This is a genomic window from Pseudomonas sp. 8_5_2 (assembly GCF_059295255.1).
The window spans coordinates 5360172-5417842 of record NZ_CM181238.1; the positions used below are offsets into that span (position 1 = coordinate 5360172).

Annotated in this window: 51 protein-coding genes and 1 riboswitch (2 of these 52 cut by a window edge); of the genes, 13 read left to right on the forward strand and 38 right to left on the reverse strand. The window is 64.0% G+C overall.

The window, feature by feature from the left end; genetic code table 11:
• The 10 genes from AC5O5R_RS24560 to AC5O5R_RS24605 form a co-directional block, all read right to left on the reverse strand.
• A protein-coding gene (locus tag AC5O5R_RS24560; protein ID WP_172228233.1) for an ATP phosphoribosyltransferase regulatory subunit crosses the window boundary here: on the reverse strand, positions 1-928 show its 5' portion. 260 nt of this gene lie to the left of the window's left edge; only the first 928 of its 1188 coding nucleotides appear in the window; it begins with the start codon at positions 926-928; the stop codon falls past the left edge of the window.
• 300 nt (positions 929-1228) lie between these two features.
• Positions 1229-2098 (reverse strand): protease modulator HflC, encoded by an 870-nt coding sequence (gene hflC / locus AC5O5R_RS24565; protein WP_172228231.1) that lies wholly within the window; start codon positions 2096-2098, stop codon positions 1229-1231.
• Entirely contained in the window at positions 2098-3279 is a 1182-nt protein-coding gene (hflK, locus tag AC5O5R_RS24570) for an FtsH protease activity modulator HflK (RefSeq protein WP_172228229.1), read from the reverse strand. The genes hflC and hflK overlap by 1 nt, the downstream gene beginning before the upstream one ends.
• 96 nt (positions 3280-3375) lie before the next feature.
• The gene (gene hflX, locus AC5O5R_RS24575) at positions 3376-4677 is read right to left on the reverse strand and encodes a ribosome rescue GTPase HflX (RefSeq protein ID WP_172228227.1); all 1302 of its coding nucleotides are present in this window, start codon (positions 4675-4677) and stop codon (positions 3376-3378) included.
• Positions 4678-4689: 12 nt separating this feature from the next.
• Positions 4690-4950: an RNA chaperone Hfq gene (gene hfq, locus AC5O5R_RS24580; RefSeq protein WP_172228225.1), complete on the reverse strand. Its 261-nt coding sequence runs from the start codon at positions 4948-4950 to the stop codon at positions 4690-4692.
• A gap of 94 nt (positions 4951-5044) precedes the next feature.
• Positions 5045-6016: a tRNA (adenosine(37)-N6)-dimethylallyltransferase MiaA gene (miaA, locus tag AC5O5R_RS24585; RefSeq protein ID WP_494514798.1), complete on the reverse strand. Its 972-nt coding sequence runs from the start codon at positions 6014-6016 to the stop codon at positions 5045-5047.
• Position 6017: 1 nt separating this feature from the next.
• The gene (gene mutL, locus AC5O5R_RS24590; RefSeq protein WP_494514799.1) at positions 6018-7919 is read right to left on the reverse strand and encodes a DNA mismatch repair endonuclease MutL; all 1902 of its coding nucleotides are present in this window, start codon (positions 7917-7919) and stop codon (positions 6018-6020) included.
• Positions 7916-9346 carry an N-acetylmuramoyl-L-alanine amidase gene (locus tag AC5O5R_RS24595; protein ID WP_172232312.1) on the reverse strand — a complete coding sequence of 477 codons (1431 nt, stop codon included), beginning with the start codon at positions 9344-9346 and terminating at the stop codon, positions 7916-7918. Before AC5O5R_RS24595 ends, mutL begins: the two co-directional genes overlap by 4 nt.
• An 11-nt stretch (positions 9347-9357) precedes the next feature.
• A complete protein-coding gene (gene tsaE, locus AC5O5R_RS24600) occupies positions 9358-9831 on the reverse strand; it encodes a tRNA (adenosine(37)-N6)-threonylcarbamoyltransferase complex ATPase subunit type 1 TsaE (RefSeq protein ID WP_172232309.1) in 474 nt (157 codons plus the stop codon).
• The gene (locus tag AC5O5R_RS24605) at positions 9819-10679 is read right to left on the reverse strand and encodes an NAD(P)H-hydrate dehydratase (protein WP_494514800.1); all 861 of its coding nucleotides are present in this window, start codon (positions 10677-10679) and stop codon (positions 9819-9821) included. Before AC5O5R_RS24605 ends, tsaE begins: the two co-directional genes overlap by 13 nt.
• 65 nt (positions 10680-10744) lie before the next feature.
• On the opposite strand from AC5O5R_RS24605, the gene queG reads away from it, so the two are divergent.
• Entirely contained in the window at positions 10745-11824 is a 1080-nt protein-coding gene (queG, locus tag AC5O5R_RS24610) for a tRNA epoxyqueuosine(34) reductase QueG (RefSeq protein ID WP_172230474.1), read from the forward strand.
• Positions 11825-11918: 94 nt separating this feature from the next.
• Here queG and AC5O5R_RS24615 read toward each other — a convergent pair whose 3' ends face one another.
• Positions 11919-12530, reverse strand: coding sequence for a trimeric intracellular cation channel family protein (locus tag AC5O5R_RS24615; RefSeq protein WP_172230471.1), 612 nt, complete (start codon positions 12528-12530; stop codon positions 11919-11921).
• 91 nt (positions 12531-12621) lie between these two features.
• Positions 12622-13164, reverse strand: coding sequence for an oligoribonuclease (gene orn, locus AC5O5R_RS24620; protein ID WP_172230468.1), 543 nt, complete (start codon positions 13162-13164; stop codon positions 12622-12624).
• Between the two features lie 151 nt (positions 13165-13315).
• On the opposite strand from orn, the gene rsgA reads away from it, so the two are divergent.
• Positions 13316-14347 carry a small ribosomal subunit biogenesis GTPase RsgA gene (gene rsgA, locus AC5O5R_RS24625; protein ID WP_172230465.1) on the forward strand — a complete coding sequence of 344 codons (1032 nt, stop codon included), beginning with the start codon at positions 13316-13318 and terminating at the stop codon, positions 14345-14347.
• Between the two features lie 253 nt (positions 14348-14600).
• On the opposite strand, the gene motB is transcribed toward rsgA, so the two are convergent.
• Both motB and motA read right to left on the reverse strand, forming a co-directional pair.
• Positions 14601-15641, reverse strand: a complete 1041-nt coding sequence (motB, locus tag AC5O5R_RS24630; protein ID WP_172230462.1) for a flagellar motor protein MotB — start codon at positions 15639-15641, stop codon at positions 14601-14603.
• Between the two features lie 3 nt (positions 15642-15644).
• On the reverse strand, positions 15645-16496 hold the full coding sequence (gene motA, locus AC5O5R_RS24635; protein WP_172286237.1) for a flagellar motor stator protein MotA: 852 nt from the start codon (positions 16494-16496) through the stop codon (positions 15645-15647).
• A gap of 130 nt (positions 16497-16626) precedes the next feature.
• Here motA and AC5O5R_RS24640 point away from each other — a divergent pair, with 130 nt between their 5' ends.
• From AC5O5R_RS24640 to asd, 3 genes are read left to right on the forward strand one after another with little or no spacing between them, the layout of a single operon-like run.
• Positions 16627-18162, forward strand: a complete 1536-nt coding sequence (locus tag AC5O5R_RS24640; protein WP_172231174.1) for an HDOD domain-containing protein — start codon at positions 16627-16629, stop codon at positions 18160-18162.
• A 44-nt stretch (positions 18163-18206) separates the two neighbouring features.
• Positions 18207-19016 carry a rhodanese-like domain-containing protein gene (locus AC5O5R_RS24645; protein ID WP_256678535.1) on the forward strand — a complete coding sequence of 270 codons (810 nt, stop codon included), beginning with the start codon at positions 18207-18209 and terminating at the stop codon, positions 19014-19016.
• 9 nt (positions 19017-19025) lie between these two features.
• Positions 19026-19889: an archaetidylserine decarboxylase gene (gene asd / locus AC5O5R_RS24650; RefSeq protein WP_256676307.1), complete on the forward strand. Its 864-nt coding sequence runs from the start codon at positions 19026-19028 to the stop codon at positions 19887-19889.
• Between the two features lie 75 nt (positions 19890-19964).
• Here asd and serB read toward each other — a convergent pair whose 3' ends face one another.
• Positions 19965-21179: a phosphoserine phosphatase SerB gene (serB, locus tag AC5O5R_RS24655; RefSeq protein WP_494511756.1), complete on the reverse strand. Its 1215-nt coding sequence runs from the start codon at positions 21177-21179 to the stop codon at positions 19965-19967.
• A 134-nt stretch (positions 21180-21313) separates the two neighbouring features.
• On the opposite strand from serB, the gene AC5O5R_RS24660 reads away from it, so the two are divergent.
• A complete protein-coding gene (locus AC5O5R_RS24660) occupies positions 21314-22768 on the forward strand; it encodes an AhpA/YtjB family protein (protein ID WP_172286613.1) in 1455 nt (484 codons plus the stop codon).
• A 139-nt stretch (positions 22769-22907) separates the two neighbouring features.
• Here AC5O5R_RS24660 and AC5O5R_RS24665 read toward each other — a convergent pair whose 3' ends face one another.
• From AC5O5R_RS24665 to AC5O5R_RS24705, 9 genes are all read right to left on the reverse strand, one after another.
• Entirely contained in the window at positions 22908-23618 is a 711-nt protein-coding gene (locus AC5O5R_RS24665; RefSeq protein ID WP_172220908.1) for a PqiC family protein, read from the reverse strand.
• A gap of 172 nt (positions 23619-23790) precedes the next feature.
• Positions 23791-26049: a DNA topoisomerase IV subunit A gene (gene parC, locus AC5O5R_RS24670; RefSeq protein ID WP_494514801.1), complete on the reverse strand. Its 2259-nt coding sequence runs from the start codon at positions 26047-26049 to the stop codon at positions 23791-23793.
• 10 nt (positions 26050-26059) lie between these two features.
• Entirely contained in the window at positions 26060-26578 is a 519-nt protein-coding gene (locus tag AC5O5R_RS24675) for a retropepsin-like aspartic protease family protein (protein ID WP_494514802.1), read from the reverse strand.
• The gene (locus AC5O5R_RS24680) at positions 26575-27561 is read right to left on the reverse strand and encodes an esterase-like activity of phytase family protein (RefSeq protein WP_494514803.1); all 987 of its coding nucleotides are present in this window, start codon (positions 27559-27561) and stop codon (positions 26575-26577) included. Before AC5O5R_RS24680 ends, AC5O5R_RS24675 begins: the two co-directional genes overlap by 4 nt.
• Complete coding sequence (gene parE, locus AC5O5R_RS24685) at positions 27558-29462, reverse strand: DNA topoisomerase IV subunit B (protein ID WP_172220896.1); 1905 nt, start codon at positions 29460-29462, stop codon at positions 27558-27560. The genes AC5O5R_RS24680 and parE overlap by 4 nt, the downstream gene beginning before the upstream one ends.
• Positions 29463-29497: 35 nt before the next feature.
• Entirely contained in the window at positions 29498-30106 is a 609-nt protein-coding gene (locus AC5O5R_RS24690; RefSeq protein WP_494514804.1) for a YqiA/YcfP family alpha/beta fold hydrolase, read from the reverse strand.
• A 264-nt stretch (positions 30107-30370) separates the two neighbouring features.
• On the reverse strand, positions 30371-31171 hold the full coding sequence (cpdA, locus tag AC5O5R_RS24695; RefSeq protein ID WP_494514805.1) for a 3',5'-cyclic-AMP phosphodiesterase: 801 nt from the start codon (positions 31169-31171) through the stop codon (positions 30371-30373).
• Between the two features lie 85 nt (positions 31172-31256).
• Positions 31257-31709 carry a DUF1249 domain-containing protein gene (locus AC5O5R_RS24700; protein ID WP_172220887.1) on the reverse strand — a complete coding sequence of 151 codons (453 nt, stop codon included), beginning with the start codon at positions 31707-31709 and terminating at the stop codon, positions 31257-31259.
• Entirely contained in the window at positions 31700-32317 is a 618-nt protein-coding gene (locus AC5O5R_RS24705) for an NUDIX domain-containing protein (RefSeq protein WP_172220883.1), read from the reverse strand. Before AC5O5R_RS24705 ends, AC5O5R_RS24700 begins: the two co-directional genes overlap by 10 nt.
• 185 nt (positions 32318-32502) lie before the next feature.
• Between AC5O5R_RS24705 and AC5O5R_RS24710 the strand changes: the two genes are divergently transcribed.
• On the forward strand, positions 32503-33249 hold the full coding sequence (locus AC5O5R_RS24710; protein WP_172220880.1) for an RsiV family protein: 747 nt from the start codon (positions 32503-32505) through the stop codon (positions 33247-33249).
• Here AC5O5R_RS24710 and cytX read toward each other — a convergent pair.
• Complete coding sequence (gene cytX / locus AC5O5R_RS24715) at positions 33218-34501, reverse strand: putative hydroxymethylpyrimidine transporter CytX (protein WP_172220877.1); 1284 nt, start codon at positions 34499-34501, stop codon at positions 33218-33220. The genes AC5O5R_RS24710 and cytX overlap by 32 nt on opposite strands.
• Before the next feature lie 175 nt (positions 34502-34676).
• Positions 34677-36557 (reverse strand): phosphomethylpyrimidine synthase ThiC, encoded by a 1881-nt coding sequence (gene thiC / locus AC5O5R_RS24720; protein ID WP_172286606.1) that lies wholly within the window; start codon positions 36555-36557, stop codon positions 34677-34679.
• Between the two features lie 157 nt (positions 36558-36714).
• Positions 36715-36821: riboswitch (TPP riboswitch) on the reverse strand.
• Between the two features lie 160 nt (positions 36822-36981).
• Between thiC and AC5O5R_RS24725 the strand changes: the two genes are divergently transcribed.
• Entirely contained in the window at positions 36982-38415 is a 1434-nt protein-coding gene (locus AC5O5R_RS24725) for a TolC family outer membrane protein (RefSeq protein ID WP_494514806.1), read from the forward strand.
• A gap of 152 nt (positions 38416-38567) precedes the next feature.
• Here AC5O5R_RS24725 and waaA read toward each other — a convergent pair whose 3' ends face one another.
• A complete protein-coding gene (waaA, locus tag AC5O5R_RS24730; protein ID WP_494514807.1) occupies positions 38568-39839 on the reverse strand; it encodes a lipid IV(A) 3-deoxy-D-manno-octulosonic acid transferase in 1272 nt (423 codons plus the stop codon).
• A gap of 11 nt (positions 39840-39850) precedes the next feature.
• Positions 39851-40741: a LysR family transcriptional regulator gene (locus tag AC5O5R_RS24735; protein ID WP_172220862.1), complete on the reverse strand. Its 891-nt coding sequence runs from the start codon at positions 40739-40741 to the stop codon at positions 39851-39853.
• Between the two features lie 87 nt (positions 40742-40828).
• Between AC5O5R_RS24735 and AC5O5R_RS24740 the strand changes: the two genes are divergently transcribed.
• From AC5O5R_RS24740 to AC5O5R_RS24755, 4 genes are all read left to right on the forward strand, one after another.
• Positions 40829-41161 carry a DMT family transporter gene (locus tag AC5O5R_RS24740; protein ID WP_172220859.1) on the forward strand — a complete coding sequence of 111 codons (333 nt, stop codon included), beginning with the start codon at positions 40829-40831 and terminating at the stop codon, positions 41159-41161.
• 162 nt (positions 41162-41323) lie between these two features.
• Positions 41324-42499, forward strand: a complete 1176-nt coding sequence (locus AC5O5R_RS24745; protein ID WP_172288260.1) for an NAD(P)/FAD-dependent oxidoreductase — start codon at positions 41324-41326, stop codon at positions 42497-42499.
• Positions 42496-43308, forward strand: a complete 813-nt coding sequence (locus AC5O5R_RS24750; RefSeq protein WP_172220854.1) for an aldo/keto reductase — start codon at positions 42496-42498, stop codon at positions 43306-43308. Before AC5O5R_RS24745 ends, AC5O5R_RS24750 begins: the two co-directional genes overlap by 4 nt.
• A 52-nt stretch (positions 43309-43360) precedes the next feature.
• Positions 43361-44329, forward strand: coding sequence for a metal ABC transporter ATPase (locus AC5O5R_RS24755; protein WP_172220851.1), 969 nt, complete (start codon positions 43361-43363; stop codon positions 44327-44329).
• 64 nt (positions 44330-44393) lie between these two features.
• Here the strand turns inward: AC5O5R_RS24755 and hldE are convergent, their stop codons facing one another.
• The 3 genes from hldE to AC5O5R_RS24770 all read right to left on the reverse strand — a co-directional run bounded on the left by hldE (position 44394) and on the right by AC5O5R_RS24770 (position 48945).
• Positions 44394-45815, reverse strand: a complete 1422-nt coding sequence (gene hldE / locus AC5O5R_RS24760; RefSeq protein WP_172220848.1) for a bifunctional D-glycero-beta-D-manno-heptose-7-phosphate kinase/D-glycero-beta-D-manno-heptose 1-phosphate adenylyltransferase HldE — start codon at positions 45813-45815, stop codon at positions 44394-44396.
• A 130-nt stretch (positions 45816-45945) separates the two neighbouring features.
• Positions 45946-47754 (reverse strand): lipid A export permease/ATP-binding protein MsbA, encoded by a 1809-nt coding sequence (gene msbA / locus AC5O5R_RS24765; protein WP_172220845.1) that lies wholly within the window; start codon positions 47752-47754, stop codon positions 45946-45948.
• 15 nt (positions 47755-47769) lie between these two features.
• On the reverse strand, positions 47770-48945 hold the full coding sequence (locus AC5O5R_RS24770; RefSeq protein WP_494514808.1) for an O-antigen ligase family protein: 1176 nt from the start codon (positions 48943-48945) through the stop codon (positions 47770-47772).
• Positions 48946-49045: 100 nt separating this feature from the next.
• On the opposite strand from AC5O5R_RS24770, the gene AC5O5R_RS24775 reads away from it, so the two are divergent.
• Positions 49046-49651, forward strand: coding sequence for a serine/threonine-protein kinase (locus AC5O5R_RS24775; protein WP_172220839.1), 606 nt, complete (start codon positions 49046-49048; stop codon positions 49649-49651).
• A 3-nt stretch (positions 49652-49654) separates the two neighbouring features.
• Here AC5O5R_RS24775 and AC5O5R_RS24780 read toward each other — a convergent pair whose 3' ends face one another.
• The 7 genes from AC5O5R_RS24780 to AC5O5R_RS24810 all read right to left on the reverse strand — a co-directional run.
• Positions 49655-50746, reverse strand: a complete 1092-nt coding sequence (locus tag AC5O5R_RS24780; RefSeq protein WP_172220836.1) for a glycosyltransferase — start codon at positions 50744-50746, stop codon at positions 49655-49657.
• Between the two features lie 37 nt (positions 50747-50783).
• Positions 50784-51557, reverse strand: a complete 774-nt coding sequence (locus AC5O5R_RS24785; protein WP_172286286.1) for a glycosyltransferase family 2 protein — start codon at positions 51555-51557, stop codon at positions 50784-50786.
• 64 nt (positions 51558-51621) lie between these two features.
• Entirely contained in the window at positions 51622-52578 is a 957-nt protein-coding gene (locus AC5O5R_RS24790; protein WP_172231311.1) for a glycosyltransferase family protein, read from the reverse strand.
• 48 nt (positions 52579-52626) lie between these two features.
• On the reverse strand, positions 52627-54030 hold the full coding sequence (locus AC5O5R_RS24795; RefSeq protein ID WP_494515480.1) for a PIG-L deacetylase family protein: 1404 nt from the start codon (positions 54028-54030) through the stop codon (positions 52627-52629).
• The gene (locus AC5O5R_RS24800; protein WP_172286285.1) at positions 54027-54923 is read right to left on the reverse strand and encodes an antimicrobial resistance protein Mig-14; all 897 of its coding nucleotides are present in this window, start codon (positions 54921-54923) and stop codon (positions 54027-54029) included. The genes AC5O5R_RS24795 and AC5O5R_RS24800 overlap by 4 nt, the downstream gene beginning before the upstream one ends.
• Entirely contained in the window at positions 54923-56053 is a 1131-nt protein-coding gene (locus AC5O5R_RS24805; protein ID WP_172286284.1) for a glycosyltransferase, read from the reverse strand. The genes AC5O5R_RS24800 and AC5O5R_RS24805 overlap by 1 nt, the downstream gene beginning before the upstream one ends.
• Positions 56037-57671, reverse strand: the 3' portion of a protein-coding gene (locus tag AC5O5R_RS24810) for a carbamoyltransferase family protein (RefSeq protein WP_110745982.1). Its footprint extends 123 nt past the window's final position; 1635 of the gene's 1758 nt are visible here — the last part of the coding sequence; its start codon lies beyond the right edge, outside the window; its stop codon occupies positions 56037-56039. The genes AC5O5R_RS24805 and AC5O5R_RS24810 overlap by 17 nt, the downstream gene beginning before the upstream one ends.

Consider the following 57671-nt stretch of genomic DNA (forward strand, 5'->3'; position numbering starts at 1 on the left):
GGCGGGCCCGGCCAAAGTCGGCGCCGATGTCGTCGTAGCGCCCGCCCTGGGCGATCGACTGACCTTCGCCCGGCACGAACACGGCGAACACCACGCCGGTGTGATAGTGGTAACCGCGCAGCTCGCCGAGGTCGAAGTACAGCGGCAGGTCCGGGTAGCGCGACGCCAGGCGATCAGCGATCGCCAGCAGGTCGTCCAGCGCCGCCAGCACGCTGGCAGGGGCACGGCCCAGGCGCACACGGGCCTCGTTCAGCACCTCGCGGCCACCGCACAGCTCGACCAGTGCGCGCAGCATGTTGCCCAGGTCCTTCGGCAGGTCGGCAGTCAGTGCCTGCACTTCGTCCACCGACTTGCGCTGCAGCGCGTCGAACAACTGCTGCTCGACCGCACCGGACAGGCCGGCCGCACGCGCCAGGCCGCGGTAGATGCCGACGTGGCCCAGGTCCATGTGCACATCCGGCACATCGGCCAGTTGCAGCGTGGCCAGCATCAGGCTGATGACTTCGACGTCGCTGGTGGGGCTGGCGTCGCCGTACAGCTCGGCACCCAGCTGGATCGGGCTGCGCGAGGTCGACAGCGCACGCGGCTGGGCGTGCAGCACGCTGCCGGCATAGCACAGGCGGCTCGGGCCTTCACGGCGCAGGGTGTGGGCGTCGATGCGCGCCACCTGCGGAGTGAAGTCGGCACGGAAGCCCATCAGGCGGCCGGACTGCGGGTCCACCACCTTGAAGGTGCGCTGATCCAGGTCCTGGCCGGCGCCGGTAAGCAGCGACTCCAGGTACTCGATATGCGGGGTGACGACCAGCTCGTAACCCCAACTCTGGAACAGGTCCAACACCTGGCGGCGCGCAATTTCGATGCGCGCAGCCTCAGGTGGCAGTACTTCCTCGATGCCATCTGGCAGTAGCCAGCGGTCTACCGTTGCCATTACGCCATTTCCCCTCTGGTCCGGGCGGCTGCCAGCAGGCAAGCCGTCAGTAAAGCCGGTATCGCGCACAGCAGCGGGCAGCACTGATCCCAGCGCAGCCACCGTACCCGACACCCTCAAATTGCCTTGCGACCTGACCAAACCGTCAACTGGCGCAGTGCCAATCAACCTTGCAGACGCAAAAAAGCCGGGAAATTTCCCGGCTGCCTCATCATACACCCCTTTTGATTCAGGATGCACCCTGCCTGGAATTTTACCTGCCAGGCGGGGTGCTCCCGATTCAGCTCAGGGGCCTGAGCATCAAGGCCTGCTCTTGTCCAGGTAACGGAAGAACTCGTTCTTCGGGTCCAGGACCATCACGTCGCTCTTGCTCGAGAAGCTCTCGCGGTATGCCTGCAGGCTACGGTGGAACGCATAGAAATCAGCGTCCTGGCTGTAGGCCTTGGCATAGATAGCGGCCGCCTGGGCATCACCATCACCGCGGGTTTCTTCTGCTTCGCGATAAGCCTCGGCCAGCAGCACACGGCGCTGACGGTCGGCATCGGCACGGATACCTTCAGCCAGCTCGTTACCCTTGGCACGGTGCTCGCGGGCTTCACGCTCACGCTCGGTGCTCATGCGGTCGAACACGCTGCGGTTGACTTCCTTCGGCAGGTCGATGGCCTTGACGCGAACGTCGACCACCTCGATGCCCAGCTCCTTGTTGGCCATGCGGTTCAGCGAAGCAGTGATGTCGGCCATCAGTGCGTCACGTTCACCGGAAACCACCTCGTGCAGGGTACGTTTACCAAACTGGTCACGCAGGCCGCTTTCCAGACGACGCGACAAGCGCTCGTCGGCGATCTGCTTCATGCCGGACGTGGCGGTGTAGAAACGTTCCGCATCCTTGACGCGCCACTTGGCGTAGGCGTCGACCATCACCGCTTTCTTCTCCAGGGTCAGGAACCGTTGGGTCGGGGCGTCGAGGGTCATCAGACGGGCGTCGAACTTGCGCACCTGGTTGACGTACGGAATCTTCACGTGCAGGCCGGGCTGGACATCGGCCTGGACCACCTTACCGAAACGCAGCATTACCGCGCGCTCGGTCTGGCCCACGATGTAGAAGCTGTTCCAGGCCACAATGGCCAAGACCACGGCGACGATCAGGGCGATCAGCGATCTATTGCTCATCAGCGGCTCTCCCTAGTGCGCAGCGGCTGCTGTTGCTGTTGCAGGTCCTGCGCTGCACGCGCGGCCGCATCGTTGGCCGATGGCGACACGCTGCCGGTTGGCGCGGACGGGTTGCGGCTGCCTTCGACCATCTTGTCCAGTGGCAGGTAGAGCAGGTTGTTCTGCCCGTCCTTGGTCGCCACCATGACCTTGCTCGAATTGCTGTAGACCTCTTGCATGGTCTCCAGATACAGACGCTCACGGGTTACGTCAGGTGCCTTGCGGTACTCGACGAGCAGCTTGGTGAAGCGGTCTGCCTCACCCTTGGCGCGAGCGATGACTTCGTCGCGGTAACCATTGGCGTCCTCGATGATGCGCTGGGCCTGACCACGGGCTTCGGGGACCACGCCATTGGCGTAGGACTCGGCCTGGTTGCGGGCGCGCTGCTCGTCTTCGCGGGCACGGATCACGTCGTCGAAGGCTTCCTGCACTTCACGCGGGGCTGCCGCGCTCTGTACGTTGACCTGGGTCACGGTGATACCGGTACGGTAGTTGTCGAGGAAGCGCTGCAGGCGTTCGCGGATATCCACGGCCATCTGCTCACGGCCTTCGGTCAGCACCTGGTCCATCGAGGTGGAACCCACCACGTGGCGCAGGGCGCTGTCGGTCGCGTGCTGAAGGCTTACCTCAGGCTGGTCGACGTTGAGCACGAAGTCCTGCAGGTTGCTGATCTTGTACTGGACGGTCAGCGGCACCTCGACGATGTTCTCGTCTTCGGTGAGCATCTGGCCCTGCTTGGTGTAGGCACGCTCGCGCGTGACGTTTTCCATGTACTTGCGATCGATTGGCGGGAAGTAGATGTTCAGGCCGGGACCGACCGTCTCATAGTACTTGCCGAAGCGCAGCACCACGGCCTGCTCCTGCTCGTCGACCACGTACACGGCGCTGTACAGCCAGATAGCCGCCAGCACCGCCAGGCCAATGCCCAGCAGACCATAGCCGCCACCCTTGCCGACATTGCGGTCACCGCCGCCACGTTTCTTGTTACCACCGAACATGCCATTCAGGCTGTCCTGCAGTTTGCGGAAGGCCTCGTCCAGATCCGGCGGACCTTTCTTGTCACCACCGCCGCCGCCGCCACCACGGCGACCGCCCCAGGGATCCTGATTGTTCGAGTTGCCACCCGGCTCGTTCCAAGCCATAGCGCTCTCCATCTGATAAAGCAAAGACGCGCCCACGGCGCGCCGTCCAATGCTACAGAATGCCTGTCACTGCTGCCCGGCGACCTCGACGAGCATTTATTGCAAAGTGTGTTGCTCGACAAACACTTGCGGCTCCATGCCTTCACGACTGACCAGGCGATTCAGTTCGACCATGGGCAGTCGCACGCTCAGCAAGCTGCGCCCTTCTTCATCATGCTCTTCACTGCGCACGGCACCCAGGGCAAAGAATTGCGCGCGCAAGCGGGCAAAACGCTGCTCCAGGCACAGTGTGCCGACAAACAGATCATCCCCCAGCAATTCTGCAATCGCCTGGCCTACAAGCTCCAGGCCACGCCCATCGCGTGCCGATACCCAGACCCGCTGCGGTTTGCCATCGGCATCGCGCTGGATCTGCGGCTCGACATCTTCGAGCAGGTCGAGTTTGTTATACACCTCGAGGATCGGCAAGCCTTCGGCACCAATCTCGCCCAATACCGCCAGCACCTGCTCGATCTGCTCCATGCGCTCTGGCTCATGGGCGTCGATCACGTGCAGCAGCAGGTCGGAGTTGCTCGACTCTTCGAGCGTAGCCCGAAATGCCTCGACCAGCTTGTGCGGCAGGTGGCGTATGAAGCCCACGGTGTCGGCCAGCACGATCGGCCCCAGGTCGTTCAGCTCAAGCCGGCGCAGGGTCGGGTCGAGCGTGGCGAACAGCTGGTCGGCAGCGTACACCTCGGATTGGGTCAGGGCGTTGAACAGCGTGGACTTGCCGGCGTTGGTGTAACCCACCAGCGACACCGACGGGATGTCTGCGCGTTTGCGCCCGCGACGCGCCTGCTCGCGCTGGCTGCGCACCTTCTCCAGGCGTGACTTGATCTGGCGAATACGCACCCGCAACAGGCGGCGGTCGGTTTCCAGCTGGGTTTCACCCGGGCCGCGCAGGCCGATACCACCTTTTTGTCGCTCAAGGTGGGTCCAGCCGCGCACCAGCCGCGTGCTCATGTGGTCCAGCTGGGCCAGTTCGACCTGCAGCTTGCCTTCATGGGTACGCGCCCGCTGGGCGAAGATATCGAGGATCAGCCCGGTCCGGTCGAGCACACGGCACTCGAACACACGTTCGAGGTTGCGCTCCTGACTGGGCGTGAGGGTGTGATTGAAAATCACCAGGTCGACCTGCTCGGCATGGACCAGGTCGTGCAGCTCCTCGACCTTGCCGCTGCCAATCAGGTATTTCGCCGAAGGCTGATGCCTTGTCACTGTCACCAGCGAGACGATATCCGCCCCGGCCGACAGTGCCAGCTCCTGAAACTCCTGCGGATCTTCGCGCGCCTCAGGGTTCTGACCTTCCAAGTGAACGAGCAACGCCCGCTCACCACCACCGTGGCGCTCAAAGAACAATGCAGGCTCCTATCAGGCGTTGCCTGGCTCGCTGTCGCCGTGCTCGGCATCGGTCGGGCTTGGCAGGCGAACCGGACGGGCCGGAACCACGGTCGAAATGGCGTGCTTGTAGACCATCTGGCTGACGGTGTTCTTCAGCAGTACCACGAACTGGTCGAAGGATTCGATCGAGCCCTGCAGCTTGATTCCGTTGACCAGATAGATGGATACCGGAACCTTTTCTTTTCTCAAGGTATTCAAGTAAGGGTCTTGTAGCGAATGCCCTTTTGACATATGCCGCACTCCTGTAAGGATAAATAATAGAAAATCAATAAAATCGATAAATTAGGCCGCCCCTTCGCAAGAATAGACGGCAATCAGCAGGGACTCAGCTCAATATGGAGATGGCCCCAAGGTATTTCAAGGTGCGGGACAGATTGTCGCAGGCCAGGCTGTCAAGCCAGTGAACATCGGGCCAGCCACGCAACCAGGTGAACTGCCGCTTGGCCAGCTGCCGAGTAGCGATGATACCGCGTTCTCGCATCTCATTCTCAGTCAGCTTGCCGTCCAGGTAATCCCAGACCTGCCGATAACCCACTGCCCGTATAGACGGCAGCCCGGCGTGCAAGTCACTTCTGGCTCGCAGCGATCGGACCTCTTCAACGAAGCCCTGTTCCAGCATTTGTGAAAATCGTAACGCAATTCGCTGATGCAAAATGTGACGATCTGTAGGAGCAATCGCCAAACTCGCGACAGTATAGGGCAAATGTCCGGCAGCGCCTGCGTCTGCGCCGCGACTTTCAGCGAATTGACGCTGGCGATGAACCGTCATGCTCTCGCCGCTCACCCGAAACACCTCCAGCGCACGGATCAACCGCTGCGGGTCGTTGGGGTGAATTCGCGCTGCCGACTCGGGGTCGATTTCGGCCAGTTGGCGGTGCAGTTCGGCCAGGCCCAAGGCGTCTGCCTGGGTTTCCAGCTCGGCACGGACCGCAGCATCGGCCGCCGGCATGTCTGCCAGGCCATCGATCAAGGCCTTGTAATAGAGCATGGTGCCACCCACCAGCAGCGGGATCTTGCCGCGCGCGGTAATGTCGGCCATGGCTTCCAGTGCGTCGGCACGGAACTGCGCGGCCGAATAGCTCTCGGCCGGGTCGCGAATGTCGATCAGCCGGTGCGGGTGGGCGGCAAGGATTTCTTTCGAGGGCTTGGCCGAACCAATGTCCATGCCGCGGTAGACCAGCGCCGAGTCGACGCTGATCAACTCGCACGGCAGCACCTTGGTCAGCTCGATAGCCAGGTCGGTCTTGCCGGCCGCCGTCGGGCCCATCAGGAATATTGCAGGGGGCTTGACGCTCATTTCATCGACCGCGCAGGAAGAGTTTGTCCAGGTCGTCCAGGCCCATCTGGGTCCAGGTGGGACGGCCATGGTTGCACTGGCCGCTGCGTTCGGTGTTTTCCATGTCGCGCAGCAGGGCATTCATCTCGGGTATTGCCAGGCGCCGGTTGGCGCGCACCGCGCCGTGGCAGGCCATGGTGCCCAGCAGTTCGTTGAGGTGCGCCTGGATACGGTCGCTGGTGCCGTACTCCATCAGGTCGGCGAGCACATCCTGCACCAGGCGGTTGGCCTCAGCCTGCTTGAGCAGCGCCGGAATCTGGCGGATCGCCAGGGTTTCCGGGGCCAGGCGCTGCAATTCGAAGCCCAGGCGCTGGAACCACTGCGCGTGCTCTTCGGCGCAGTCGGCTTCGCGCTGGCTCAAGGCCAGGGTTTCCGGTACCAGCAGCGGCTGGCCGCTGAGGCCTTCGCTGGCCATGGCCACTTTGAGGCGCTCGTACATGATGCGCTCGTGGGCGGCGTGCATGTCCACCAGCACCAGGCCGACGGCGTTCTCGGCCAGGATGTAGATACCCTTGAGCTGCGCCAGCGCATACCCCAGCGGCGGAATGTCACCCTGGCTTTCAGGCAGGGCCGTCGCTGGCGCCGCGCCACCACCTTCCAGCGGTTTGTAAAAGTCGCGATAGACCGCCTGCACCTCGGCGGCCGGCAGCGGTTGCGAGGGGCGCGGCGTGTACTGGTACTGGTAACCCGCGCCACTGCCACCGTTGGAAAACGACTGTTGCGGGGCACGCGGCTGTTCAAGCACCGGCGAGGCCAGGCGCATTTCACCCTGTGGCCCGAATTCGCCGGCCTGGGGGCCTGTGGGGCGGACCATCTCGGTCACCGCAGCAGGCGCCGCCAACTGGTCTTCCGGGCGTACATCGGCCAGGGCGCGGTGCAGGGTGCCATACAGGAAGTCGTGCACCGAGCGCCCTTCGCGGAAGCGCACCTCGTGCTTGGTCGGGTGCACGTTGACGTCGACGCCGTTGGGTTCCAGCTCGAGAAACAGCACGAACGTCGGGTGCCGCCCGTTGAACAGCACGTCGCGGTAGGCCTGGCGCACCGCGTGGGCGACCAGCTTGTCGCGCACTGCACGGCCGTTGACGAAGAAGTACTGCAGGTCTGCCTGGCTGCGCGAGAAGGTCGGCAGGCCGACCCAGCCCCACAGGCGCAGGCCGTTGCGTTCGACGTCGATCGGCAGCGCCTGCTCCATGAAGCCCGCGCCACAGATGGCGCCCACCCGCCGTGCGCGGGCGGTCTCGTCGTGGGCTTCGTGCAGGCTGAGGATGCTCTTGCCGTTGTGACGCAGGTGGAAGCCGACATCGAAACGCGCCAGGGCCAGCCGCCGGATGACTTCCTGCAGGTGATCGAATTCGGTTTTCTCGGCCTTGAGGAACTTGCGCCGGGCCGGGGTATTGAAGAACAGGTCACGCACTTCCACCGACGTACCGACCGGGTGAGCCGCCGGCTGTACCCGCGGGGTCATGTCGCGACCTTCGGTTTCCACCTGCCAGGCCTCGCTGGCGCTGGCGGTACGCGAGGTCAGGGTCAGGCGCGCCACCGAGCTGATCGAGGCCAGGGCCTCACCACGGAAGCCCAGGCTCAATACCCCTTCAAGGTCTTCCAGCTCGCGGATCTTGCTGGTGGCGTGACGGGCCAGGGCCAGCGGCAGGTCGTCGGCGGAAATACCACTGCCGTCGTCACGCACCTTCAGCAGCTTGACGCCGCCCTGCTCCACGTCCACGTCGATACGTCGGGCGCCGGAGTCCAGGCTGTTTTCCAGCAGCTCCTTGGCGACAGAGGCCGGCCGCTCGACCACTTCGCCGGCGGCAATCTGGTTGGCCAGCCGCGGGCTGAGCAGCTGGATGCGCGAACCACCACTCATTGCGAAGCCAGCGTGGTGGCCGGGACATCGAGGCGCTGGCCGACCTTCAGCTCATCGGTCTTGAGGCTGTTGGTGCTGCGCAGGCTGGCAACGCTGACCTGGTAGCGCACGGCGAGCATGGCCAGGGTTTCGCCTGGGCGAACCGTGTGCTCACGCGGGCCTGCGGCAATCTTGCCGGTGTCGCGCAGCCAGGCCACATAGGTGCCCGGTGGCGGGTTCTGCTGGAAGTACTGGCGCACGCCCGTGTGAATAGAACGGGCCAGGGCCTGCTGGTGGCTGGCGGTGGCCAGTTTGGCCGCTTCGTTGTTGTTCGAGATGAACCCGGTTTCAACGAGGATCGACGGAATATCCGGGGACTTCAGCACCATGAAGCCGGCTTGCTCCACACGCTGCTTGTGCAGCGAGGTGACGCGACCCATGTTGCCCAGCACCTTCTGCCCGACGTTGAGGCTGGAGCTGAGGGTGGCGGTCATCGACAGGTCGAGCAGCACACCGGCCAACATCCGGTCCTTGTCATCCAGGCTGACATTGCCCGCACCACCGATAAGGTCTGAGCGGTTTTCCGTGTCGGCCAGCCAGCGCGCGGTTTCGGAGGTGGCACCACGGTCGGACAAGGCGAACACCGAGGCGCCAAAGGCAGCCCGCGACGGTGCGGCGTCAGCATGAATGGAGATGAACAGGTCGGCGCCCTTCTTGCGGGCGATTTCCGTGCGTTTGCGCAGCGGGATGAAATAGTCGCCAGTACGGGTCAGCTCGGCCCGGAAGCCTTTCTCGCGGTTGATCTGGCGCTGCAGCTCTTTGGCGATCTGCAGCACGATGTCTTTTTCATGCTGACCACGCGAGCCGGATGCACCCGGGTCTTCGCCGCCATGGCCGGCGTCGATGGCGACCACGATGTCCCGCTTGCCGCTCGGTACCGGCGGCAGCTTGATGGCGGGCTGGGCCGGGCTCACCGGCACCGCAGGCGTGGTCGCCGGGGTTTGTACCGGGGTCGGGGCCGGGGGCGGGGCGCTGGCGGCGATGGCGTCGGCTTCCTGGTCGTACAGGTCGACCACCAGGCGATTGCCATACTGGGCGTTGGGCGCCAGGGTGAAACTCTTTGGGGTGACCGATTTTTTCAGGTCGACCACCACGCGCAGGTCGGTCGGCGTCCGCTGGGCCGAACGCACGCTGCTTATCGGCGTGTTGGAGGTGGCCACGTTCAGTGGCGCAGCCAAGGTTGCGCCATTGATGTCGATAACCAGGCGGTCCGGCGCGCTGAGGGTGAAGACACTATGCTGCACGGGGCCTGAAAGGTCGAAGACCAGCCGCGTGTTGTCCGGCGCGCGCCACAGGCGCATGCTCTTGACTTGAGTGACGGCCAGAGCGTCAACGGTCACCGTTGTCAGCAGCAGCCCAACGATGGCGACCAGTGCGCGTATGCGCATACCTACCCCACTTACTGTTTATAGTGTTCGGCCAGTGCGACGCACCAGGCCTCGCCGCGAGCCCCCTGCGGCGAAAGGATCAGCGAGCGTCCGCCCGCTTGGGGGCTTATGGTAATGGTCAGGTCAGGCTTTGGCAAAACGCCCGTACCCTTTTCTGGCCACTCGAACAGGCAAAGCGGGTCGCCGTCGAAATAGTCACGAATACCCATGTACTCCAGCTCCTCAGGATCGACCAGGCGATACAGGTCGAAGTGAAAGGCTCGGACCTCGCCGATTTCGTAGGGTTCGACCACGGTGAAGGTAGGGCTTTTCACTGCACCAGTATGGCCCAGCCCACGAATCAGGCCACGCGACAGGGTGGTTTTACCCGCACCCAGGTCACCTTCCAGAAAAATCACGCCGCGACCGCCGGTCACTTCGGCCATTTTGCCGCCGAAGGCGACCATGGCCGCTTCATCGGCCAGAAACAGGGTTAAACCAGACACGCAGAATGCTCCTCCAACAACTCACGAATGACCGGCGCCAGATCGCTGGCCGCCAGGCCTCTACCATTCACACCCAGACGCTCGCCGGCACAGGCGTGCAGCCATACCGCCAGGCCGGCCGCCTCCCAGGCGCCAAGCCCCTGGGCCAACAACGCCGCCAGTACACCGGTCAGCACATCGCCTAGCCCCGCGCCCGCCATCGCCGGGTGACCGCGCTCGCACAGCGCCAGCTTGCCGGTGGGATCCGCCACCAGGGTGCCAGCGCCTTTAAGCACGCAGACGCTGTTGTAACGACGCGCCAGCTTGCGCGCAGCACCCGGGCGGTCCGCCTGCACCGCCTCGGTGGAAATCCCTAGCAGGCGGGCTGCCTCCCCTGGGTGGGGGGTGAGGACGCTGCCGCTGGGCAAGGCCAGCGGGGTGCGCGCCAGCAGGTTCAGGGCGTCGGCATCCCATACCTGCGGCCGCTCGGCATTGGCCACTGCCGACAGCAGGCTACGGCCCCATGCGGCCTGGCCCAGGCCTGGGCCGACCACCAGCACCGAGGCGCGCTCCAGCACACCCATCAACTGGTTGGCCGAACTGACGCCCAGACACATGACCTCGGGCAGGCGCGTCAGGCTGGCCGCGACGTGCTCCGGCCGGGTTGCCACGCTGACCAGCCCGGCGCCACAGCGCAATGCGGCTTCAGCGCTGAGCAGTACAGCGCCACCGGTACCGAGGTCGCCACCAACCACCAGCACATGGCCAAAGTCGCCTTTATGGGCGTGCGCATGCCGTGCCGGCAGGTGCGCGACGGTCACGCTGCTGAGCATTTGTTGGGTCAGGCTTGGGTGTTTGGTCTGCGGCATGGGGTCAAAGGCTCCAATGTCTGGCAGAATTATACGCACCTGAGCCCGTATTGCCTTGCCCATCCATGTCCGCTTCTACGCCTGACCTCGCCCAACTGGCCCAATCCATCAAGATTTGGGGCCAGGAACTCGGTTTTGCCCACGTCGGCATCGCCGGGGTCGACCTTGGCGAACATGAACACCACCTGCAGCGCTGGCTCGACGCCGGCTACCAGGGCGAAATGGAATACCTGGGCGCCCACGGCAGCAAGCGCTCGCACCCCGACCAGTTGATCCCTGGCACGGTACGCGTGGTATCGCTGCGCATGGACTACCTGCCCGGCGACACGCAGATGGCACAGCGCCTGGCGCAGCCGGAGAAAGCCTACGTGTCGCGCTACGCCCTGGGCCGCGATTACCACAAGCTGGTGCGCAAGCGCGTGCAGTTTCTGGCCGACCGCATTCAGGAGGCGATCGGCCCGTTCGGCTACCGCGCGTTCGTCGACAGCGCACCGGTGCTGGAAAAGGCCTTGGCCGAACAGGCCGGGCTGGGCTGGATCGGCAAGAACACCTTGCTGCTCAACCGCAAGGCGGGTAGCTACTTTTTCCTCGCCGAACTGTTCGTCGACCTGCCGCTGCCGGTGGACGAAGCCACCACCAGCGAGCACTGCGGGCGCTGCCAGGCCTGCCTGGACATCTGCCCGACCCAGGCGTTTGTCGGGCCTTATGTGCTGGATGCGCGGCGTTGTATTTCCTACCTGACCATCGAGCTGCGGGGGCCAATCCCCGTCGAGTTGCGCTCGATGATGGGCAACCGGGTGTTCGGTTGCGACGACTGCCAGATCGTCTGCCCATGGAACCGCTTTGCAAGGCATAGCCAGGAGCAGGACTTCCAGCCCCGGCACGGGCTGGAGAATGCCGAGCTGGCTGAAATGTTCTTGTGGGATGAACGGACCTTCCTGCGCAAGACCGAGGGCGGGCCTTTGCGCCGGGCGGGGTATGAGCGCTGGTTGCGCAACCTGGCGGTGGGCTTGGGCAATGCGCCGTCGACCATTCCGGTGATAGAAGCGCTGAAGGCGCGGCGCGAGGATGCGTCTGAATTGGTGCGCGAGCACGTCGAGTGGGCGCTGGCCCGGCACGGCGTTGAAGGGGATGGAGGCCGCTAGGCGTAATCGTTGATTTTGATGGTGTTGCAGACATCGAGCGCCGCGCGGGCGGCGCTCGATCTCACAGGCGCAGCAACCCTCAAGAAGAGCGCACTTACTGCTGATCGTTGTAATGAAACTTGGGCATTTCCCAGTGAAAACGTATCGCCAGCAACCGCACCAGAAACCCGCCGAACAAGGTCAGCAGCATCGCCTGCTCCGCCGGCACCTGGAAATACACACAACCCAGGTAGAACCAGGCCGCCGCGAACGACACGCTGGCATAAAGCTCACGACGGAACACCAGCGGAATGTCGTTGCAGAAGATATCCCGCAGGATGCCGCCAAACACCCCGGTGATCACCCCGCTGATCGACGCCACCAGCATGCCCTGCCCCATCTCCAGCGCGGTCATGCAGCCAATCAGGGTAAAGGCCACCAGGCCCAGGGCGTCGAGCACCAGAAACAATGAGCGCAGGCGGCGCATCATCGGTGCGATGAAAATGGTCAGCAGCGCAGCAAGGCTGGTCAACACCAGGTACTCCGGGTGCTTCACCCAGGTCAGCGGGTAATGCCCGAGCAGCACGTCACGCACCGAACCGCCACCCAGGGCCGTTACGCAGGCGATCAGTACCACGCCAAACCAGTCCATGCCGCGGCGTCCGGCAGACAATGCACCGGTCATGGCTTCGGCGGTGATGGCGATGAGGTAGAGCATCAACAACATGGCGCGGGTCCCTGCAGGAAAGGCGCGCAGTCTAACCAGTTGCCCAAGGCACCAAAAGGGGGCGCAGGCACAATATCTGCGCCCTTTCGGCTCACACCTTGATGAAGTGCTCGCGATAGTGGCGCAGCTCGGCGATCGATTCGCGGATATCATCCAGCGCCAGGTGGGTGTTGCCCTTCTTGAAGCTGTCGCGAACGTCCGGCGCCCAGCGCGCGGCCAGCTCCTTCAAGGTCGAGACATCCAGGTTGCGGTAATGGAAGTAGTTTTCCAGGTCGCGCATATGGCGGTAGAGGAAGCGGCGGTCCTGGCAGATGCTGTTGCCGCAGATCGGCGACTTGCCTTTCGGCACCCACTGCTCAAGGAAGGCGATGGTCTGCGCCTCGGCTTCGGCCATGCCGACCTTGCTCTCGCGCACACGCTGGGTCAGGCCCGAGCCGCCATGCGTGCGGGTGTTCCACTCGTCCATGCGCGCCAGCACTTCGTCACTGTGGTGAATGGCGATCACCGGGCCCTCGGCCAAGGTGTTCAGCTCGCTGTCGGTGACGATGGTGGCCATCTCGATGATGACGTCGCTGTCCGGATCCAGCCCGGTCATTTCCAGGTCGATCCAGATCAGGTTCTGTGGGTTTTGCATGCAGGTGCTCCTTGTATAGGCCGTCATAGTAGCCTAGTGGCCGGGGCACGCCCATGCGCCGCATGCAGGTAAGCGGAATGGTCCTCAGCCTGCCGTGCTAAACTGCCTGCCGTTTCAATCTGCCCCTACACCGAACCACCACGGAAATTTCATGGCCAAACGCCAGCTCAATCGCCGCCAGAACTGGCGTATCGAAAAAATCCAGGGCGAGCGCGCCGCGCGCGCCGCCAAACGCGAGCAGAATGCGCTGCAGGAACTGGAAGGTGGCGACCTGGGGCCGGAGCAACTGGGCCTGGTGATCGCGCACTTCGGCGTGCAGGTCGAGGTGGAAGCCCAGGACGGTGAAACCGCCGGCCAGGTATTCCGCTGCCACTTGCGCGCCAACCTGCCAGCGCTGGTCACCGGCGACCGTGTGGTATGGCGTGCGGGCAACCAGGGTATCGGCGTGATCGTGGCGCAGATGCCACGCAGTACCGAGCTGTGCCGCCCGAACAACCACGGCCAGTTGAAGCCGGTAGCCGCCAACGTCGACTTGATCGTGATTGTGTTCGCACCGGCCCCGGAGCCGCACCCGAACCTGATCGACCGCTACCTGGTCGCCGCCGAACATGCCGGCCTGCGCCCGCTGCTGCTGCTGAACAAGGCCGACCTGGTCAACGACGAGAACGGCCCCGGCCTGCATGCACTGCTGGAGGTCTACCGCGAGCTCGGCTACCCGCTGCTGGAGGTCTCGGCACACCACGGCGACGGCATGCAGCGCCTGCAACAACAGCTCGATGGCCACATCAGCGTGTTCGTCGGGCAGTCCGGGGTAGGCAAGTCGTCGCTGGTCAACAGCCTGCTGCCGGATGCCGGCACCCGCGTCGGCGACCTGTCCGAATGGTCTGGCCAGGGCACCCACACCACCACCACCGCGCGCCTGTACCACTTCCCCAACGGCGGCGACCTGATCGACTCGCCGGGCATCCGCGAGTTCGGCCTTGGCCACGTCAGCCGTACCGATGTGGAAGACGGTTTCATCGAGTTTCGCGACCTGTTCGGCACCTGCCGCTTCCGCGACTGCAAGCATGATCGCGAACCGGGCTGTGCGCTGCTCAAGGCGCTGGACGAAGGCCGTATCAAGCCGCAGCGCATGAACAGCTACCGCTCGATCATCGCCAGCTTGACGGAAGACAGCTACTGACCGGCTTGGCATTTATGCTGCCCGTGAGATCGAGCGCCGCCCGCGCGGCGCTTCGCGGAGCAAGCCCTAATGCCAGTCAGTTAAAGCTAATGGGGCTGCTGCGCAGCCCATCGCCGCGGTTCGTCGCCACGACAAGCCAGCTCCCACCCCGACCGCAGCGAATTCAAGCCATGCGCCGTACTTGTGGGAGCCTGGCTTGCCGGCGATGGGCCGCAAAGCGGCCCCAATTGCTTAACTGAGGGCGCGAAAGGGCTTACTGCTCCTTGGCTTCATCCATCTTCAACGTGCCCTCTTCGAAGATATTCAGTTTCTGACGCAGCTCACGCGGCTGCATCGGCGCCTGCTCTGCGTCGGCGCCAGGCCCCGGGTTAGCTGGCGCAGCCGGTGCAGATACTCCCGGCGCAGCGCCACTGGCGGGCGCCGCAGGCTCGGCAGCCGGCGCGCCCTGCTCACCCTCGATGTCGCGCTGGGCCTTCTTGGTCAGCACGATGATGTCGATGCGGCGATTGACCGGGTTGAACGGGTTCTTGCGGTCGAACAGCGAAGACGAGGCATAGCCCACCACCCGCGCCACCTGGCCATCCGGATAGCCACCGGCGACCAGGGCGCGGCGCGCGGCGTTGGCGCGGTTGGCCGACAGCTCCCAGTTGCCGAATTCGCCAGCGCCGGCATACGGTTTGGCATCGGTGTGGCCGCTGACGCTGATCTTGTTCGGCACTGCCTTGATCGTGTCGGCCATCGCCAGCAGGATGTCTTCGAAGTACGGCTGCAGGCGCGCGCTGCCGATGTCGAACATCGGCCGGTTCTCGGCGTCCATGATCTGGATGCGCAAGCCGTCCTGGGTGATCTCGAACAGGATCTGGTCCTTGAACTTCTGCAGCTGCGGGTTCTCTTCCACCTTGTTCTGCAGTTCCTGCAGCAGCAGCTCCAGGCGCTCACGCTCGACCTGCTCGGCCATGGTCTCGACCTGGTCTTTGTTCAACTGAGTGGGGGACTGCTGCGTCGGCTCGGTCTTCACTTCCGGATTGATGGTTTTCTCCGGTGCCATCTCAGGTGAACCACCCAGGTCGATGACATAAGGCGTGCCGCTCTCGGAGAAACCGATCGGGTCCTGGAAGTAGCCGGCAATGGCGATCTTCTGCTCAGGCGTGGCCGTGGACAACAGCCACAGCACCAGGAAGAACGCCATCATCGCCGTGGCGAAGTCGGCAAAGGCGATTTTCCAGGCGCCACCATGGTGGCCGCCGCCATAGCGCTTGACACGCTTGACGATGATGGGCTGATTGTTCTCCATGACTCAGCGACCGCGAACCGCTTGTTCCAGCTCGGCGAAGCTTGGGCGGTGCTTGGGGTACAGCACCTTGCGCCCGAATTCGACCGCCAGCGAAGGCGGCATGCCCGAGGCCGAGGCCACCAGCGAGGCCTTGATCGATTCGTAGAGGTTCAACTCTTCCTTGGCGTCGTGCTCCAGGCACTTGGCCAGCGGGCCGAAGAAGCCGTAGGCAGCCAGAATACCGAAGAAGGTACCCACCAGCGCTGCACCCACGTGCATGCCGATGGCCGCCTGGTCACCATCGCCCAGCGAGGCCATGGTCACCACGATACCCAGTACCGCCGCAACGATACCGAAGCCCGGCATGCCGTCGGCGATGCCGGTCACGGCATGCGACGGGTGCTCGAGCTCTTCCTTCATGCTCAGCAGTTCCATGTCGAACAGGCCCTCGAGTTCGTGCGGGGCCATGTTGCCGGTGGACATGATGCGCAGGTAGTCGCAGACGAATGCGGTCATGCGCTCGTCGGCCAGCACCGTCGGGTACTTGGCGAAGATCGGGCTGGCGGCGGCGTCCTCGATGTCGGCCTCGATGGCCATCATGCCTTCGCGACGGCTCTTGTTGAGAATCTCGTAGACCAGGCCCAGCACTTCCAGGTAGTAGGCGTGGCTGAAGCGCGAGCCGAACATCTTCATCGACTTCTTGATGACGTGCATTGTCATGTAGCCGGGGTTGGCCTGGAGGAATGCACCGAAGGCCGCACCGCCGATGATCAGTACTTCGAACGGCTGGATCAGCGCTGCGATCTTGCCGTGGGAGAGCACGTACCCGCCGAGCACGCTCGCGAATACGACGATGATGCCGATAATTTTAGCCATAGGTTCAAAGCACTTGCTGTCGTGGTCAGGGTGAGAGACGGGAGCTTTAAAACTCTTCTTCTACTTATCGGCAGAACTGCGCCAGACTATAGCCACTCAAAGCGAAAAGCCAGTTCGGACTGATGTCAAAATGCCAATTGAAACCAAGGTGCCCGCTCAGGCTCCACGTACGCTAGAGGCCTGGGTAAAGCTGCTGGAGAGTGTTCGCATCCCCGTGCCGAAGCACAGCTACGACCGGGTCATGGCCGCCATCAATGATAGCCGCCGCTCGCTGCGCGATATCGCCGAACTGATGCAGGATAGCCCGGCGCTGGTGCTGTCGGTGATGCGCGAAGCCAATCACCCCACCAATGCCAGCCAGGCCGAGCCCGCCGAAAGCCTGGAGGTCGCTCTCAACCGCCTGGGCCTGGAGCGCAGTGCACAGCTGCTCAAGCGCCTGCCTGCGGTGCCGGTCGAAGATATCCCGCCGGTGCTCAGCCAGTTTCAGCTGATCAGCCAGCATGCCTCGCAACAGGCCAGCGGCCTGTTCGCCAGCCGTCTGGCGCGGCTGTGGCAAGAAATTCACTGGGGCAGCCTGCTGTTCCTGTCGCCACTGTGGCCGCTGGCGCTGGCCTACCCCAAGCTGCTCGACACCTGGGAACTGCGGGTTATCCACAAGGGTGAGGACGCCGCCCTGGTAGAGGACGAGCTATTTGGCGTGCGCATCATGGCGCTGTGTCAGACCATGGCGGAATACTGGCGGCTGCCACAGTGGGTGACCCAGGGTTATCGTCTGCTGCTGGAAGAGCGCGAACAACTCGCTCAGGTACTGAGCATCGCCCGCGACGAGGACTTGCTCAGCCAGCAACACCGCCTGGATGCAGAACCCGGCCTGCGCCGCTGGTTCAACCAGCCGGCCAACACTGTGTTGCTGGCCAACAATCTGGCCCTGGCAGCGCAGGTGGGCTGGGACAACCCGCACCTGCTGCGCTGGCAACTGCTGACCGCGCTGTACCTGCAGACTTCATTGGCAGACGTGCAGCAGCAGATGCACCAGCAGGCTGCCGCCAGCGCCCGTCGCCACGCCCGCCATGCCCTGTTCCACCCGGCCGAAGCGCTGATCTGGCCATGGCACCAACGCCGCCCGCACCCTGACATGCTGGCCCCGCCACCACCGAGCAGCGACGACCTGGCGCGCTGGCGCACGCTGTGCCAGGACCTGCTGGCCCAGCCCAGCCCGTTCACCAACACCGTGCACCTGGCGACGCAGGCTCGCGAGGCCCTGCTGGCCTGCGGCATGCAGCGCATCATGCTGTTGAGCCTGGACAAGGCCAGCGACTACCTGCGCGTGCAGCAGATCGCCGGCCTGGCAAAGGAAGCAAGCGCTCTGGCCCTGCAAGTGTCGCAGAACAAACTGCTGCAGAAGCTGCTGTCCCAGGCCGGGCAGCTGCGCATCACCCCGGAAAACCACAGCCAGTTCTCCGCCCTGCTGCCCGCGCCGCTGCGTGCCTTGTTCCGCAGCGAGCATGTGCTGCTACGCTCGTTGGCGGTGAACGATCAGGTGCTGATGCTGCTGGTGGCCGACCAGGGCTGCCGGCCGCTGGCCGATATCAGCGTGCAAGCCTTCGGCAAAACCGCGCAATGCATCGAGCGAGCCTTGTCGGTGTTTGCCAACCGCAAGGGCTGAGCCTTGCGCTACAATCGCCCCTCTTTCCACACTGGAGACCGTGGATGACTGACTTTACCGGCCTGCCCCTGGTGATCGAAGCCACGGACCTGCTGCCCCGCCTGGATTCGCCGCAGCTGATCCTGGTCGACCTCAGCAGTGCCAACCGCTATGTCAGCGGGCATATCCCCGGCGCTCGCTTTGTCGAAGGCAAGCGTACCCAGCTTGGCCAGCCCCCCGCGCCCGGCCTGCTGCCACCCTTGGGCGATCTGGAAAAACTGTTCAGCGAGCTCGGCCACCGCGATGATGCCGTGTACGTGGTGTATGACGATGAGGGCGGCGGCTGGGCCGGGCGCTTCATCTGGCTGCTCGACGTGATCGGCCACAAGGGCTACCACTACCTCAATGGCGGTATCCAGGCCTGGCCGGCAGACAGGCTGTCCACCGAGGTACCTGCCAGTGGCACCGCCCCGGTACGCCTGCACATCGACAGCGCCCCAACTGCAACCCGCGAGTACCTGCAAAGCCGCCTGGGCTCCGATGACCTGGTGGTCTGGGACGCCCGCGCACCGCAGGAATTCAACGGCGAGAAGGTGCTGGCCGCCAAGGCTGGCCACATCCCCGGCGCAATCAACTTCGAGTGGACCGCCGGCATGGACCTCAACGACCACCTGCGCATCCGCCCAGACATCAAACAAGTTCTCGAGCAACTGGGCATCACCCCCGACAAGGAAGTGATCACCCACTGCCAGACCCACCGCCGCTCCGGTTTCACTTACCTGGTGGCCAAATCCCTCGGCTATCCACGCGTCAAGGCCTATGCCGGCTCGTGGAGCGAATGGGGCAACCACCCGGACACGCCTGTAGAAGTCTAAGGAACCTGCATGAAATCCCGTTTGTTCATCATCAGCCAGTACCTGCTGCCGCACCACCTGCTGTCGCGGCTGGCCGGCTGCATCGCCGAGTGCCGCGTGCGCTGGTTCAAGAACGCCTTTACCGCCTGGTTCGCCAAGCGCTACCAGGTGAACATGGCCGAAGCCATGGTCGAGGACCTCAGTGCCTACGAGCACTTCAATGCCTTCTTCACCCGCGCCCTGAAACCCGGCGCCCGCCCGCTGGACGAGACCCCGGGCGCCATCCTCTGCCCGGCCGACGGCGCCGTCAGCCAGCTCGGCCCGATCGAGCATGGCCGCATCTTCCAGGCCAAGGGCCACGGCTTCAGCGCCCAGGAGCTGCTGGGTGGTGACCCGGCCATGGCCGCGCCGTTCATGGGCGGCGAGTTCGCCACCATCTACCTGTCGCCCAAGGACTATCACCGCGTGCACATGCCGCTGGCCGGTACCTTGCGCGAAATGGTCTATGTGCCGGGCCGGCTGTTCTCGGTCAACCAGACGACTGCAGAGAACGTCCCCGAGCTGTTCGCCCGCAACGAGCGTGTGGTCTGCCTGTTCGATACCGAACGCGGGCCGATGGCGGTGGTACTGGTTGGCGCCATGATCGTCGCTTCGATCGAAACCGTGTGGGCCGGGCTGGTGACGCCGCCCAAGCGTGAGCTGAAGACCTTCCGTTATGACGAGGGCAGCCGTGCGCCGATTCACTTGGAAAAAGGTGCCGAGCTGGGCCGCTTCAAGCTGGGTTCGACCGCCATCGTGCTGTTCGGGCCAGAGCAGGTGAAGTGGGCTGAGAGTCTGGGTGCCGGGTCGGCGGTACGCATGGGGCAGCAGCTGGCGGTGCCTGTGCAGGCTTGATTCAAGCCATATGAAAAAGGCCCTGCACATGCAGGGCCTTTTTTCAGGGCTGCAAAGCAGCCCTGAATTTCCAGATCAGCCGCGTGCGTCGCGGTCGCGCAGGCCCAGCAGGTACAACACGCCATCCAGCCCCAGGGTGGAAATCGCCTGCTTGGCCGACTGGCGTACCAGCGGCTTGGCGCGGAACGCTACGCCCAGGCCGGCCAGCGACAGCATCGGCAGGTCGTTGGCGCCATCGCCCACGGCAATGGTCTGCTCCAGCTGCAGGCCTTCGTCGCTGGCCAGTTTCTGCAGCAGCTCAGCCTTGCGCTGGGCGTCGACGATCGGCTCTACAGCCACACCGGTCACCTTGCCATCTACCACTTCCAGCTCATTGGCAAACACATAGTCGATGCCAAGGCGTGCCTGCACCTGGCGGGCGAAGTAGGTGAAGCCACCCGACAGGATTGCGGTCTTGTAGCCCAGGCGCTTGAGCTCGGCGAACAGGTTTTCGGCACCCTCGGTCAGGCGCAGCGATGCGCCGATCTCGTCCAGCACGCCCACATCCAGGCCCTTGAGCAGCGCCATGCGCTCCTTGAAGCTGGCGCGGAAGTCCAGCTCACCGCGCATGGCCCGCTCGGTGATGGCGGCCACCTGCTCACCCACGCCGGCCGCCTTGGCCAGTTCGTCGATGACTTCGGCTTCGATCAGCGTCGAATCCATGTCGAACACCGCCAGGCGGCGATTGCGGCGGAACAGGTCGTCCTTCTGGAAGGCGATGTCGACGCTCAGCTCTTCAGCCAGGGCGAAGAAGTCGGCACGCAGGGCCTGGGCATCGCTGGGTACGCCGCGCACCGAAATTTCGATGGCAGCCTTGCCCTTGCCGGCCTCCACATCCAGCGCAACACGTGCCGACAGGCGCTCGATGCGCTCGATGGTCAGGCCATACTGGCTGATGACCGCACTCACCCGCTGCAACTGCTCGGGGGTGATCTTGCGGCTGAGCAGGGTGACAATATGGCGTGCCTCGCCCTGGCCGTCGGCCCAGTGCTGGTAGTCCGCCTCGGAAATCGGCGTGTAGCGGGCCTGCAGGTTCAGCTCGTGGGCCTTGGCCTGCACGCTTTGCAGCAGGCGGGTTGCCACTTCATTATCGGCGATGTCGACCAGAATGCCGAACGACAAGGTGCCGTGCATGACCGCCAGGCCGATGTCGAGGATGCTCACACCACCCTGCAGCAGGACGCCGGTGATAGCCGCAGTGAGACCGGGACGGTCCTCACCGGTGATGTTGATCAGGACGATTTCGCGCACAACCTGGCTCCGACTTCGATGAAAAATGCGCATTCTACCGATTTTCCATGACCATCGGGCGCCAACGATACTTTGCCGACAAAACCCGGATCGCTATACTGCCCCACACTTCATGCCATTAAGAGCCGAGCTCAGTGAACCGGCCCACGCCCGTCAAAGCAGACAACTTCTTCCTGATGATCTATCGCGCCCTGAGTCAACGTCGCGTGCCGCTGGCACTGCGCATCGCCTGCACCAACATCTTCCTGGTGGCACTGGCGCTGGTGATCTATGCCTGCGTGATGGGCCTGCAGTTCAAGCAGGCCATGCACGAGCAGGCCGATGCCCTGGGCCAGAGCCTGACCACGCAGACGGCCACTTCGGCGACCGAGCTGCTGGTCGCCAACGATATCCTCAGCCTCAATGTGCTGCTGGGCAACCTGGTGAAAAACCCGCTGGTGGCTCATGCGGCGATCTACAGCGTGGACAACCGCATCCTCGCCGAGGCCGGCCAGCGCCCCCGCAATAGCCTGCTGGGCGAGGCCGAGGGCCTGTACCAGACCAAGATCAGCTTCCAGGACGTCGCTGCCGGGCAACTGCGCATCAGCCTGGACATGAGCCAGTTCCAGCAGCCGATGCTCATCAGCCTGCAGAGCATGGGCATCCTTGCCGCCATCCTGCTGGTGCTGGCGCTGACCCTGAGCCTGCGCCAGGGCCGCCACATCACGCTGCCGCTGCTGCAGCTGCGGGTATGGCTGCGCGACCCGCAGCCCTATACCCCGGCTACCGACCGCCAGGACGAGATCGGCGACATCGCTCGCCAGCTGCATGCACGCCTGGCCCCGCCGCCACCCGAGCCGGAGCCTGAGGAAGAAGACGATGAGCATTTCGACGACCTCGACGAGCCGGCCCCGGCACCCAAGGCTGCGCCGCGTGCCAAGGTAACCGCCGTGGCCGAAGAGGATGATGACGAAGCCTTCGCCGGCCTGCTGGACGACGACAGTGCGCCGAAAGCCACCGTGGTCGAATCCGACGAGCCGCAGTACAGCGCCGTGCTGGCCGTGCAGCTGGGTTCGCAGGAGCAGTTGCGCCGCCTGCCACGTACCCGCCTGACCGAGCTGACCGAGCGCTACCGCGATTGCCTGGAGCACGCCGCCTCGCTTTACGACGGTGAAACCCACACCCTCAACGATGGCAGCACGCTGGTGCTGTTCCACAGCCGCGAGTGTGGCGAGGACTACCTGACCAACGCCATCTGCTGCGGCGAGCTGCTGCGCGCCCTGGGCCATGCCCTGCAGATCGAGGTGGCCGACAGCGGCATCACCCTGCAGTTGCAGTTGGGCCTGGCCCTGGGTAACGACCTGCACGGGCTGGAGCTGGTCGACCTGCTGATGGCCGAGAAGGCCCAGGATGCCCTGGCGCTGTCGCAGCACAGCCGCAACCTGTTGCTGGTGGAGCGGCAGATCAGCGATGACACATTGATTCGCCAGCGTGCCCGTATTCGACCAATTGCCAGCCCCGAGGGAGCCTGCTGCGTGGAGCGGCTGATGGAGCCCTACCCGTCGATGCTGGAGCGGCAACTGGCGCGCATGCACGAGCACCGGGCCTGACAGGCCTGCACTGGCCCCTGTAGGCGCCCCTCGCGACGCAAGGCCGCTCCTACAGGGACCGCACACAGCTTCAGACTGGTTTATTGCAGATACAAAAAAGCCCGCATGATCGCGGGCTTTTTTGTATCTGGTGGCTCAGTCAGAACCGATAGACTTCCATATCGGTGCGGATCGGCGAGGCCATCGGAATCTTGGATTTCTCCGGCTCTTTCTTCACCTGCACCCGCGCAGCGGGCTTTTTCGGTGGTTCTTCGGCGATGGCCGGCTGGTTGGCCAGCGGCTTGACCGCCGTACTCAGCTGTTCGGCCAGCTTCTGCAGCAGTTGGCCCTGGGCCTGAACCTGCGACGCCTCACTGCCCTCGTGCTGCTGCTCGAGGTGGACAATGCGGTTGTCACGCACATGACCACGGCGGTCGAGCACGCGCCACTGGGCATCCAGGATGGCCGGCTGGTTCTTGCCCGAGTCCAGGCGGGTAATCGACAGCAACACCTGCACATCCGGGCTGAAGCCGGGGGTCGCCGGTGCCAGCACCACGCGCTGGCTGTCCAGGCGCCAGGCGAGCTGGCGTACCAACAGCTGGTCGATGTCCGACGACAGGCTGCCAGCCCAACGACCATCGGTCGCTGAACTCAGGCTGCCATCGGTCTGACGCTGCAGGAACGTCTCGCGTTGCAGGTAATCGGCTACCGATACCGGGCCGAGCACCACGGCCATGCCCGCACTCTGCGAAGGCTGGCCAGGATCACCACTGTCGAGCTGGTACAGGGCAACCGGCTGATGCATGGTGCACCCGCCAAGGCCCAGCAGGCCAGTCATCAACAGCGCAAATGGAAGGCGCAGAAATTTCATCATCCCATCCAGGCGGTTGCCATCTGGCACACCGCAGTGATACATAAAAATTCAAACGGGCACACGGCCACGCCGGCACCACGAGGGCCATATCATCCGCGAAATAGCCGTCCGACTCCAGCATTTCTGCCCGGAACGGCGCTGAAATTGCCGTTCCAGACATTTCTGCCGGTTACGCCGGCACTTCCACCTGCAACCCATCGACGCGCTGGAACCCGCGTGGCAGCTTGCTGCCTCGCCGTCCGCGCTCGCCCTTGTAATGCTCCAGGTCGTCCGCTTTCAGAGACAGGGTACGCTTACCGGCTTGCAATACAAGGGTCGCCCCTTCTGCAATCACGGCCAGATCGGTGACGAACTCTTCTCGGCTGGCCACCCGGTCGCCCGGCACGCCAATGATCTTGTTGCCCTTGCCTTTACCCAGCTGGGGCAGGTCGCTGACCTTGAATACCAGCAGGCGGCCTTCGGTGGTCACTGCTGCCAGCCAGTCCTGCTCGCGGTTGGCGACCGGGCGCGGGGTCATCACCTTGGCCCCGTTGGGCAGGCTCAGCAACCCTTTGCCAGCCTTGTTCTTGGCCTGCAGGTCTTCGCCCTTGACCACGAAGCCATAGCCGGCGTCAGAAGCCACCACGTACAACGCGTCGTCCTCCGGCAGCAGCACGCATTCGAAGGTGGCGCCCGGCGGCGGCGTCAGGCGGCCGGTCAGGGGCTCGCCCTGGCCACGCGCCGACGGCAGGCTGTGCGCCGCCAGCGAGTAGCTGCGACCGGTGGAGTCGATAAGCACGGCAAACTGGTTGGAGCGCCCGGCTGCTGCGGCCTTGAAGCCGTCGCCTGCCTTGTAGGAAAGGCCGGTGGCGTCAATGTCATGGCCCTTGGCGCAACGCACCCAGCCCTTCTCCGAAAGCACCACGGTGACGGGCTCGGTGGGCATCAGCTCGTTTTCCGACAGGGCCTTGGCTTCGGCGCGTTCGACGATTGGCGAACGACGATCGTCGCCATAGGTTTCGGCATCCTTGATCAGTTCGCTGCGCACCAGCTTGCGCAGTTTTGCCTCGCTGCCCAGCAGGGCCTGCAGCTTGGCTTGCTCCTTAAGCAGCTCGTCCTGCTCGCCACGGATTTTCATCTCTTCGAGGCGCGCCAGCTGACGCAGACGGGTCTCGAGAATGTATTCGGCCTGAATCTCGGTCAGCTCGAAACGGGCGATAAGGGCCTGCTTGGGGTGCTCCTCGGTACGGATGATGTGGATCACTTCGTCCAGGTTGAGGAACGCGGTGAGCAAACCATCCAACAGGTGCAAACGCTTCTCGACCTTGTCCAGACGGTGCTGCAGGCGGCGACGAACGGTATTGGTGCGGAACTCCAGCCATTCCACCAGGATCATCCGCAAGTTCTTCAACTGCGGCCGGCCGTCGAGGCCGATGATATTGACGTTGACCCGGTAGCTGCTCTCCAGGTCGGTGGTGGCAAACAGGTGCTGCATCAGTTCGGCGGCATCCACGCGGTTCGAGCGCGGGATGATGACGATGCGGCACGGGTTCTCGTGGTCCGACTCGTCACGCAGGTCGGCAACCATCGGCAGCTTCTTGGCCTGCATCTGCGCGGCGATCTGCTCCAGCACCTTGGCCCCGGAGACCTGGTGTGGCAGCGCGGTGACAACGATGTCGCCATCCTCGACACGGTATACGGCGCGCATGCGGATCGAGCCGCGGCCGCTTTCGTACATCTTCTGGATTTCTGCCCGCGGCGTGATGATCTCGGCCTCGGTCGGGTAATCCGGCCCCTGAATGTGCTCGCACAGCTGCTCGATGGTGGCCTTGGGCTCGTCGAGCAGGCGCACGCAGGCGCTGGCCACTTCACGCAGGTTGTGCGGCGGTACGTCGGTGGCCATGCCCACGGCGATACCGGTAGTGCCGTTGAGCAGGATGTTGGGCAGCCGCGCTGGCAGAACAGCGGGCTCCTGCAAGGTGCCGTCGAAGTTCGGCACCCAGTCGACGGTGCCCTGACCGACTTCATTGAGCAGCACTTCGGCGTAGCGCGACAGCCGCGCCTCGGTATAACGCATGGCGGCGAACGACTTCGGATCGTCCGGCGCACCCCAGTTGCCCTGGCCGTCGACCAGGGTGTAACGGTAGCTGAATGGCTGGGCCATCAACACCATGGCTTCGTAGCAGGCCGAATCTCCGTGAGGGTGGAACTTGCCGAGCACGTCACCGACGGTACGCGCCGATTTCTTGTGCTTGGCATCGGCATCGAGCCCCAACTCGCTCATGGCGTAGACGATGCGGCGCTGCACCGGCTTCAGGCCGTCACCGATGTGCGGCAAGGCGCGGTCCATGATCACGTACATGGAATAGTTGAGGTAGGCCTGTTCGGTGAAGTCAGCCAGCGAGCGGCGTTCTACGCCGTCCAGGCTGAGTTCCAGTGAGTCGCTCATGCGGGCCTCGTCATTTCAGGTTCTGGCGCAGCAGCATGGTGCCGCCACGTTGGGTAAATTCAAGTTGTTTCAGGGCACTCATGCCCAGCAATACGGTAGGCCCGTCCAGGCCCGGCACCACGATGGCGCGTACGTCCCGCAGGCGGATATCACCCAGCTGCAGGCTCGCCAGGCGCGTGCGGTAGCCTTCGGTGCGACCGTTGGCGGTACTGAGCAGCACCGGGCTGCCGCGCTGCAGGTTCAGGTCACGGGCCAAGGCCTCGGGGATCGCCACGTCGGTGGCACCGGTATCGAGCATGAAGTGCACCACCTGGCCGTTGATCGCGCCATCCACCACGAAGTGGCCCTGGCCGTTGCCCAACAGGCGTACCTCGATGAAGCCTTCGCCATGCTCGGACTGCACCTGGGCATTAGGGTTGCGCTGGCTGTCTTCCCACTGGCCAAAAAAGCGCGTGGCTAGGAACAACGCCGCCCCCCAGGCGAGGATCATCAGCACCCTGCCCGCACGCTTGCCCGGCGCCTGGCTCATGGCTTGGCGCTCCAGCCGCCGTCCGGCGCGTCGAAGCGCCAGACGATCGGACGGCTTTCGCCATCGGCGCGGTCACCGTTGTTGTTGTCCAGCCCGACCCAGGCGCCCTTGGCGTCGATCACCAGTGCCTCGGCCAGGCCGAATGGCTGATCGTAGCGGCGCATGGGTTGCAGCGCTTCGGCGGCGAACGACCAGCAGCGCTCGACCTTGCCACTGTCGGCATCACGCCGGCAAACCCGGTAAGCGTTGCGTTCCAGGGTAAAAAGCTTGCCCTCGAACCAGGCCAGGTCGGCAAAGTCGCGAGACAGTGCCCGGGCATCGGGCATCTGCGGCGGTTGCATCTCGACCCCGGCCTCACTCAGCAGCACACAGGTACGCCCGCAGGTCCACACCGATTGCTGGCGCTCGATCGCCACAAGGCCGCGGCGCTCGCGCTCGGCCGCCAGCCACAGGCGGTCGCCTGCCGGGTTGATCGCCAGCCCTTCGAACAAGGCATTGAAGTTCAGCAGCATGCCGCTGGCCCGGGCCTGGCGCACCATGGCCGGGTCGATCTTCAACCAGTCCGGCTGGCCGTCCAGCGGCAGTTGCAGCACTGCGGCGTGCGCTTCGCTGACCAGGTACAGGTTGCCGGCCTGGTCACAGGTGATGCCTTCGAAGTCCAGCTCGCCGCCACGAATGTACGACGCCGCCCAGTTGCGCGACTTCAGGCCCCATGGCAGGCCGCTTTCCGGCACCTGCGGGGGGGTGAAGGTGAACGGTTGCGCGCGCCAGGTCGGGTTCTGCTGGTCGAAGCGGTAGATGCGGTCGTCGTCACGGTCGGACACACCCCACAGCCCGCCACGACACTGCACCAGGCCGGACAGGTTACCACCGCGCATGCCGTCGATCGGGTGTTCGGCACTGAGCTTCAGCTCGGGCCAGTTGCCCGCCAGGCTCGGCAGGGCAACCAGCGCCAGACACGCAGCCAGGCACAGACGAATCAAACCATGACCTCGGCCAGGTTGCCCTTGGTTTCCAGCCAGCTCTTGCGGTCACCGGCGCGCTTCTTGGCCAGCAGCTTGTCCATCAGCTCGCAGGTGGCCTCAACGTCATCCAGGGTCAGCTGCACCAGGCGCCGGGTGTTCGGGTCCATGGTGGTTTCGCGCAGCTGCGGCGGGTTCATCTCGCCCAGGCCCTTGAAGCGGGTGACTTGTGGCTTGCCGCGTTTCTTCTCGGCCACCAGGCGGTCGAGGATGCCGTCACGCTCGGCTTCGTCGAGGGCGTAGTAGATTTCCTTGCCCAGGTCGATGCGGTACAGCGGCGGCATGGCCACATAGACGTGCCCGGCCTCGACCAGCGCGCGGAAGTGCTGGACGAACAGGGCGCACAGCAGCGTGGCGATGTGCAGGCCGTCGGAGTCGGCGTCGGCGAGGATGCAGACCTTGCCGTAACGCAATTGCGCAAGGTCGGTTGCACCGGGGTCGACGCCAATGGCTACGGCAATGTTGTGCACTTCCTGGCTGGCCAGGACTTCGCCTCCGTCCACTTCCCAGGTGTTGAGGATTTTGCCGCGCAGCGGCAGGATCGCCTGGAACTCCTTGTCCCGCGCCTGTTTGGCAGAGCCACCGGCCGAGTCACCCTCGACCAGGAACAGCTCGGCCCGCATCGGGTCCTGGCCCGCGCAATCGGCCAGCTTGCCGGGCAGTGCCGGGCCCTGGGTAATGCGCTTGCGTTCGACCTTCTTGCTGGCCTTGAGGCGGCGACCGGCGTTGCTGATGGCCAGTTCTGCCAGCTGCATGCCCAGCTCGGGGTGACCGTTGAGCCACAGGCTGAAGGCATCCTTGACCACGCCAGAGACAAAAGCAGCCGCTTCGCGCGATGACAGGCGCTCTTTGGTCTGCCCGGAGAACTGCGGGTCCTGCATCTTCATCGACAGCACGAAGGTGATGCGTTCCCAGACGTCTTCCGGGGCCAGTTTCACCCCGCGCGGCAACAGGTTGCGGAATTCGCAGAACTCGCGCATGGCATCCAGCAGGCCTTGGCGCAGGCCGTTGACGTGGGTCCCGCCCTGGGCGGTGGGGATCAGGTTGACGTAGCTTTCCTGAACGCTGTCGCCGCCTTCGGGGAGCCACAGCAGCGCCCAGTCCACGGCCTCCTTGTTGCCGGCCAGGCTGCCGCAGAACGGCTCTTCAGGCAGGCGCTGGAATTCGTTTACCGAGTCGACCAGGTAGGAGCGCAGGCCGTCCTCGTAATGCCACTCGACCTTCTCGCCGCTGGCCTTGTCCTCGAAGCTGACCAGCAGGCCCGGGCACAGCACGGCCTTGGCCTTGAGCACGTGCTTGAGCCGGCTGATGGAAAACTTGGGCGAATCGAAGTACTTGGGGTCGGGGCTGAAGTACACGCTGGTGCCGGTATTGCGCTTGCCGACCGAGCCGACCACCTCCAGCTCGCTGGCCTTGAAGCCATCGGCGAAGGTCATCTGGTATTCGTTGCCGTCACGCTTGACGCGCACGCGCACCTGGGTCGACAGGGCGTTGACCACCGAGATGCCAACGCCGTGCAGGCCACCGGAGAACTGGTAGTTCTTGTTGGAGAACTTGCCGCCGGCGTGCAGCTTGGTGAGGATCAGCTCGACCCCCGACACGCCCTCTTCCGGGTGGATGTCCACCGGCATGCCGCGGCCATCGTCGCTGACTTCCAGCGAGTGGTCGGCATGCAGGATAACCTGCACCGAACGGGCATGGCCGGCCAGGGCTTCGTCGACACTGTTGTCAATGACTTCCTGGGCCAGGTGGTTGGGGCGGCTGGTGTCGGTGTACATGCCCGGCCGTTTGCGCACCGGGTCAAGGCCCGAGAGGACTTCGATGGCGTCTGCGTTATAGGCGCTAGCGCTGGGATTGGCCATAGGGTCTCGTCGTCAGTCTGGTGAATGCAGGGAAGTCAAAATACAGAAAAATCGAGCGCCGCATACTGCCCGCGGGCGATGCCGGCGAAGGCCAGCAGTGCCGGCAGGCGCTCGGCAAAGCCCTGGAAGCTGTGATCGCCCCCGGCCTGGATGCGCAGGGCACAGGCACGGTAATAGTGCTCGGCATGGCGGTAGTCCAGGGTTTCATCGGCGGTCTGCAGCCACACTTGATAGCGGCTGGCGTCCGCCGGGGCTGGTACTTCCAGCTCGGCCAGGGCCTGCACGTGATCGTGGGTCAGCTCCCAGGTTTCACCGCTGTAGTGATTGCGCTGGGTACCCAGGTAGCCGTCGAAATGCTTGTGCGGCGTTACCGCTGGGTTGACCAGCAGGGCCTTGAAGCCAAAGCGCTCTGCCAGATGAGTGGCATAGTAGCCGCCGAGCGAACTGCCCACCAGTAATGGCGCGCCCAGCTCGGCGATCGCCGCTTCCAGCTGGGCAATGGCCTGCCGCGGGTGATGGTGCAACGCCGGCAGGCGCAGTTGGGCCGACAAGCCCAGCTGCTGCATCACAGCCTCGAGCTGGCGCGCCTTGGTCGAAAGCGGCGAGCTGTTGAAGCCATGGATATAGAGGATGGAACCCGACATGCTGCCCCCGGAGTCTGTGGCTTCGCGCCTGGTGATGCCGGCGCAGGGACGCGCAGTGTATCGCGTTCGCCGGGTTTTGACGCAGTGTCACGGGTTTCGCAACAATTTCTTCCAGAAAGCCGGGGCCGCTGCGCGCCCCATCGCCGGCAAGCCAGCTCCCACACCTACCGCGTTGGCCTCAGGCAGGCAGCACAGGGTCTGAGGCCGGCGCGGCAGATGTGGGAGCTGGCTTGCCGGCGATGGGCTGCGCAGCAGCCCCATTCTTCAATACCCCGGGCTGTCGAAGTCCAGCTTCACCGCAAAATCCAGCGCCCGTTCCACCCCGGTGTCCAGCCGCCCGTCGGCATGCAGGCGCAACCAGCGGTACCCAGGCTGCTCCTCGCTCACCTGAAATTCCTCGCTGCGCGCCGCGAACTGGATGCAGGTCGAAGGCGTGGCCAGCAGACGCCGGCCGTTTCGCACTTCATCCCACGGCTGATGCACATGCCCCCACAGCAACGCCCGCACCTGCGGATAACGCTCGACGACAGCGAACATTGCCTGGGCATTGCGCAAGCCGATCGGTGCAATCCAGGCACAGCCGATATCCACAGGCTGATGATGGAAACACACCAGGCAATGCCGCTCGCCCGCCCCCTTGAGGGCCGACTCCAGCGTCGCCAGCTGATCCTCTTGGAGAAAACCGTGCGGCGCCCCGTGCACCGCCGTGTTGAGCATGATGATGCGCCACCCGCCAATATCGGTCACAACCTGGACCAACTCCGGCGCCACCTGCGCCATGACCTGGGCCTCGTCATGGTTGCCCGGCAGCCAACGGGTGGGCACGCCAAACGGCGCGGTCAGCTCGCGAAATGCTTCATAAGACGCCACGCTGGCATCCTGCGACAGATCGCCAGTGCACAACAGCAGGTCGACAAGCGGTTGCTCGCGGCGCACCTGGGCGACCACATGGCGCAGGCTGTCACGGGTATTGAGACCCAGCATGCTGCCAGCCGGGTCGGCGAACAGGTGGGCATCGGTCAGTTGCACCACATGCACGGGGCGCGATTGGTCTTGCTGCGGCAACGGCCGTCTCCTCGAACGGATTCAGCAGCAATTATGGCCGTGGAATGCTTGCGAGCAAACACCCGCAAGCCACCCACGTCACAATTCAGCGAACACTTGCCAGTTCGTGCCCGCAGGCCAGGCAGTGGCTCAGCCATTCACCGAGGAACAGGTTGAGCTGGGCCTTTTCATCCGGCTGGTGCATGCCTGCATTGGGATAGGGGTAGATGCTGCGCAGGCGCCGGGCATGTTGGGCGCTGATCACTTCGGCCATGCGTGCATCGTGGTAAACCTGCACTTCCAGATGCGGTACAGGCAACCACGGCAGGCTGTGCTCCTGGCGCACGTGCAAGGTGGTGGTGTACGGGCAGGCCAGCACCACGTCGAGCACCAGCACGCCGAGCATCTGGTCGCCCTGGGTCATGCCGATGCGGCGCGAGCTCTGGGTGGTGCGCATGTCGGGCAACAGGCGCATCAGCCGGGCGTAGTTGGCCTCGCAGGCTGCCTGCAGCCCGACCAGGTCGACTCGATAGCGCTCGCGCAGCAGGTTCACTTCCACATACCTCGTACTTCGTCACGGTTCAGCGCCAGCCATTGCAGGCCGATGATGGTTGCCGCGTTGCAGATGCGCCCATCGCGCACCGCCTGCAGGGCATCCTCGAACGACCACACGCGCACACGGATGTCTTCGCCCTCTTCTTCCAGGCCATGCAGGCCACCGGCACCCTCGCTGCTGCAGCGGCCAAGGAACAGATGGACGTATTCGTCACTGCCGCCGGGCGAGGGGAAATAGCGGGTCATCGGCCACAGGGCACTGAAGGTCAGGCCGGCTTCTTCGTCGGCTTCGCGGTGGGCGACGTCTTCGGGTTGCTCGTCCTTGTCGATCAGGCCGGCGACCATCTCGATCAACCAGGGGTTGTCGACCTTGCCCAGGGCACCGACACGGAACTGCTCGATCAGCACCACTTCATCGCGCTGCGGGTCATAAGGCAGCACGCACACCGCGTCATGGCGCACGAACAGCTCGCGGCTGATCTCGCGGCCCATGCCCCCGGCAAAAAGCTCATGGCGCAGGCGCAGCCTGTCGAGCTTGTAGAAGCCCTGGAAGCAATTGGCCCGCTCGATGATCTCGAAGCCCTTGGGCACTGAATTGAACGCGTCTGACATGGAAACCCTCATTACCTCAAATACCGCTTCGCGCCATCCTACTCTGCACGCCTGTCGGTTTCACCCCTTTCTGGCAACCGTTCGCACACTCGTTACAGCACGTCTTCACTCTGTTAGCTTAGTGGCGAACTGAAGGCCGCGCAGACGGTCAAAGGCCGACTTTTCCCTGTTCTGCAAGGATCATCATGACACTTGTCAAACTGACTTCCGTGGCCGTGCTGGCACTCGCCCTTGGCGCCTGCCAAAGCCTGTTCACGCCAAGCCACCGGGCCCCGCTGGAGGTCAAGCGCGACGCCTGGGAGCATGTCAAACCTGGCTGCAGCGAGAGCGACTGCCCGCTGGTGAACATCGACATGATCCATTTCCCGGCCCTGCCCAAACTTGATGGCATCGTCGAAAAGCGCCTGCTGCAGCTGACCGAAGACAATCAGCATGGCACCGCGCCAAGCACCCTGCAGGCCTATGAACAGCAATACCTGGCCAGTGCCGACAAACGTAACAGCAGCTACCTGCAAGCCAAGGTACGCGAACAGCATGACGGGCTGGTGATCATCGAGTTGTCCAGCTACCTGGACAGCGGCGGCGCCCACGGCATGCCCGGGCGTGGCTTCATCAACTATTCGCGCAAGCTGGACAAGGTATTGACCTTGCAGGACATGCTGGTGCCAGGCCAGGAGGACACCTTCTGGAAAACCGTCGAGGAGTCGCACCGCGCCTGGCTGATCAGTGTAGGCATGGACAAGGACGCCGAGTTCGTCAAGACCTGGCCATTCAAGCAGTCGCCGCACGTCGCCCTGACGTACGGCGCGGTGGTGGTCAAGTACGAGGTCTATGCTATCGCGCCCTACTCCATGGGCCACGTGGAGCTGAAAATCCCCTACCCGCGCCTGAACGGCGTGCTCAAGCCTGAGCTGTTTCCCGGCCGCGGCTGAAGCTCAGCAGCCCGTGCAGTAGCCCTGCCAGCACCAATGCCGGCAGGGTCGCCCCCAGGTCAGGTGCCTGCGCGGCGATCACATGGTAAGCCACAACGCCCACCGCCCAGGCCAGCAGCGCCTGCCAGTGCAAGCCACCCACCTGTGCCGGCAGGCGGCGGCGACGGACCACGTAATGGTCCATCAGCACTACGCCGAACAACGGCGCGAACACCGACCCGATCAGCAGCAGGAAATTCTCGTACTGTGCCAGTGGCGCCAGCAAGGCAATCAGGGTGCACAGCACGCCGATGGCCAGCGCCAGGTGCTCGACCTTCAGCGGCAACAGCACACCGGTGGAAACCGCTGCCGAATGGATATCGGCAAAGGCCTTTTCCGACTCGTCGAGCAGGATAAGCAGCAGCGGAATGCCCATGCCGGCGCCCGCCAGTGCCAGCAGCAAGGCATTGACCTCGCCATTGGCGGCAAAGGCCAGGGTGTAGGCCACACCCAGGCTCATCAGCCAGGTGTTGCCGATGAAATAGCCGATCACCGTGCCGCCGAACACATGCTTGCCGTTGCGGGCGAAACGCGAGTAGTCGGCGATCAGCGGTAGCCAGGACAGCGGCATGGCGATGACGATGTCGAAGCCCACGGCCAGCGACATCGAACCGTCCCCCGCACGGCTCCACAACTGCGCCAGGTCGGCCTTGGCGAACAGGTTCCAGGTCAGCCACAGGCAAGCGCCCAGCAGCACCCAGATGCCCCAGGCCCGCAGCACCTTGCGCACAAACGCCAGCGGGCCGCTGACCGCCAACAGGGTGGCCAGGGCGCCGAAGCACAGGGTCCAGAGCATCGGGCTGTTCCAGGCGCTTTCTGCGCCGAACGCGCGCGCACCCAGCAGGCTGGCGGCATCGCGCATGACAATGATCTCGAACGCGCCCCAGCCCACCAGTTGCAGCAGGTTGAGCAGCGCCGGCAGGCGCGCGCCATGGCCGCCCAGGCTGAGTTTCAGGGTTCCCATGGCAGAAAGGCCAGTATCGCTGCCGATGACGCCGGCGGCGCCCAGCAGCAGCACGCCGACACCAGTACCCAGAGCGATGGCCAGCACCGCGCCGGCGAGGCCAAGGCCCGGCGCCAGCATGGCGCCGACCTGCAGCACCATCAGGCCGATGCCCAGGGAGAACCATAGCGAGAACAGGTCGCGGGCGCCGAAGATGCGCTGGTGGGTGGGGACCGGGTGGTCGGGGGAAAACTGGCTAGGCGTGGTCATGCTTGTTGATACTCGGCAAAGTATTGGAATGTACGCGGTCGCTGTAGGAGCGGCCTTGTGTCGCGAAAGGGCCGCAGAGCGGCCCCAGGTTTTCAGCTTCACAGCTGAAATTGCCGGGGCCGCTTCGCAGCCCATCGCGACACAAGGCCGCTCCTACAAGGGGCAGCGCAGCGGTTTAGACTTTGTGGTACAGCTGGCTGCCTGTCTGGCGGAACCGCTCGGCCTGCTCGCGCATGCCTTGCTCGGCCGTGACGTCGACGGCTTCGATCTTGGCGGCGTACTCACGGACTTCCTGGGTGATCTTCATCGAGCAGAACTTCGGCCCGCACATCGAGCAGAAGTGCGCGACCTTGGCCGATTCCTTCGGCAAGGTTTCGTCGTGGAAGGCACGCGCGGTGTCCGGGTCCAGGCCCAGGTTGAACTGGTCTTCCCAACGGAATTCGAAACGCGCCTTGGACAAGGCGTTATCGCGAATCTGCGCGCCCGGGTGGCCCTTGGCAAGGTCGGCGGCATGTGCAGCGATCTTGTAGGTGATGATGCCGGTCTTGACGTCGTCCTTGTTCGGCAGGCCCAGGTGCTCCTTGGGCGTGACGTAGCACAGCATGGCGCAACCGAACCAGCCGATCATCGCCGCACCAATGCCCGAGGTGATGTGGTCATAGCCCGGGGCGATGTCGGTGGTCAGCGGGCCGAGGGTGTAGAACGGCGCCTCGTCGCAGCACTCCAGCTGCTTGTCCATGTTCTCCTTGATCAGCTGCATCGGCACGTGGCCGGGGCCTTCGATCATGCACTGCACATCGTGCTTCCAGGCGATCTTGGTCAGCTCGCCGAGGGTTTCCAGCTCACCGAACTGTGCGGCGTCGTTGGCGTCGGCAATCGAGCCAGGGCGCAGGCCGTCGCCCAGCGAGAAGCTGACGTCGTAGGCCTTCATGATTTCGCAGATTTCGTCGAAGTGGGTGTACAGGAAGTTTTCCTTGTGGTGCGCCAGGCACCACTTGGCCATGATCGAGCCACCACGGCTGACGATGCCGGTGACGCGCTTGGCGGTCAGCGGCACATAGCGCAGCAACACACCAGCGTGGATGGTGAAGTAGTCCACGCCCTGCTCGGCCTGCTCGATCAGGGTGTCGCGGAACAGCTCCCAGGTCAGGTCCTCGGCCACACCGTTGACTTTTTCCAGGGCCTGGTAGATCGGCACCGTACCGATCGGCACCGGCGAGTTGCGGATGATCCATTCGCGGGTTTCATGGATATGCTTGCCGGTGGACAAGTCCATGACCGTGTCCGAACCCCAGCGGATGCCCCAGGTCAGCTTGGCCACTTCTTCCTCGATCGAGGAGCCCAGGGCGCTGTTGCCGATATTGCCGTTGATCTTCACCAGGAAGTTGCGGCCGATGATCATCGGCTCCACTTCCGGGTGGTTGATGTTGGCCGGGATGATCGCCCGACCACGGGCGATTTCCTCACGCACGAATTCGGCGGTGATTTCTTTCGCAATGTTGGCACCGAAGCTGTGGCCGGCATGCTGATCGTTCAGCAAGCCTGCGGCGCGGGCCTCCTGCAGCTTCATGTTTTCACGGATGGCCACGTATTCCATCTCGGCGGTGATGATGCCCTGACGGGCATAGTGCATCTGCGAGACGTTGGCACCGGCCTTCGCGCGGCGCGGGTTGCGCACATGGGCGAAGCGCAGCTTGGCCAGGTCGGCATCGTTCAGGCGCTGCTGGCCAAAGTCGGAGCTCAGGCCGCCCAGGCGCTCGGTGTCCCCGCGGTCGTCGATCCAGGCCGAACGCACGTCGGCCAGGCCCTTGCGCACGTCGATGATCACATCAGGGTCGGTGTACGGGCCGGACGTGTCGTAGACCAGCACCGGGGCGTTGGTCTCGCCACCGAAATCGGTCGGCGTATCGTCCAGGCTGATTTCGCGCATGGGTACGCGAATGTCCGGGCGCGAGCCTTCGACATAGACCTTGCGCGAACGCGGGAACGGTTGCACGGATTGCTGATCGACTTGTGCCGATTCGCTGAGGTTGATCGCTTTTTCTTGTTTGCTCATCACAGGCTCTCCAGACGGCTTCCTAGCAGTGGAATGTCGGGGATGAACCTGAAAGACGCGGACGCAGCCCTTGACGGGTGCAGTGCCGGATATGGGGGTGCCTGAAAGCTGCATGCAGCTGTGACAATCCCGGACCTGGCACAAGAGGCTCCCCGGGAAGGCGAGCAATCTTGTTCCCTACGCAGGCGCTAACCTGATCAGGTTCAACGGGATCCGCACCTCTGCGATCTCAGCCTTTGATTCAAGGCACCCCGACAAGAACACGCGCAGTCTAGACTGGAGTGGTCGGCAAAGCCAAGCGGGTAAATGCGCGGATGATGAAAGGCGTACCGAGCGATTGTTGCCGGGGGCGCATGGCACTACACTGGCGCATCGCTCGATACTCAACAGTTCAGTAATTAAATTTCGTACAAGGATTGCCTCTATGCTGCGCAAACTCTCACTGGCGATAGCCGTGTCTTGTGCGTCCAACGGAGTGGCCTGGGCAGCGGACGTGCCCCAAACGGTGAAGACCGACCTGGTCAGCGTCTACCAGGAGGCGGTGGACAACAACGCCGACCTGGCCGCCGCCCGCGCCGACTATGGCGCACGCCGCGAAGTGGTGCCGCAGGCCCGCGCCGGTTTGCTGCCCAACCTGTCGGCCGGTGCCGAAATGATGAACACCCGCACCAAGCTGGACGAACCGTCGATCACCTCCAACCGCAGCGGCAATTCCTGGAGCGCTACCCTGGCCCAGCCTATCTTCCGCGCCGATCGCTGGTTCCAGTTGCAGGCTGCCGAAGCCGTCAACGAACAGGCGGCGCTGGAGCTGTCGGCCACCGAGCAGAACCTGATCCTGCAGACCGCGCAGAACTACTTCGCCGTGCTCCGCGCCCAGGACAACCTGGCCGCGACCAAGGCTGAAGAAGCGGCCTTCAAGCGCCAGCTGGACCAGTCGAACGAGCGTTTCGATGTGGGCCTGTCGGACAAGACCGATGTGCTGCAATCGCAGGCCAGCTACGACACGGCACGCGCCAACCGGATCATTGCCGAGCGCCAGGTGCAGGATGCCTTCGAAGCACTGGTGACCCTGACCAACCGTGAGTATTCGTCGATCCAGGGCGTGGTGCATACTTTGCCGATCCGGGTGCCTACGCCCAACGACGCCAAGGCCTGGGTCGAAACTGCCGGGCGCCAGAACCTCAACCTGCTGGCGACCAACTACGCCGTTTCTGCCGCCGAAGAGACCCTGCGCCAGCGCAAGGCCGGCCACGCGCCAACCCTGGACGCAGTCGCCAAGTACCAGAAGGGTGACAACGACAGCCTCGGTTTCACCAACCCGTCGCAGCTGGGGGTGCGCTACAGCGGCGATGTCGAGCAGACCAGTGTCGGCCTGCAGTTGAATATCCCGATATACAGCGGCGGCCTGACCAGTTCCCAGGTTCGCGAGGCCTACCAGCGCCTGAGCCAGAGCGAGCAACAGCGCGAGAGCCTGCGCCGCCAGGTGGTGGAAAACACCCGCAACCTGCACCGCGCGGTGAACACCGACGTGGAGCAGGTACAGGCACGCAAACAGTCGATCATTTCCAACCAGAGCGCACTGGAAGCCACTGAAATCGGCTATCAGGTGGGTACACGCAACATCGTCGACGTGCTCGATGCACAGCGCCAGCTTTACACCTCGGTGAGGGATTACAACAACAGCCGCTATGACTACATTCTCGACAACCTGAGCCTGAAGCAGGCGGCCGGCACACTGAGCCCGCAGGACTTGCAGGACCTGGGGCGGTACCTGAAGGCCGACTACAACCCCGACAAGGACTTCTTGCCGCCGGACCTGGCCGCGGCAGCGGCGAAGAACTTCGAGCGCAAGCCTTGAGATAAGGGGTGATAGGGGGGGCACTATGGTCTTTGGCAGGTTGCATCAGGGCTGACAGGCACTTGCCGCTGCATATCTGGCGGCAAGCACCTGTCAGCCTTGATGCGATCTGTCACCTGCCGGCGATGAGGTCAGCGAGACCCACACGGCAATCAGCGCACAAGTGCACCCAGGCCATCAAGCAATCGCTGCAAGGCCCCCTGATTGGACTGCATCACCGCCCTGCCCGCCTCGCCCATGCGCTGAGCATCCTGTGGCAACTCCACCAGGCGGCGCACAGCCCCGGCCAACCCGTCAGCATCGTCCACCTGCTGCAACGCCCCCGCCTCGCGCAGCATTGCGCTGATCTCGAGGAAGTTGAAAACGTGCGGGCCCATGATCACGGGCAAGGCCAATGCCGCAGGCTCCAAGGGATTATGGCCACCGGTGGCGACCAGGCTGCCACCGACGAAGGCGATGTCCGCCAGTGCGTAGAGGAACAGCAACTCGCCCATGGTGTCGCCCAGTAGCACCTGGGTCTGGGCATCTACAGGGGTACCGGCAGAGCGGCGTACCGTGGCGAACTGCTGGCTGCACAACGCATGCACCGCAGGGAACCGCTCAGGGTGGCGCGGGACCAGCACCAGCAGCGCATCCCCGTGCAGCTGCAGCAACTGGCGATGGGCCTGCAGGATCAACGCGTCTTCACCCTCGTGGGTACTGGCCGCGATCCACACCGGGCGCTGCAAGGCGCCCCACTGCTCGCGCAAGTGGCGAGCGCGCGGCAGCAGTTGTTCGTCTACCTTCAAGTCGAACTTGATCGATCCTGTCACCTGCACGCTTTCCGGGCGAGCACCCAGGTCGCGGAAGCGCTGCGCTTCGGTTTCGGTCTGTACCGCAATCAGGCTCATCTCGGCGAGCATCGGCCGGGTCAGGTTGGCGAAACGGGCATAACCACGTGCCGAGCGCTCGGACAGCCGAGCATTGGCCAAGGCCACCGGGATGCCGCGCCGGGCGCATTGATGAATGTGGTTGGGCCATAGTTCGGTTTCCATGATGATGCCCAGCTTCGGCTGCACATGATCAAGGAAACGCCCCGCCGCCCAAGGCAGGTCGTAGGGCAGGTAGCAGTGCTGAACGCGCGGTTCATCGGCAAACATGCTGCGAATGCGCTCGGAACCCGTTGGGGTCATGCAGGTAAGCGTGATCGGCAGCTCCGGGTAGGCCTTGAGCAAGGCACGCACCATCGGCGCGGCAGCAATACTCTCGCCAACCGACACTGCGTGCACCCATATACCGCCCTGGTGCATGGCCGGCAGCTGCAGAGCAAAGCGTTCGCCAATCCGTTTGCCATAGGCTGGAGCCTTGCGCGCGCGCAGGAACAGGCGCAGCGCAACCAGCGGCAGGCCCAAGTGAAACAGCAAGGTATAAAGTGTTCTGTTCATGGCAGCGGAGTTTACCCGATCGCGCGCAGGTGCACTGCAAAGCGCTCGGCCAGCCACTGCGCGGCCGGGCCCAGCGGTTCATCACGGCGCCAGGCCAGCTCTGCCACCAGTGCCGGCGGGCGCCATTCGCTGTCCAGCTCGACCATGTGCGCCTGATAGGTCGGGTACTGCACCACGTGCCGTGGCAGCCAGGCCCAGCCCAGCCCGCGCATCAGCAGTTCGGCCATGGCGTAGAAGCTGTCTGCACGCCACACCTGCGGGCTGATCGCCTCACCGCCCGGGTAGCCGCTTTGTTGCGGTGTAATCAGCAACTGACGGTGGCGGGCCAGCTGCTGGCGGGTGACCCGGGGTTCGCCGGCAAGCGGGTGGCCGGCCGCACACACCGTGACCATTTCCACGCTGCCCAGGGCACGTCGCTCCAACGAAGCAGGGATGCTTTCGTGGTGAAAGAACAGGCCCAGATCAGCGCGCCGCTCCACCAGCTTGCGCGCCACATCGCCTTGGGCGCCGCTGGCCAGTTGCACTTCCAGGAATGGGTAATGGCTGGCCAGCTCGTCGAGGCTGTCGATGACTGGCTGGTAGGGCATGGCTTCGTCCTGGGCCACTCGCAGCAAGGCCTCCTGCCCGCGCATCAATGCCAGGGCGCGCCCGTCCAGACGTTCGCACTGTCGCAACAGTTCGCGGGCATCCTCCAGCAGCGCGCTGCCGTTATCGGTCAGCTTCGGTTGCCGACCACTGCTGCGATCGAACAGGGTTACCCCAAGGTCGGTTTCGAGCAGGGCGATGGCATTGCTGATGGCCGACTGGGCCTTGCGCTGCTCACGGGCCACGGCCGAAAACGAGCGCAATTCGGCGACGCGCATAAAGGTACGCAGTTGTTCGAGATTCCACTGCTCGGCCATCGACCTATCTCCCGTATAGATAGGTAATGACTTTACCGCATCCGGCCAACCTCTAGAATGCCCGACCAGTTACCGGAGGATCCTGCCATGAATGCCTACACCTACCTCGCCATCGCCATCTGCGCCGAAGTCATCGCCACTGCCTCGATGAAGGCGGTCAAAGGGTTCAGCACGCCGTTGCCGCTGCTGCTGATGGTGGTGGGCTATGGCATTGCGTTCTGGATGCTTACCCTGGTGGTGCGCAGCATACCGGTGGGGATTGCCTATGCCATCTGGTCGGGGCTGGGTATCGTACTGATCAGCGTGGCGGCGCTGGTGGTGTACGGGCAGAAGCTGGATGTGCCAGCGATGCTGGGGATGGCCATGATCGTGGGTGGCGTGGTGGTGATCCAGCTGTTTTCGAAGACGGCTGGGCATTGAGGTTTTCCATGAGGGCCCCATCGCCGGCAAGCCAAGCTCCCACAGGAAAAGCATTGACCTGGCGGCCTGCGCGAACCCTGTGGGAGCTGGCTTGCCGGCGGTAGGGCCCTCTTGGGGATACCCTGTATACTTGCCAGCTGTCCCAGTCTTCGAGGTACCGCCATGCCATCCGCCATTTCCACTGACGTACTGATCGTCGGCGCCGGGGTCGCAGGCCTCTGGCTCAATGCCCGGCTGCGTCGCCAGGGCTACTCGACAGTGCTGGTGGAGCGCGCCAGCCTTGGCGGCGAACAGACCATCAAGTCCCAGGGCATCATCCATGGCGGCACCAAGTACGCCCTGCACGGCGCCCTTACCGGTGCATCGGAAGCCATCGCCGACATGCCGCGGCGCTGGCGCGAAGCGTTGAGCGGCAGCGGCGAGCTGGACCTGAGCAGCACCCGCCTGCTGTCCGATGCCCACTACCTGTGGTCGCCGGGCACCCTGGCCGGCAACCTCACCAGCTTTTTCGCCAGCAAGGCCGTGCGTGGCCGGGTCGACCAGGTAAAAGGTGAGCAACTGCCGCCGGCGCTGCAAGACCGTGCGTTCAAGGGCAAGGTCTATCGCCTGGCGGAACTGGTGATCGACGTCCCCACCCTGCTGGCCAACCTGGCCGAGCTGGCGGGTGACAGCCTGCTGGCCGGTGAGCACGTCGAACCCCTGCGCGAAGGCGACGAGCTGGTCGGCCTGCGGGTAGATGGCCGCGACATCCGCGCCCAGCGCATCGTGCTAAGCGCCGGCGCCGGCACCGAAACGCTGCTGCATGCCCTGGGCGTGAACCAGCCAGCCATGCAGACCCGCCCGCTGCATATGGTGATGGCCAAGGGCACCAACCTCAAACCGCTGTACGCCCACTGCCTGGGCGGCGGGCCCAAGCCACGGGTGACGATTACCACCCACCCGGCCGCCGATGGCCAGTGGGTCTGGTACCTGGGCGGCGACCTGGCCGAAGCCGAGGGTGTTGCCCGTGAGCCGGCCGCGCAAATTGCTGCAGCCCAGAAAGAAATCGCCAGCCTGTTGCCATGGGTCGACCAGAGCCAGATGCGCTGGGCCACCCTGCGAGTCGACCGTGCCGAACCGGCACAATCGGGCCTGGTACGCCCGGACAACGCCTTCCTCGCCGAGCAGCAACGCCTGCTTGTCGGCTGGCCAACCAAGCTCGCGCTGGCCCCGGACTTCAGCGACCGGGTCATCAGCCATTTGCAGCGCGACGGCATTCGCCCGCAGGCACAGGCCGATTTGGCCGGCCTGCCACGCCCACCGCTGGGCGTGCCGGCCTGGGAGCAATTGCTGCCATGAGCCTGCCAACCCTGCACAACCTCCTTCGCCCCCTGGGCAGCACTGGCCTCAAGGTTTCGCCGCTGGGACTGGGCACGGTCAAGCTCGGTCGCGACCAAGGCGTGAAGTACCCCACCGGCTTCACCATTCCCGACGATGACGAAGCACGCATGCTGCTGGCCCAGGCGCGCGAGCTGGGCATCAACCTGATCGACACGGCGCCGGCCTATGGCCGCAGCGAAGAACGCCTGGGCCCGCTGCTGCGCGGCCAGCGCGACGAATGGGTGATCGTGAGCAAGGTCGGTGAAGAATTCGACGCTGGCCAGTCGCACTTCGACTTCAGCGCTGCCCATACTCGCCGCTCGGTGGAGCGCAGCCTGCGCCGCCTGGAGACCGACCGCATAGAACTGGTGTTGGTGCATTCCGACGGCAATGACCTGGCGATCCTCGAGCACGAGGAGGTGTACCAGACCCTGGCTGCACTCAAGCAGGAAGGCAAGATCCTCGGCTTTGGCCTGTCCGGCAAGACCGTCGCCGGCGGCCTGAAGGCGCTGCAGCAGGGCGACTGCGCCATGGTCACCTACAACCTCAACGAGCAGGCAGAGCGCCCGGTGCTGGACTACGCTGCCGAGCACGGCAAGGCCATCCTGGTGAAAAAAGCCTTGGCCAGCGGGCATGTCTGTCTCGCCCCGGGCGTCGACCCGGTGCAAGCCAGCTTCGAACTGCTGTTCGCCCACTCGGGCGTCAGCAGTGCTATCGTCGGCACCATCAACCCGTTGCACCTGGCCCACAACGTGGCCACCGTCGCCCGTATCCTGGGCCGGCATTGAGTTACCCCTGGCTCAAGGGCCTGGAGACTGACCCGAGGCAAGGAGGAGCATCGTGGCGCGAACGCTGATCCGCAAGAACCCGAGCAACTTCAAGACACTGCCCCTGCATGTAGAAGCCACGCCCGAGGGCCTGATCTACCAGAGCATCGGCATGCCGCTGAACTTTGCCCAGACCCAGCAGCGGCGCAAAGCCATCCAGCTGCCGGACGCGCAACGGTTCGTGGTTGAACTGGCCAACCTGGGTGTGTCGGTGCGCCTCACCCTGCAGTGGCAGAACCGCGACTATTGGGTACTGGTACGTCAACGTCGGCAAGACCGCGGCGACGTTGTTCTGAAACTGATATCGGGTTATGTGCCAGCGCAGGAGCTCAACCTGCCGCTGCATACGGCCGTGCAGGAAGTAGCCGAGGAGTGCCTGCTGGAAACCCCCGAGGGCTGGCTGGGTGGGCGCTTCAACGACACCTGGCTACCGGTACCCTACGCTGCCGCCCTGCATTACCGGGAAAACCCGCACTTCGTGCTGGCCCCGCAGTCCGGCGCCGCCCGGCCGGTACACTGCGGCAGGTTGATGCTACTGGAGCGGCCGCGGGCTTATGTGCACCTGCCCACCGCTTCGTTGCAGCTGATCTATGACATGCGCCTGCAGGTACCGCGGGAAGCCAAGAAGCTCAGCCTGTTCCACGTCGATGAACGGCTCGAGGGCAACCAGCTTGTAGCGCGGCTCAACCGCAAACGGCCGGACCTGTATCTGATGCCCCTCAAAGACGGCCAGCCACTGGCAGAGCTGTATACGCTGAAGAAAGACGAGCTGGTGCCGGCGAGCACTCGTGGGCTGTACCTGGCCGAAAGTTTTGCGCGGCAGGACGGTTGGGTGGTGACGGACGAGCGGGTGCGCTGGAAGGATTGGGTGAAGCAGCAGGGGCTGGTGGAAAGCACGCGGGCGCGGGCGTCGCACTTGCAGCGCTTTGGTGACAAGGCCCGGGCACTGCTGGAGCGGGCACGTACTTCACTGCATAAATAACTGGGACCGCTATGCCGCCCTTCGCGGGCATGCCCGCGAAGGGCGGCATAGCAGCCCAAAAGCATCAGTTTTTGCGAATCTTCTCGACAATGGCAGTAGTCGAGCTGTTCTCGACCAGCCCCAGCACCTTCACGGTGCCGCCATAGCCCTTGACGATATCGGCACCCACCACCTGGTCGATGCCATAGTCGCCCCCCTTGACCAGCACATCCGGCTTGACCTGGCTCAGCAGGTTCTCCGGCGTGGCCTCAGGGAAGCTGATCACCCAGTCCACCGCGCCCAGGCCGGCCAGCACAGCCATGCGCCGGTCGACACTGTTGATCGGTCGGCCGGGTCCCTTCAGGCGGCTGACCGAGGCGTCGTCGTTGACCGCGACGATCAGGCGATCACCCTGGGCCCGCGCCTGCTCCAGGTAGGTGACATGCCCAGCGTGGAGGATGTCGAAACAACCGTTGGTGAAGACGATCTTCTCTTTGTGTGCGCGCGCATCATCGATGGCCAGCAGCAGCTGCTCCAGGCCCAGCACACCCCGCTCGGAGCCTTCTTCACGCTGGATGGCCCGGCGCAGTTCAGGGGCGCTGATGGCCGCCGTACCCAGCTTGCCGACCACGATACCCGCCGCCAGGTTGGCCAGGGCCACCGCATGGGGCAGATCCTCGCCAGCGGCGATAGCTGCTGCAAGGGTGGAGATGACGGTATCACCGGCACCGGTGACATCGAATACTTCCCGCGCCCGCGCCGGCAGGTGCAGGGCCGGCTGGCCCGTGCGCAGCAGGGTCATGCCGTGCTCGCCGCGGGTTACCAGCACGGCACCCAGGTCCAGGTCCAGCAACAGCTGCAGGCCCTTGGCAACCAGCTCGGCTTCATCGGCGCAACGGCCGACGATGGTCTCGAACTCGCTGAGGTTCGGCGTGATCAGGCTGGCGCCACGGTAGATGGAGAAGTCCTTGCCCTTGGGGTCGGCCAACACCGGAATGCCTTTGGCCCGCGCCGCCTGGATCAGGCTCTGGTGGTTTTTCAGTGCGCCCTTGCCATAGTCGGACAGGACCAGCACCTTGACCCCCTCGAGCAGGCCGTCAACCTCGGCGCCCAGCGACAGCGGGTCGGTGGCGAACGGCTCTTCGAAATCGATGCGCAGCAGCTGCTGGTGACGGCTCATGACCCGCAGCTTGACGATGGTCGGCTGGTGCGCAATGCGCTGGAAGACCGAGCGTACGCCGGCAGCCTGCAGGCTGTTGGCGAGGCTATCGGCAGCCTCGTCCTGGCCGGTGACACCGATCAGCGACGCCGGCGCACCCAGCGCGGCGATGTTCAAGGCAACGTTGGCCGCGCCGCCGGGGCGATCCTCGATTTGATCGACCTTGACCACCGGGACTGGCGCTTCAGGCGAAATACGCGAAGTACCGCCATGCCAGTAGCGGTCGAGCATGACATCGCCGACCACCAATACCGGGGCTTGATCGAAACGCGGCATGGACAACTTCATGGGCAACCCATATGGAAATAATGAACAGGGGCAGGATATTAGCACAGGGTAGACGACGGCTTTATGGCCAGATCATCCCCGGAAAATTCCCGTGACAATCGGGGCCATCACGGCCCCGATCAAGGAGGGTTCAGGTGATATCGGCCTTGGCCGGCTCATCCAGGCCCATGGCATGCAGGCGGGCATAATGGCCATTGGCTGCAAGCAGCTCGGCATGGGTGCCGCGCTCGACCAGACGGCCCTGGTCCATGACCAGGATCTGATCGGCCTTCTCGATGGTCGACAAGCGGTGCGCAATCACCAGCGTGGTACGGCCTTGCATCACATGATCCAGGGCAGCCTGGATATGCCGCTCGGACTCGGTATCCAGCGCCGAGGTGGCTTCATCGAGGATCAGCAGGGGCGCGTTTTTCAACAGCGCGCGCGCAATTGCCAGACGCTGGCGCTGGCCACCGGAAAGCAGCACACCGTTTTCACCGACGTCCGTATCAAAGCCTTTCGGCAACTGATCGACAAACTCCTTGGCGTAGGCATCGGCCGCAGCGGCCTCGATATCTGCGCGCGGCGCGCCGGCCAGGTCGCCGTAAGCGATGTTGTTGGCTACCGTGTCGTTGAACAGGGTGACGTGCTGGGTGACCTGCGATACGTGGCGGCGCAGGTTGCGCAGGCGATAGTTCTCGATCTCCACGCCGTCCAGCAGAATCTGCCCTTGGTCGTGGTGATAGAAGCGCGGGATCAGTGCCGCCAGGGTCGACTTGCCGCTGCCGGAGCGGCCAACCAGGGCGATCATCTGCCCGGGCTCGGCGGTGAAGCTGATGTCGCTCAGCACTTCACGCTCGGTGCCCGGGTACGTGAAGCTCAGGTTACGCACTTCAAGGCGCCCTTCTACCCGCTCCTTCTCGATGGTGCCGGTGTCCACTTCCGGCTCTTCGTCCAGCTGCTCGAAGATGCTCTCCGCGCCGGCCAGGCCTTTCTGGATGGTCGAACTGACTTCCGACAACTGGCGAATCGGCTTGGGCAGCAGGCCGGCGGCAGTGATATAGGCCACCAGGTCGCCGGCGGTGGACTCACCGCGCAGGAACAGCACCAGGAACATCAACGCGGCCATGGCGCTGTAGATCACCAGCTGGAGCATCGGCGTGTACAGCGAGCCGGTCTTGGTCATGCGCAACTGCTTGTCGGTGTTGCTCTGGCTGGCCTTGCTGAAGCGCTGCTCCTCGTAGGCCTCGCCACCGAAGCTGCGGACCACGCGGTAGCCTTGGATGGTTTCCGAAGCGACGTGGGTGACGTCCCCCATGGCCACCTGGATCTTCTTGCTCTGCTTGCGGAATTTCTTGCTGGCGACGCTGACCATCACGGCGATCACCGGCAGGATGGCAACCATCACCAGTGTCAGGTGCCAGTTCATCCACAGCAGGTAGGCAAACAGGAACACCACGGTCAGGCCTTCGCGAATCACCACCTTGATAGCATCGGTGGCAGCACCGGTGACCATGGTCACGTTGAAGGTGATGCGCGAAATCAGGTGCCCGGAATTGTGGTTGTCGAAGTAGCGGTTCGGCAGCACCAGCAGCTTGTTGAACAGCTCCACCCGCAGGTCGTGCACCAGGCACAAGGACACCTTGGCCAGAAAGTAGTTACCCAGGAAAGAGCCAAGCCCCTGCCACGCGGCAATCAGGATGATCAGCAGCGGCACCGCCTGCAGTAATTGCAGGTCGCGCAGGTAGGGCACGTTGGGGAACAACACAGCCTCGGGATTGCTAAGCCCGTCGACGAAATACTTGAGGATGCCGGCCAGCATTGGCTGGGTCGAGGCAAAGATCACGAAACCGACAATGCTCAGCAGGAAAATGCCGACATAGGGTTTCACATAGCCCAGCAGCCGGAAGTAGATCTTCAGGCTGGAGGTGGGCTCCGCCGGTCGCGGTGTTTCGGCCATTATCGAGCTCGCTGTTCAGGTTGAACCGGAAATTTTACCACAGGCGCCATTTTCGGCACGCCCCCATGGCAGCAACATGGCAAGGCCCACCGGCAGCCAACTGATGAACCACTCGGCACGCGGTGTTCCGGTGAGGCTGGCGGCGTCAAACTGCATGGCCAAGGTCGAGTACACCCAGAAACCAAGCAGGAGCTTGCCGAGCAACGTTGCGCGGGCGCGGAGGATTTCAGCCAGGGCAAACAGCCACACGGCTACCCACAGCAGCATACCGGGCAGGCCCATTTCCACCGCGGCGTGGGTGAACATGTTGTGAGTATGCTCGAACTGCTGGCCGGCTGCGTTGACATGGTAGCCAGCCCCCAGACCCAGCCCGGTCCAGGGATGTTCGGCAATCATGTCGAGTACGGCATGGAAGATCTCCGGACGGTAGGACGAACCGCGCTCGGCAATCAGGTCGTACACCGTGGAAAGCGCCAGGCCGGTAGCGAAAACAGCGAGGATGGAAAATACCCTACTGTGGCGGTCGCGGAACCACAGCGGTGCGATCACGACGGTAATCACCAAAGCCAGAATCGCGCCACGGCTCTGGCTGAGGATCACGAACGCCCCCAGGCAGGCCAGTGCTGCCAGCCACGCCAGTTGCGTGCCGCGCTGGCGAGGCGGCTGGTAGAGCAGGAACAGCACAGCCGAAGCGATGACATACGCCCCCAGGATGGGGTGGGATATTTCACCGATACCCGCCAGCCTGAGCCGCCATGGCATCTCCTGCAGCCCGTAGAAGTTGATGACCGACACCAGCGCGGCAATCGCCAGCAATGCACTGCCGAGCTGCAGCAGCTGGCGGATGCGCGTCAGGCCAGCCTGGGCCAGCAACGGGAACGCCAGCAGGAATACCAAAATATAGAGCAGACGCTTGATTTCGCGCCGAGGATCTTCGGCAGGCGACCAGACCAGGCTGACCCCGCTCCATGCCAGCAGCAGCAACACGCTTGTCCACAGCGCCGGCTGGCGCTTCCAGGCCTGTGCCAGCACGTCGCGAGCCGACCACGCCAAGAGCAGCGTCGGCAGCCACAGGAACAACACCAGCCCCTGTTGATAAACCTTGTTGCTCGGCGCCAGGGCAATCGCAGCCAGGAACCAGACCAGACCCAACCCCAACCAGGCTCTTGCCCAGCTTTTCTGATACAACATCCTTTCCCCCGATGAATCAAAAACACCATCCATGGTGCTACAGCATTATTTTCGGCATTATTGCCGGTCATTTTGCTCGCCAGACGACAAGGCCCTATTCATGCAATGCTCCCGGCTCACCCAGGTCGACTTCGATCAGCTGACACTCGGCGCACAGGTACTTGAGGCAGACAGCCATGGCGCCAAAGTCTACCTGCTCGAGGATGGAAATTTCCTTAAGGTTTTTCGTAGGAAAAGACTGATTTCATCTGCGCTGCTGCGCCCGTACTCGCAGCGCTTTGTCGATAATGCCGCACGCCTGGCGCAATTGGGCATTCCCACCCTCGAGGTAATCAGCCAGCACAAGCTCGACCTGCCAGGCCGCACCGCCGTGCTTTATCGCCCGCTCCCAGGGCGGACGCTGCTGCAGATGTCGCGCGATGAAGGTTTCAGCTGGGACATCTACCTGCCCCGGCTGATCGAACTGATCCGTCAGTTGCACCGTAGCGGGGTTTACTTCCGCTCGCTGCATCTAGGCAATGTGGTAGTCACCCCCGACCAGCGCCTGGGCCTGATCGACGTGGCCGACATGCGCTTCCTGCGCCCGCCGCTTTCGGCACGCATGATTCGTCGCAATGTGCAGCACATGGTGCGCTATATCGAGCGGGAGAACCTGGGTGACCAGTTCCCCCTCGCCGCATTCGAGGCAGCCCTGCTGGCCCGCTGAGGCTCAGCTGCGCAGCAGGCTCTGCGAGCCATTACAAAACGCTTGCCAGGCCTGCTCAGGCGCCAGCGCCTGGCGTTGCCTGGCGGCGACCGCCGGAGCACTGAGCGCCGCGCAGCGCGCGATCGCCTCGGCCCAGGCGCTCTGGTCGGCAGTGGGTAGGTAGCCACCGGTGTCACCCAACTGCTCGCGGAACACTGGCAGGTCGCTGCACACCACTGGCACATCGGCCATGACCGCCTCCTGCACCACCAGCCCCAGGCCTTCGGAACGCGAAGGCACCAGTAGCCAGTCGAACGCTCGGTACAGTTGCTGCAGGTCTTCACGGTGGCCGCACAGGTGAACCCGGCCTGCAAGGCCCAGCGCTTCGATACGCTCCTGCAGCAAGGCATGCAGGGGGCCTTCACCAATGATCGCCAACTGCAGGCCCGGTTGCCGTGCACTGGCCTTGGCGAATGCCTCGATCAGCATCTCGAAGCCTTTGCTTTCCACCAGGCGCCCGACTGCGCCCAGCATCACTGCGGCTGCCTGTGGCAAGCGCAGCACCTGCCTGGCCATGTCACGAGTCAGCAGCGGCTCGACGAATGCCAGCGGGTCAAGCGCCATGCGCAACGTCTGCACCGGCCTGCCGAGGTCGCGCTCCAGCGACTCGGCCAGGGTATGCGACACCGCCGCGATACTCAGCCGCTCGGGCGCCAGCATGCGCAACAGCCGCACATCGCTGGCGTTGAGCCGGGTCTTGCCATGGAACAGCACCTTGGCCCGTACGCCGGGAATATTCTGCAACAGCGGCAGCACCAGCCGTGCGACGCCAATGCCATCGAGCAGCACGATCTCTGCCTTGGCTTCGGCCAGCGCCTTGCGCAAGCGCATGCGCAGCCACGGCCGCAGCAGGCGCCAAAGGTGTCGGCCTTTCAGGGCACGTGGCGGCATGTGCCACTCCCGGGTCGAGCCGAGCCCGCAGCAGAGCCCGCTACCCAGCAGCAGCCAGTTACTGATCCGCGCATCGGCGCCCGCGTGCGACAGCACCTGCCGGTGCACTTTGTGGATGGACATGTACGGCGTTCCACCCGCCCACATCATATTGACGATGTTCATGGGCCCTCTCCCGCGCATGTCAGGTGGGACAGCGACATCAGTGAACAAAAATGGTGATACCCATGCCGATCAAGGCACCCGCCACCAGCGTCAATGCCAGTTTCATTCGATCACGTTGACGACGCTTGGCCTTGCGCTCCACTTCGATGGGCAAGGTCACGTGATTACCAAATCCGGTGTGTAAGACTGCATCACCCTCCAAAGTGACCGCTGTCAGATTTAACTCAGCGTAGCGCCGGGAAAGCGCCTTCTCTCCAGCATAGGCGGCAAATGGCGCGCAGCGCTGGTAATCGCTCAAGCGACGCAGGCCCGGGTTGAGCGAAAACGCCTGCCACTCGGCTTTTTCGGACAGCAACGGGTAGCAAGGCACGCCAGCGATCACCTGGCGATCGCCCAGGTGGATGTACGGGCTGTGGATGGCCAGGTCGTGGGCATGGCTGCGCAGCCACACCTGCAACAGGTTGGGGCTGACCTGCAGGATCGCCTGGGAGTCTTCGACGAAGCCCTGGCGATAGAAGTGCCAGTCGTCCTCGCAGTGGAAGATGTACGGCGTCTTCACCTGGCTGTAGGCCAGGTCGATAGACGGCAACTGGCCAAGCTGAGGCCGGTTGACGAACACCTTGCAGTGAGGCTTCCAATGCTCCGGCACAGCGTCATGCACGGCATCATCACCGGAATCCTCGGTGATGAACACCTCGCGAATGGGCGCGGTGTTGCAGCGATCGAAACTCTCAAGGGTGTCTTTGAGCAGGTCGAACCGCCCACAACTGGTCACGACGAGCGTGACGTCACTCTCATTTGAAAAGCGCACCGGACTCCCTCCGCATTGCGACTATCGGCTTTCAACACCCACTCCCAGGCGCGAAAGCTCTTGTTTAGATGCCCAGCTTCAGGCGCAACCGCTGCCACCCGGTCAAGGGTGGGTGGGGCCTGAGTGCCGGGCGCATGTGGTCGACGATGCTACGTCCAACTGCCCCGAAACTGAAACGGGAAACCGCCAGATGGCGGCCATTTTCTGCAATTTGCCGGGACAGTTCAGGGTCCGAACGCAAGCGGCGGAGCTTTTCCTGGAGCGTCGGGATGGTGTCATAGAACACCACGTTGTGCATGTCCTGCAGGCCTAGCGCGCGGTTCTCCTCCTCGCCCTGATCGTATGCCAGCAAAACACAGCCACAGGCCATGGCTTCGAAGTTCTTGATCATGTACTCGCCCATGCCGACATCGGCACTGACGAAAAAGCGGATACGGTTGAGCGTGTTGCAATAGTCCTCACCCGACTTGGTGCGGGTGACCACCAGGTTTTCGACCTGCCCCAGCTCATCCAGCAGCGCCTTGCGGCCGCTGTACGCAACACTGTTGGTGCTACCGACAAACGCCAGCTCGATGTCGCGCTCACGCCCCTGATCGGTCAGCAACTGCTCGTCGTAACCCTTGGGCACGAACACCGCATCGAAACCTTCCTGGCGAAGGCGCTCGCTGACCATGTAGCCAGAGCTGATTACCCGTGCCCACGGCAGTTGACGGTAATGGGCGCTGAACTTGCCGGTGTACTTGCACGGAATGTAGTTCTGATAGGCATCGTGTTCGAGGATGACCAGGTTCGGCACGGTGCGAATGAACGCCACCTGGCGAATTTCCTGTTTGAAGCGCAGGAAGAAGACGATGCGGTCATAGCGTTCGACCTGCACTTCACGCTTGAAATAGCGGCGCAGGTTGCGCTGGTCTTCGCTGGTCAGCCAGCGCAGGTCACACTCGCAGTTGGCCGCGACGCCATCGTACAGACGGTCGAGGATCGCCCGCTGTTCTTTCTGCACCAGAAACAGGACTTTCATTGCATTCCTTGGGCGCTCTGCGCCATCGCGGTCAACCATGGGGCGCGCCTACAGCTCACGCCGCCAGAACAGTTCGTGCCGGCGCACAGCCTTGCGGAAGAACTCATTCTCCCCGTACGGCGACGGCTTGCGCCCTGCCAGCCAGCGCTGCAGCAAGCGGCGCAGTCGGCGCTTGAAGGGTGCAGGTGGCTGCAGGTCGTGCATCATGCCCAGGGCCATGGCCTTGTCGCGCTGGGTAGCCAGGCCCAGCACCAGGCTGCAAGGCGCCCAGGCCTGCCCGGTGCTCAGTTGCGGAGGCAAGGCCACACCATCGCCACTGTCGCCCATTGGCCAGCGGTCGTTGTCGTGCAGGTGGTTGGCGTAGCACAGTAAAGTTTCTGGCTGCCAGGCCAGTCCCTGCAGGGCTTCCAGCACGGCCGCCTGGGCGCAGATATGGTCAGGGTGCGGGTCGAGCTGCGGGTGCGGCATCACCAGCACTTCAGGTTTTGCCATGTCGAGCAACGCCCGCAGGTCGGCCAGCAGGTTGTTCCAGGTCGGCGCGCCATCCCGGTCGGCCGGCAGGGGAAACGGGTTGAACTGGCGGAATACGCGGATATCGGCCACCTCGGCCTCGCGGGAGGCGGCTGGCTGTTCCGGCGCAGCCTGCATGGCGGGCAGCTGCAGGCAGAAATAACCCAACTGCACGCAGCGCGACTCCGGCACCCCGGCCCAGCGCGGCACGGCGATGCTGTCCCACGCGCGCAGGCGCCCCTTCAGGCGCGCGGCATCGGCCTTGTCCAGGCCCATTTGCTGATAGTGCTCGGCCTCGATTTCACCAGCGGTCAGGGTGACCACCCAGGTTTCGTCGGCCTGGCTGTAAAGGCCGTATGCGGCCAGCTCGGCGTCATCGGCATGTGGCGCAATCACCATCACCCGACGTCGCTGCAACTCGACCGGCGGGGTTATCCACAGGCGTGGCTGGCCTTGCAGCCGGCAATGCCGGCCGCGCAGGCGCAACGTGCCAGCCTGCAGGGGCGCAGCCAGGCCGGTCAGGTTGAGGAAGCGCACGCCATCGACGCCACGCTCGAAGGTTTGTCGGTCAGCCTGCTCGCCAGCCAGCAGTTCGACCGCCGGGTCGAGGAAGCGCCCCACCCAGCTACTTTTCAGACGCAGTTCAAGGATCAGGGTTTCTTCGCCTTGCAGCGCGCATTCGGCCTTGAGCAGCCCCCCCTCCAGACTGGCGCGGGCTTGCTGCGTGTACTCGCCGAAGTCGTAGGCATAGTCCTCGCCTGGCGCGTAGAACAGGTGATCGGCAAACCACGCCTCATGGCCGGCCCAGAGCAGCGGCAACAGCAGCAGCGGCAACCACCACCAACTCACTACTGCCAAGCCGACCAGCGCAACCACGCCTGCCAGCAGGCCCAGGCGCTTGTTGCGCCGATGGCGCTTGAGCAATTGCTGCTTGCGGCTCACGCCTGGTACACCGGCACGGGGTTGCACCAGCGATCCTTGTACTCGCGGTCGGCACGGCCGAACGAGAAGCGCAGCGGCTTGTTGCGGGCACGGGCGTCTTCCCAGGCGGCCTGGGTATTGAGGAAGCTCAGCACGCTGCCCGGGCTGAAGGCCTTGGTTTCCGGGTCGACCCCGCCATTGATGTACTCGACGCTGACCCACTCCGGCGCCTCGACCCGATAGACCAACTGGATGGCAATCGGTTTGCCGTCCAGCAACAGTACCGAGCCGATCAGCAACGCGCGCAGACGCTCCAGCACCTCGGCCATGCGTTCGGCACCGGTGGCCGGGAAGCCCCAGCGGCGCTGGAACAGGTCGCAGTACATGCTGGCAATTTCCCCAGCGCTGAAGTCACCGATCGGGCGTACCACGCCGCCCGCCTCTTCCAGCAGGCGCAATTCGCGACGCTGGTTGTAGCGAAACTTCTTCGACAGGTCTTCAGGGGCCCGAGCCATGGCCAGCTGCTCCGCCTGCGCCTTGAGCCCGCTGAAACGGCCCTGGTTCAGCTCGGACAGATAGCGCGCGGCATGGCGCAACGGGGCAGTGGCATCGGCCGCTGCAGGCAGAATGATTTCGGCATTGCCCAGGTCGAACAGGGCTTTCTTGCCAGCACGCTTGAGCACGTCCTTGGACAGCGCCAGGTGTCGTCCCCAAGTGGGGATAGCGGCCCTGAGCTCGCCGGCCTGATGCCAGCCCAGGTACCGCACCGGGATCTGCGCCAGCTCGGCCAATTGCTCGACCACCAGCGGATGGGTGGCGACACTGCCGCCAAAGCGCGCCCACGCCTCGGCATAGGCCGCAGCATCGATAGCTTGCCAACCGCGCTCGCGGAAGGCCTGGATACGATTGAGCATCAGGCCTGCCCCACCAGCGCACGCACCTGCGGCAACTGCCAGAAGGCCTCGCGCACTGCCTGGTCGGAGAACCGCTGTCGCAGGCGTTGCAGCATGTGCTCGGCGCAGGCCTCGCGCTGCCCGGCGTCGAGCATGGCCATGTGCTTCAGGCCTTGGGCCAGCTGCGTTGCATCGCCCAGCGGGAACAGCATGCCGACCCCCTCGACCACTTCGCGCGCCCCGCCACAGGCCGTGGCCAGCACCGGCACGCCGGCGACCATGGCTTCGAGCAGGACCATGCCGAACGGCTCATGGTCAGAACTGAGGGCGAACACGTCGAACGCCTGGAAGTAGCGGCGCGCATCCGGCACCTGGCCCAGGAAGTCCACTTGTGCGCAGATACCCAGCTCCGCAGCCAGGGCCTTGAGTGTGGGCTCCAGGCGGCCTTTGCCGAGGATAGCCAGCCGGGCGCCGACCGGTAGCCCCGGCAGCGCCTGGGCAAACCCCCTCAGCAGGGTGGCCTGGTCCTTGTCCGGATGCAGCCGCCCGACGTTGCCGACGATCCACGCCTGCGCATCCAGGCCCAGGGCCTGGCGTGCCTCGGCACGTGGCACCAGGGCCGCCTGCAAGGCGTCGATGTCGATGCGGTTGTACAAAGTCTGGATACGTTCGCCCGGCCACTGCGGCAGGCAGCGACGCATGTCGTCACGCACCGCGTCGGACACACCCAGCAGGCTCAGGCGCTTGCTGAACAGGTTGGCGAACAACCGGCGGCCTTTGCGCTGATAATCGCCAAAGGCATGGTGCACCCCGATTACCGGCAGGCCCGTACCCAGCAGAGCCACATAGATCGGCTTGAAACGGTGGGCAATGCAGAATGCGAAATTGCGCTCGGCCGCGATCCGCCGTAGTGCGCGAATGGCGCCGAGCTTCAGCCCACGCACGGCCTTGGAGCTGAACTCCAGGAACAGCACCTCGTCCGACGCGCAGCCGGCCGCCACTTGAGGATCGGCTGCGCCGGTGAGGAACACCGTGGTGACCTGGTAGCCACGCCCCTGGAACAGGCTGGCGTACTGACGGGCACAGTCCAGGAACGGCCCGTCATAGCCATGGCAGAACTGCAGGATGCGCGGTTCAGAGCGGCTGGTCATACGCGGCTGCGCCGTCCTTCACCACCAGGATGTCTTCCATGATCAGGTACTGCAGGTCCGAGCCGAAGAACATGTTCAAGGCGTCGGTCGGCGAGCAGATCATCGGCTCACCACGGCGGTTCAGCGAGGTGTTCAGCGACACGCCGTTACCGGTCAGGTCTTCCAGCGCTTTCATCATGTCGTAGTAGCGCGGGTTGTATTCGCGCTTGAGCACCTGGGCACGCGAAGTGCCGTCCTCGTGAACCACTTCCGGCACGCGGGTCTTCCACTCTTCAGCCACTTCGAAGGTGAAGGTCATGAACGGCGCCGGGTGGTCGACCTTGATCATCTGCGGGGCGACGGTGTCGAGCATCGACGGGCAGAAGGGTCTCCAGCGTTCACGGAACTTGATCTGGTGGTTGATGCGGTCGGCCACGCCTTCGACGCTAGGGCAACCGATGATCGAACGACCACCCAGGGCACGCGGGCCGAACTCCATGCGGCCCTGGAACCAGGCCACCGGGTTGCCGTCGACCATGATTTTGGCGATCTGCTCGGGCATGTTGTCGAGCTTGCGCCACTTCGGCGCGTCCGGGTGACGGGCGCAGGCGGCGATCACGTCCTCGTTGGAGTACGAAGGGCCGAGGTAGACATGCTCCATCTTCTCGACCGGCACGCCACGGGCGTGAGAGACGTAGGCAGCAGCACCAACTGCAGTACCGGCGTCGCCGGAGGCCGGCTGGACGAACAGCTCCTTGACGTCGGAACGGGCGATGATCTTCTGGTTGAGCTTGACGTTCAGCGCGCAGCCGCCGGCGAAGGCCAGCTTGCCGGTTTCACGCAGGGTATCGCCCAGGTAGTGATCGATCATCTGCAAGGCGAGCTTTTCGAACAGCGCCTGCATGCTGGCCGCGTAGTGGATGTACGGCTCGTCGGCGATGTCGCCTTCGCGTTTCGGGCCCAGCCATTCGATCAGCTTCGGCGAGAAATAGAAGCCCTTGCCTTTCTCTTTGTAGCGGCGCAAGCCAATGACGTTGGCGTACTCGGTGTTGATCACCAGTTCGCCGTTTTCAAAGCTGGCCAGGCGCGAGAAGTCATACTTGCTGGCGTCGCCGTACGGCGCCATGCCCATGACCTTGAACTCACCGTCGAGCATCTCGAAGCCAAGGAACTCGGTAATAGCGCCATACAGGCCACCGAGGGAATCCGGGTCGAAGAATTCCTTGATCTTGTGGATCTTGCCGTTTTCGCCATAGCCGAAGAAGGTGGTGGCGTACTCACCTTTGCCGTCGATGCCCAGGATCGCGGTTTTTTCCTTGAAGCCCGAGCAGTGGTAGGCACTGGAAGCGTGGGCCAAGTGATGCTCGACCGGCTCGATCTTGACCTTTTTCGGGTCGAAGCCCAGCTGCTCCAGGCACCAGACGATCTTCTTGCGGTAGCGCTTGTAGCGACGGTTGCCCATCAGGATCGCGTCGAGGGCGCGGTCGGGGGCGTACCAGTAGCGCTTGGCATAGTGCCAGCGCGCTTTGCCGAACAGGCTGATCGGGGCGAACGGGATGGCTACAACGTCGACGTCGGAAGGCTTGATGCCCGCCTGCTCCAGACAGAACTTCGCCGACTCGTAGGGCATGCGGTTCTT

Coding starts and splice junctions, on each gene's coding strand:
- hflC (WP_172228231.1), bottom strand. CDS start 2,098: ATGAGCAATAGATCGCTGATCGCCCTGATCGTCGCCGTGGTCTTGGCC.
- hflK (WP_172228229.1), bottom strand. CDS start 3,279: ATGGCTTGGAACGAGCCGGGTGGCAACTCGAACAATCAGGATCCCTGG.
- hfq (WP_172228225.1), bottom strand. CDS start 4,950: ATGTCAAAAGGGCATTCGCTACAAGACCCTTACTTGAATACCTTGAGA.
- miaA (WP_494514798.1), bottom strand. CDS start 6,016: ATGAGCGTCAAGCCCCCTGCAATATTCCTGATGGGCCCGACGGCGGCC.
- mutL (WP_494514799.1), bottom strand. CDS start 7,919: ATGAGTGGTGGTTCGCGCATCCAGCTGCTCAGCCCGCGGCTGGCCAAC.
- AC5O5R_RS24595 (WP_172232312.1), bottom strand. CDS start 9,346: ATGCGCATACGCGCACTGGTCGCCATCGTTGGGCTGCTGCTGACAACG.
- AC5O5R_RS24605 (WP_494514800.1), bottom strand. CDS start 10,679: ATGCCGCAGACCAAACACCCAAGCCTGACCCAACAAATGCTCAGCAGC.
- queG (WP_172230474.1), top strand. CDS start 10,745: ATGTCCGCTTCTACGCCTGACCTCGCCCAACTGGCCCAATCCATCAAG.
- AC5O5R_RS24615 (WP_172230471.1), bottom strand. CDS start 12,530: ATGTTGTTGATGCTCTACCTCATCGCCATCACCGCCGAAGCCATGACC.
- orn (WP_172230468.1), bottom strand. CDS start 13,164: ATGCAAAACCCACAGAACCTGATCTGGATCGACCTGGAAATGACCGGG.
- rsgA (WP_172230465.1), top strand. CDS start 13,316: ATGGCCAAACGCCAGCTCAATCGCCGCCAGAACTGGCGTATCGAAAAA.
- motB (WP_172230462.1), bottom strand. CDS start 15,641: ATGGAGAACAATCAGCCCATCATCGTCAAGCGTGTCAAGCGCTATGGC.
- motA (WP_172286237.1), bottom strand. CDS start 16,496: ATGGCTAAAATTATCGGCATCATCGTCGTATTCGCGAGCGTGCTCGGC.
- AC5O5R_RS24640 (WP_172231174.1), top strand. CDS start 16,627: ATGCCAATTGAAACCAAGGTGCCCGCTCAGGCTCCACGTACGCTAGAG.
- AC5O5R_RS24645 (WP_256678535.1), top strand. CDS start 18,207: ATGACTGACTTTACCGGCCTGCCCCTGGTGATCGAAGCCACGGACCTG.
- asd (WP_256676307.1), top strand. CDS start 19,026: ATGAAATCCCGTTTGTTCATCATCAGCCAGTACCTGCTGCCGCACCAC.
- AC5O5R_RS24665 (WP_172220908.1), bottom strand. CDS start 23,618: ATGAAATTTCTGCGCCTTCCATTTGCGCTGTTGATGACTGGCCTGCTG.
- parC (WP_494514801.1), bottom strand. CDS start 26,049: ATGAGCGACTCACTGGAACTCAGCCTGGACGGCGTAGAACGCCGCTCG.
- AC5O5R_RS24675 (WP_494514802.1), bottom strand. CDS start 26,578: ATGAGCCAGGCGCCGGGCAAGCGTGCGGGCAGGGTGCTGATGATCCTC.
- parE (WP_172220896.1), bottom strand. CDS start 29,462: ATGGCCAATCCCAGCGCTAGCGCCTATAACGCAGACGCCATCGAAGTC.
- AC5O5R_RS24690 (WP_494514804.1), bottom strand. CDS start 30,106: ATGTCGGGTTCCATCCTCTATATCCATGGCTTCAACAGCTCGCCGCTT.
- AC5O5R_RS24705 (WP_172220883.1), bottom strand. CDS start 32,317: ATGTCAGACGCGTTCAATTCAGTGCCCAAGGGCTTCGAGATCATCGAG.
- AC5O5R_RS24710 (WP_172220880.1), top strand. CDS start 32,503: ATGACACTTGTCAAACTGACTTCCGTGGCCGTGCTGGCACTCGCCCTT.
- cytX (WP_172220877.1), bottom strand. CDS start 34,501: ATGACCACGCCTAGCCAGTTTTCCCCCGACCACCCGGTCCCCACCCAC.
- thiC (WP_172286606.1), bottom strand. CDS start 36,557: ATGAGCAAACAAGAAAAAGCGATCAACCTCAGCGAATCGGCACAAGTC.
- AC5O5R_RS24725 (WP_494514806.1), top strand. CDS start 36,982: ATGCTGCGCAAACTCTCACTGGCGATAGCCGTGTCTTGTGCGTCCAAC.
- waaA (WP_494514807.1), bottom strand. CDS start 39,839: ATGAACAGAACACTTTATACCTTGCTGTTTCACTTGGGCCTGCCGCTG.
- AC5O5R_RS24735 (WP_172220862.1), bottom strand. CDS start 40,741: ATGGCCGAGCAGTGGAATCTCGAACAACTGCGTACCTTTATGCGCGTC.
- AC5O5R_RS24740 (WP_172220859.1), top strand. CDS start 40,829: ATGAATGCCTACACCTACCTCGCCATCGCCATCTGCGCCGAAGTCATC.
- AC5O5R_RS24745 (WP_172288260.1), top strand. CDS start 41,324: ATGCCATCCGCCATTTCCACTGACGTACTGATCGTCGGCGCCGGGGTC.
- AC5O5R_RS24750 (WP_172220854.1), top strand. CDS start 42,496: ATGAGCCTGCCAACCCTGCACAACCTCCTTCGCCCCCTGGGCAGCACT.
- hldE (WP_172220848.1), bottom strand. CDS start 45,815: ATGAAGTTGTCCATGCCGCGTTTCGATCAAGCCCCGGTATTGGTGGTC.
- msbA (WP_172220845.1), bottom strand. CDS start 47,754: ATGGCCGAAACACCGCGACCGGCGGAGCCCACCTCCAGCCTGAAGATC.
- AC5O5R_RS24770 (WP_494514808.1), bottom strand. CDS start 48,945: ATGTTGTATCAGAAAAGCTGGGCAAGAGCCTGGTTGGGGTTGGGTCTG.
- AC5O5R_RS24775 (WP_172220839.1), top strand. CDS start 49,046: ATGCAATGCTCCCGGCTCACCCAGGTCGACTTCGATCAGCTGACACTC.
- AC5O5R_RS24780 (WP_172220836.1), bottom strand. CDS start 50,746: ATGAACATCGTCAATATGATGTGGGCGGGTGGAACGCCGTACATGTCC.
- AC5O5R_RS24790 (WP_172231311.1), bottom strand. CDS start 52,578: ATGAAAGTCCTGTTTCTGGTGCAGAAAGAACAGCGGGCGATCCTCGAC.
- AC5O5R_RS24800 (WP_172286285.1), bottom strand. CDS start 54,923: ATGCTCAATCGTATCCAGGCCTTCCGCGAGCGCGGTTGGCAAGCTATC.
- AC5O5R_RS24805 (WP_172286284.1), bottom strand. CDS start 56,053: ATGACCAGCCGCTCTGAACCGCGCATCCTGCAGTTCTGCCATGGCTAT.